Source organism: Streptomyces sp. BF23-19 (assembly GCF_041106355.1).
Lineage (GTDB): Bacteria > Actinomycetota > Actinomycetes > Streptomycetales > Streptomycetaceae > Streptomyces > Streptomyces virginiae_A.
In genome coordinates this window covers 1-41,625 of sequence record NZ_JBGBPT010000080.1, presented here as the reverse complement: position 1 = coordinate 41,625, position 41,625 = coordinate 1, and the positions used below count along the sequence as shown (strand labels likewise).

At 72.0% G+C, this 41,625-nt stretch carries 46 protein-coding genes and 1 pseudogene; 28 read left to right on the top strand and 19 right to left on the bottom strand.

The features are described 5' to 3' along the window. From AB8A24_RS33960 to AB8A24_RS33940, 5 genes are all read left to right on the top strand, one after another. The coding region (locus tag AB8A24_RS33960; protein WP_369478424.1) for a peptidoglycan binding domain-containing protein at positions 1-999 on the top strand (999 nt) is incomplete at its 5' end. 132 nt (positions 1,000-1,131) lie between these two features. After that, entirely contained in the window at positions 1,132-2,076 is a 945-nt protein-coding gene (locus AB8A24_RS33955; protein WP_328961811.1) for an ABC transporter ATP-binding protein, read from the top strand. Then, on the top strand, positions 2,073-2,813 hold the full coding sequence (locus AB8A24_RS33950; RefSeq protein WP_030711853.1) for an ABC transporter permease: 741 nt from the start codon (positions 2,073-2,075) through the stop codon (positions 2,811-2,813). The genes AB8A24_RS33955 and AB8A24_RS33950 overlap by 4 nt, the downstream gene beginning before the upstream one ends. A gap of 80 nt (positions 2,814-2,893) precedes the next feature. Beyond that, positions 2,894-3,985, top strand: a complete 1,092-nt coding sequence (locus tag AB8A24_RS33945; RefSeq protein ID WP_369478425.1) for a sensor histidine kinase — start codon at positions 2,894-2,896, stop codon at positions 3,983-3,985. A gap of 10 nt (positions 3,986-3,995) precedes the next feature. Continuing rightward, a complete protein-coding gene (locus tag AB8A24_RS33940; RefSeq protein WP_030711848.1) occupies positions 3,996-4,613 on the top strand; it encodes a DNA-binding response regulator in 618 nt (205 codons plus the stop codon). A gap of 291 nt (positions 4,614-4,904) precedes the next feature. Here the strand turns inward: AB8A24_RS33940 and AB8A24_RS33935 are convergent, their stop codons facing one another. Both AB8A24_RS33935 and AB8A24_RS33930 read right to left on the bottom strand, forming a co-directional pair. Beyond that, on the bottom strand, positions 4,905-5,699 hold the full coding sequence (locus tag AB8A24_RS33935; RefSeq protein ID WP_328961810.1) for a transglutaminase-like domain-containing protein: 795 nt from the start codon (positions 5,697-5,699) through the stop codon (positions 4,905-4,907). Further along, positions 5,696-6,682, bottom strand: coding sequence for a GNAT family N-acetyltransferase (locus AB8A24_RS33930; protein WP_369478423.1), 987 nt, complete (start codon positions 6,680-6,682; stop codon positions 5,696-5,698). The genes AB8A24_RS33935 and AB8A24_RS33930 overlap by 4 nt, the downstream gene beginning before the upstream one ends. 117 nt (positions 6,683-6,799) lie before the next feature. On the opposite strand from AB8A24_RS33930, the gene fdxA reads away from it, so the two are divergent. Together fdxA and dapC are read left to right on the top strand one after the other, a co-directional pair. Continuing rightward, positions 6,800-7,129, top strand: a complete 330-nt coding sequence (gene fdxA, locus AB8A24_RS33925; RefSeq protein WP_030011906.1) for a ferredoxin — start codon at positions 6,800-6,802, stop codon at positions 7,127-7,129. A gap of 109 nt (positions 7,130-7,238) precedes the next feature. After that, the gene (gene dapC, locus AB8A24_RS33920; RefSeq protein WP_328961808.1) at positions 7,239-8,333 is read left to right on the top strand and encodes a succinyldiaminopimelate transaminase; all 1,095 of its coding nucleotides are present in this window, start codon (positions 7,239-7,241) and stop codon (positions 8,331-8,333) included. Between the two features lie 70 nt (positions 8,334-8,403). Here dapC and AB8A24_RS33915 read toward each other — a convergent pair whose 3' ends face one another. Next, on the bottom strand, positions 8,404-8,784 hold the full coding sequence (locus tag AB8A24_RS33915) for an ATP-binding protein (protein WP_266380365.1): 381 nt from the start codon (positions 8,782-8,784) through the stop codon (positions 8,404-8,406). 254 nt (positions 8,785-9,038) lie between these two features. After that, the gene (locus AB8A24_RS33910) at positions 9,039-10,016 is read right to left on the bottom strand and encodes a hypothetical protein (RefSeq protein WP_369478422.1); all 978 of its coding nucleotides are present in this window, start codon (positions 10,014-10,016) and stop codon (positions 9,039-9,041) included. Between the two features lie 87 nt (positions 10,017-10,103). On the opposite strand from AB8A24_RS33910, the gene dapE reads away from it, so the two are divergent. Continuing rightward, positions 10,104-11,183 carry a succinyl-diaminopimelate desuccinylase gene (gene dapE / locus AB8A24_RS33905; RefSeq protein WP_328961806.1) on the top strand — a complete coding sequence of 360 codons (1,080 nt, stop codon included), beginning with the start codon at positions 10,104-10,106 and terminating at the stop codon, positions 11,181-11,183. A 64-nt stretch (positions 11,184-11,247) separates the two neighbouring features. Next, positions 11,248-12,015 carry a TIGR00730 family Rossman fold protein gene (locus tag AB8A24_RS33900; RefSeq protein WP_328961805.1) on the top strand — a complete coding sequence of 256 codons (768 nt, stop codon included), beginning with the start codon at positions 11,248-11,250 and terminating at the stop codon, positions 12,013-12,015. A gap of 189 nt (positions 12,016-12,204) precedes the next feature. Here the strand turns inward: AB8A24_RS33900 and folP are convergent, their stop codons facing one another. Next, the gene (gene folP, locus AB8A24_RS33895; RefSeq protein WP_033218526.1) at positions 12,205-13,065 is read right to left on the bottom strand and encodes a dihydropteroate synthase; all 861 of its coding nucleotides are present in this window, start codon (positions 13,063-13,065) and stop codon (positions 12,205-12,207) included. A gap of 76 nt (positions 13,066-13,141) precedes the next feature. On the opposite strand from folP, the gene AB8A24_RS33890 reads away from it, so the two are divergent. Further along, on the top strand, positions 13,142-13,495 hold the full coding sequence (locus tag AB8A24_RS33890; RefSeq protein WP_030711826.1) for a DivIVA domain-containing protein: 354 nt from the start codon (positions 13,142-13,144) through the stop codon (positions 13,493-13,495). Further along, entirely contained in the window at positions 13,492-14,070 is a 579-nt protein-coding gene (locus AB8A24_RS33885) for a DNA-3-methyladenine glycosylase I (protein WP_323181093.1), read from the top strand. Before AB8A24_RS33890 ends, AB8A24_RS33885 begins: the two co-directional genes overlap by 4 nt. A 25-nt stretch (positions 14,071-14,095) precedes the next feature. On the opposite strand, the gene AB8A24_RS33880 is transcribed toward AB8A24_RS33885, so the two are convergent. Further along, positions 14,096-14,899, bottom strand: a complete 804-nt coding sequence (locus AB8A24_RS33880; RefSeq protein WP_369478421.1) for an enoyl-CoA hydratase/isomerase family protein — start codon at positions 14,897-14,899, stop codon at positions 14,096-14,098. 333 nt (positions 14,900-15,232) lie between these two features. On the opposite strand from AB8A24_RS33880, the gene AB8A24_RS33875 reads away from it, so the two are divergent. Both AB8A24_RS33875 and AB8A24_RS33870 read left to right on the top strand, forming a co-directional pair. After that, complete coding sequence (locus AB8A24_RS33875; protein ID WP_003966491.1) at positions 15,233-15,400, top strand: DUF3117 domain-containing protein; 168 nt, start codon at positions 15,233-15,235, stop codon at positions 15,398-15,400. A gap of 130 nt (positions 15,401-15,530) precedes the next feature. Further along, positions 15,531-16,148, top strand: a complete 618-nt coding sequence (locus tag AB8A24_RS33870) for a hypothetical protein (protein WP_369478420.1) — start codon at positions 15,531-15,533, stop codon at positions 16,146-16,148. Between the two features lie 46 nt (positions 16,149-16,194). On the opposite strand, the gene AB8A24_RS33865 is transcribed toward AB8A24_RS33870, so the two are convergent. Next, positions 16,195-16,857, bottom strand: a complete 663-nt coding sequence (locus AB8A24_RS33865; protein ID WP_266380342.1) for an O-methyltransferase — start codon at positions 16,855-16,857, stop codon at positions 16,195-16,197. A 178-nt stretch (positions 16,858-17,035) separates the two neighbouring features. Between AB8A24_RS33865 and sigE the strand changes: the two genes are divergently transcribed. The 5 genes and pseudogenes from sigE (at position 17,036) to AB8A24_RS33840 (ending at position 21,362) form a co-directional block, all read left to right on the top strand. After that, positions 17,036-17,815 (top strand): RNA polymerase sigma factor SigE, encoded by a 780-nt coding sequence (sigE, locus tag AB8A24_RS33860; protein WP_266380339.1) that lies wholly within the window; start codon positions 17,036-17,038, stop codon positions 17,813-17,815. Then, positions 17,812-18,294 (top strand): annotated as a pseudogene (locus tag AB8A24_RS33855) (anti-sigma factor); the annotation flags it as partial. The gene sigE and the pseudogene AB8A24_RS33855, both read left to right, overlap by 4 nt. Before the next feature lie 255 nt (positions 18,295-18,549). After that, entirely contained in the window at positions 18,550-19,926 is a 1,377-nt protein-coding gene (locus AB8A24_RS33850; RefSeq protein WP_369478419.1) for a trypsin-like peptidase domain-containing protein, read from the top strand. A gap of 118 nt (positions 19,927-20,044) precedes the next feature. Continuing rightward, positions 20,045-20,491 carry a sec-independent translocase gene (locus tag AB8A24_RS33845; RefSeq protein ID WP_328961801.1) on the top strand — a complete coding sequence of 149 codons (447 nt, stop codon included), beginning with the start codon at positions 20,045-20,047 and terminating at the stop codon, positions 20,489-20,491. 139 nt (positions 20,492-20,630) lie between these two features. Then, complete coding sequence (locus AB8A24_RS33840; protein ID WP_328961800.1) at positions 20,631-21,362, top strand: hypothetical protein; 732 nt, start codon at positions 20,631-20,633, stop codon at positions 21,360-21,362. Positions 21,363-21,453: 91 nt separating this feature from the next. Here AB8A24_RS33840 and AB8A24_RS33835 read toward each other — a convergent pair whose 3' ends face one another. The 3 genes from AB8A24_RS33835 to AB8A24_RS33825 form a co-directional block, all read right to left on the bottom strand. After that, positions 21,454-22,587 carry a P-loop NTPase gene (locus AB8A24_RS33835; protein WP_328965861.1) on the bottom strand — a complete coding sequence of 378 codons (1,134 nt, stop codon included), beginning with the start codon at positions 22,585-22,587 and terminating at the stop codon, positions 21,454-21,456. A gap of 69 nt (positions 22,588-22,656) precedes the next feature. Then, complete coding sequence (locus AB8A24_RS33830; protein WP_266384785.1) at positions 22,657-23,163, bottom strand: DUF1003 domain-containing protein; 507 nt, start codon at positions 23,161-23,163, stop codon at positions 22,657-22,659. A gap of 172 nt (positions 23,164-23,335) precedes the next feature. Continuing rightward, complete coding sequence (locus tag AB8A24_RS33825; RefSeq protein WP_030711804.1) at positions 23,336-24,607, bottom strand: CBS domain-containing protein; 1,272 nt, start codon at positions 24,605-24,607, stop codon at positions 23,336-23,338. Between the two features lie 164 nt (positions 24,608-24,771). Between AB8A24_RS33825 and AB8A24_RS33820 the strand changes: the two genes are divergently transcribed. Continuing rightward, complete coding sequence (locus AB8A24_RS33820) at positions 24,772-25,587, top strand: hypothetical protein (protein WP_328961798.1); 816 nt, start codon at positions 24,772-24,774, stop codon at positions 25,585-25,587. Positions 25,588-25,670: 83 nt separating this feature from the next. Here the strand turns inward: AB8A24_RS33820 and AB8A24_RS33815 are convergent, their stop codons facing one another. Continuing rightward, the gene (locus AB8A24_RS33815) at positions 25,671-26,186 is read right to left on the bottom strand and encodes a hypothetical protein (protein WP_266380322.1); all 516 of its coding nucleotides are present in this window, start codon (positions 26,184-26,186) and stop codon (positions 25,671-25,673) included. A 58-nt stretch (positions 26,187-26,244) separates the two neighbouring features. After that, complete coding sequence (locus AB8A24_RS33810; RefSeq protein WP_266380319.1) at positions 26,245-27,360, bottom strand: magnesium and cobalt transport protein CorA; 1,116 nt, start codon at positions 27,358-27,360, stop codon at positions 26,245-26,247. Between the two features lie 389 nt (positions 27,361-27,749). Between AB8A24_RS33810 and AB8A24_RS33805 the strand changes: the two genes are divergently transcribed. The 4 genes from AB8A24_RS33805 to AB8A24_RS33790 all read left to right on the top strand — a co-directional run bounded on the left by AB8A24_RS33805 (position 27,750) and on the right by AB8A24_RS33790 (position 30,646). Continuing rightward, on the top strand, positions 27,750-28,334 hold the full coding sequence (locus AB8A24_RS33805; protein WP_030711795.1) for a suppressor of fused domain protein: 585 nt from the start codon (positions 27,750-27,752) through the stop codon (positions 28,332-28,334). 60 nt (positions 28,335-28,394) lie between these two features. Continuing rightward, complete coding sequence (locus tag AB8A24_RS33800; protein WP_328961796.1) at positions 28,395-29,039, top strand: DUF6758 family protein; 645 nt, start codon at positions 28,395-28,397, stop codon at positions 29,037-29,039. 62 nt (positions 29,040-29,101) lie between these two features. Beyond that, a complete protein-coding gene (locus tag AB8A24_RS33795) occupies positions 29,102-29,965 on the top strand; it encodes a PHP domain-containing protein (RefSeq protein WP_369478418.1) in 864 nt (287 codons plus the stop codon). Positions 29,966-30,040: 75 nt separating this feature from the next. Further along, a complete protein-coding gene (locus AB8A24_RS33790; protein WP_266380310.1) occupies positions 30,041-30,646 on the top strand; it encodes a MarC family protein in 606 nt (201 codons plus the stop codon). A 93-nt stretch (positions 30,647-30,739) separates the two neighbouring features. On the opposite strand, the gene AB8A24_RS33785 is transcribed toward AB8A24_RS33790, so the two are convergent. From AB8A24_RS33785 to AB8A24_RS33775, 3 genes are all read right to left on the bottom strand, one after another. Next, positions 30,740-30,892 carry a hypothetical protein gene (locus tag AB8A24_RS33785; RefSeq protein WP_167745535.1) on the bottom strand — a complete coding sequence of 51 codons (153 nt, stop codon included), beginning with the start codon at positions 30,890-30,892 and terminating at the stop codon, positions 30,740-30,742. Between the two features lie 96 nt (positions 30,893-30,988). Next, positions 30,989-31,846 (bottom strand): alpha/beta fold hydrolase, encoded by an 858-nt coding sequence (locus AB8A24_RS33780; RefSeq protein ID WP_369478417.1) that lies wholly within the window; start codon positions 31,844-31,846, stop codon positions 30,989-30,991. A 107-nt stretch (positions 31,847-31,953) separates the two neighbouring features. Beyond that, on the bottom strand, positions 31,954-33,816 hold the full coding sequence (locus AB8A24_RS33775; RefSeq protein WP_369478416.1) for a DEAD/DEAH box helicase: 1,863 nt from the start codon (positions 33,814-33,816) through the stop codon (positions 31,954-31,956). Positions 33,817-34,263: 447 nt separating this feature from the next. Here AB8A24_RS33775 and AB8A24_RS33770 point away from each other — a divergent pair, with 447 nt between their 5' ends. Continuing rightward, positions 34,264-35,022 (top strand): ferritin-like fold-containing protein, encoded by a 759-nt coding sequence (locus AB8A24_RS33770; protein ID WP_328961792.1) that lies wholly within the window; start codon positions 34,264-34,266, stop codon positions 35,020-35,022. A gap of 90 nt (positions 35,023-35,112) precedes the next feature. Here AB8A24_RS33770 and AB8A24_RS33765 read toward each other — a convergent pair whose 3' ends face one another. From AB8A24_RS33765 to AB8A24_RS33750, 4 genes are all read right to left on the bottom strand, one after another. Beyond that, positions 35,113-35,412 (bottom strand): hypothetical protein, encoded by a 300-nt coding sequence (locus tag AB8A24_RS33765; RefSeq protein WP_051773491.1) that lies wholly within the window; start codon positions 35,410-35,412, stop codon positions 35,113-35,115. Positions 35,413-35,524: 112 nt separating this feature from the next. Then, on the bottom strand, positions 35,525-35,752 hold the full coding sequence (locus AB8A24_RS33760; RefSeq protein ID WP_030711771.1) for a DUF3107 domain-containing protein: 228 nt from the start codon (positions 35,750-35,752) through the stop codon (positions 35,525-35,527). A 164-nt stretch (positions 35,753-35,916) separates the two neighbouring features. Next, entirely contained in the window at positions 35,917-36,555 is a 639-nt protein-coding gene (locus tag AB8A24_RS33755) for a TetR/AcrR family transcriptional regulator (RefSeq protein ID WP_030011335.1), read from the bottom strand. A 171-nt stretch (positions 36,556-36,726) separates the two neighbouring features. Next, entirely contained in the window at positions 36,727-36,942 is a 216-nt protein-coding gene (locus AB8A24_RS33750; protein WP_266380298.1) for a hypothetical protein, read from the bottom strand. Between the two features lie 133 nt (positions 36,943-37,075). Here AB8A24_RS33750 and AB8A24_RS33745 point away from each other — a divergent pair, with 133 nt between their 5' ends. The 4 genes from AB8A24_RS33745 (at position 37,076) to AB8A24_RS33730 (ending at position 41,569) form a co-directional block, all read left to right on the top strand. Beyond that, the gene (locus tag AB8A24_RS33745; RefSeq protein ID WP_369478415.1) at positions 37,076-38,071 is read left to right on the top strand and encodes an alpha/beta fold hydrolase; all 996 of its coding nucleotides are present in this window, start codon (positions 37,076-37,078) and stop codon (positions 38,069-38,071) included. Between the two features lie 5 nt (positions 38,072-38,076). Further along, a complete protein-coding gene (locus tag AB8A24_RS33740; RefSeq protein ID WP_369478414.1) occupies positions 38,077-39,438 on the top strand; it encodes a DUF3152 domain-containing protein in 1,362 nt (453 codons plus the stop codon). 81 nt (positions 39,439-39,519) lie between these two features. Further along, positions 39,520-39,615, top strand: a complete 96-nt coding sequence (locus tag AB8A24_RS33735) for an Ms4533A family Cys-rich leader peptide (protein WP_314243733.1) — start codon at positions 39,520-39,522, stop codon at positions 39,613-39,615. Positions 39,616-39,817: 202 nt separating this feature from the next. Continuing rightward, positions 39,818-41,569 carry an ABC transporter substrate-binding protein gene (locus AB8A24_RS33730; RefSeq protein WP_328961789.1) on the top strand — a complete coding sequence of 584 codons (1,752 nt, stop codon included), beginning with the start codon at positions 39,818-39,820 and terminating at the stop codon, positions 41,567-41,569. Positions 41,570-41,625 lie beyond the last annotated feature (56 nt).

Genomic DNA, 41,625 nt, shown 5'->3' with positions numbered 1-41,625 from the left:
GCCCCGGCCGCCCCCCGCCCTGTGGCCACCCAGCCGAAGGCCGGCGACAAGCCCGCCAAGAAGGGCCGCTCCAAGCTGGTCCTGCTCGGCGGCGGCGTCATCGCCCTCATCGGCGTGGCCTACGGCGCCGGGCTGCTCCTGAACCACTCCGACGTCCCCAAGGGCACCACCGTCCTCAGTGTCGACATCAGCGGCAGCCGCGACGAGGCCGTCTCCAAGCTCCAGACGGCCTTCGGCACCCGCGCCGCCGCCCCGATCCAGCTCAGCGTCGGCGGCAAGCCGGTCGAGCTGAAGCCCGAGAAGGCCGGCCTCACCCTCGACGCCCAGACCACCGTCCGCAACGCGGCCGGCAGCGACTACAACCCGATCACGGTCATCGGCTCGCTCCTCGGCAACGAGCGCGTCGCGGAACCGGTGATGCCGATCGACGAGGAGAAGCTCCAGGTCGCGCTCCAGGAGCTCGCCGGCACCTCCGGCACGGCCACCGAGGCCACCATCAAGTTCGACACGGGCAAGGCCGTCGCCGTCCCCGGCACCCCCGGCACCACCCTCGACGTGGACGCCTCCGTGCAGCTGGTGGCCAAGACCTTCAAGGACCAGGTCGCCACCGGCAAGGCGGCGGTGGCCGAACTGCCGACCACCACCAAGGCGCCGGCCATCGGCCAGGCCGAACTGGACCGGGCCATGAAGGAGTTCGCCGAGCCCGCGATGTCCGCGAACGCCACCGTCAAGGTCGGCACCAAGTCCATCGCCTTCGGCGCCAAGTCCCTGCCCAAGATCCTGAGCATGCAGCCCGTCGACGGCCGCCTGGTCGAGAAGTTCGACCTGGAGGCGCTCAAGGCGACCTACGGGAACACCTTCGACGGGATCCTGATCACCCGCGGCAACGGCGAGAAGACGCCCGTCACCCCGCAGGACATCGCCGGCCCCCTCGGCAAGGCCCTGCGCGGCAAGACCACGGCCGAACGCACCGCCGTCGTCGACACCAACCCGAGCTAGGCACGGCAGAAACGGTGCCCCCGCCCGCACCAGGGCGGGGGCACCGTCATGTCCGCCGCATGACATCTGTCATCCGGCACACACGACGCCCGACACTGCCGCGCGAGACCCCGTACGGGCGAACCTCTAGGCATGACGACGACGACCGCGACACGCACCGCGAAGCCCACCACCGACAGCGTGGTCAGCTTCGAGAACGTGACCAAGAGCTACGGCCCGGTCCGGGCGGTCGACGGCCTCTCCCTCGCGCTCCACCCGGGCGAGACCGTCGCGCTCCTCGGCCCCAACGGCGCCGGCAAGTCCACCACCCTCGACCTCCTCCTCGGCCTGCGCCCCGCCGACTCCGGCTCCGTCCGGCTCTTCGGCACCACCCCGCGCGAGGCCGTCGCCGCCGGCCGGGTCGGCGCGATGCTGCAGAGCGGCGGCCTGATGGAGGAGGTGACCGTACGGGAGATCGTCGCCCTCGGCTGCGCCCTGCACCCGCGACCGCACCCGGTCGACCAGGTGCTCTCCCGGGCCGGCATCGACAAGATCGCCGACCGCCGGGTCGACCGGCTCTCGGGCGGCCAGGAGCAGCGCGTGCGCTTCGCGCTCGCCACCGCCGGCCACAACGACCTGATCGTGCTCGACGAGCCGACCACCGGCATGGACGTCACCGCCCGCCAGTCCTTCTGGGCCACCATGCGCGAACAGGCCGACCAGGGCCGCACCGTCCTCTTCGCCACCCACTACCTGGAAGAGGCCGACGCGATCGCCGACCGGGTCCTGGTACTCAGCAAGGGCCGACTGCTCGCGGACGGCACCGCCGCCGAGATCAAGGCCAAGGCCGGGGCCCGGAAGATCTCCTTCGACCTCGCCGGCGCCGAGGGCACCGACATCGAGCGACTGCGCGCACTGCCCCACCTGACGGCCTTCGCCCACCACGGCGACACCGTACGCATCCAGTCCCGCGACGCGGACGCCACCATCCACGCCGTGTACGCGCTCGGGCTGTACCCCCGCAATCTGGAGGTCGCGGGCCTCGGCCTGGAACAGGCCTTCATCGCCCTCACCGAGGCCGAGGAGGCCACCCAGTGAACGCCCTCATCAAGCTGGAGATCGTCCGCGCCCTGCGGAACAAGAAGTACATCTTCTTCACGATCATGTATCCGGCCGCACTGTTCCTGATGCTCGGCGGAACCCTCGACGGCACCACCAAGGTCATGGGCACCGACCTGACCATGCCCGCCTTCTACATGGTCGCCATGGCCTCCTTCGGCGCCCTGACCGCCGTCCTGGTGGGCAACAGCGAACGCATCGCCAAGGAACGGGAGAAGGGCTGGGTCCGCCAGCTGCGCCTGACCGCGCTCCCCGGCCGCGGCTACGTCCTCGCCAAGACCGCGGGCGCCGGAGTGCTCTCGCTCCCCGCCATCCTGGTCGTCTTCGCGGTGGCGGCCGCCGTGAAGGGCGTACGGTTCGACGCCTGGCAGTGGCTCGCCCTCACCGGTTCGATCTGGGCCGGCAGCCTGGTCTTCGCGGCCCTCGGCGTCGCCCTCGGCTACCTGGCCACCGGGGACAACGTCCGACCCATCACGATGCTCGTCTACTTCGCGCTGTCGATCCTCGGCGGCCTGTGGATGCCCACCGCGAACTTCCCGCAGTGGCTCCAGAACATCTGCGAGTGGCTCCCCACCCACGCCTACGCGGGTCTGGGTCAGGCCATCGAGCTCGGCGGCGCACCCCGGGCCGGGGACGTCGCCCTGCTCGCGGTGTACTTCGTACTCTTCACCGGTGCGGCCGCCTGGCTGTACCGCAAGGACTCACTGAAGGCGTGAAAGCCGTGGTGCTGACGAAGGAAGGCGAGGACCGGGACTTCCTGGAGATCGCCAAACAGCCGGAGAACCGCCACCAGAAGATGGTGAAGATGCTCTGGATCAGCATCTGGCTGTTCTACCTGAGCGCACCCGTCACCGACCTGGTCAGCGGCGGACACAGCCCCGGGGCCCGGCTGCTCGGCGGCCTGGGTCTGGCGGCCTTCGTCGGCTGGTACCTGGTACTGGTCTTCCGCACCGCGCGCCAGATGCCGCCCCGCAGGGTGCTGTTCTCCCTGGCGGTGCTCTCCGCCGAGGCCATGGTCCTGTCGCTGAGCCTGGGCCGCGAATGGCTCGTCCTCTTCGTCTACGTGGCCATCTCCTCCGGAGCCGCGCTGCCCGCCCGGTACGCCCGCTGGACCGTCCTCGGCACCACGGCCCTGCTGGCCGTCACGGCGAACGCGGTTCCGGGCGGCACCGCCTACCTGGCGGGGCTGCTGATCCCGGCCCTGATGGGCGGCTTCGCGATGGTCGGCGTCGGGGCGATGATCCGCACCACGATAGAGCTGCGCGAGGCCCGGGCCACGGTGGCCCAACTCGCGGCCAACGAGGAACGGCTGCGGATGGCCCGGGACCTGCACGACCTGCTGGGGCATTCGCTGTCGCTGATCACGCTCAAGAGCGAGCTGGCGGGCCGGATGCTGCCCGGGCAGCCGGAGGCGGCCGCCCAGCAGGTCGCCGACATCGAGCAGGTCAGCCGACAGGCGCTGGTCGACGTACGGGAAGCGGTGAGCGGCTACCGGCGCCCCACCCTCCCCGGCGAACTCGCGGGCGCGCGTACCGCGCTGGCGGCGGCCGGCGTACTGGCGGACCTCCCGCGGCCGCCGGCCGACGATCTCCCGGAGGCCGCGGAATCCGCCCTGGCCTGGTCGCTGCGCGAAGCGGTGACGAACGTGGTGCGGCACAGCGGGGCGAAGCGCTGCCGGGTCACGCTGGAGACGCGCCAGACCCTGGACGGGCCGGTGCTGGAACTGACCGTCACGGACGACGGCGCGAGCGACGGCCCGAGCACCCCCGGCAACGGCCTGACCGGCCTGACGGAACGTCTGGAGGCCCTCGGCGGAAGCCTGTCGGCGGTCCGCACCGGCCCGCGCGGCTTCGCCCTGACCGCCCGCGTCCCCCTGGCCCCCGCATAGGATCGAGACCATGACCTCACGCCCCATCCGCATCCTGCTGGCGGAGGACCAGTCGATGGTCCGCGAGGCCCTCGCCGCGCTGCTCGGCCTGGAACCCGACATCGAGGTACGGGTCCAGGTGGCCCGCGGCGACGAGGTACTGGCGGCGGCCCGCGCCCACGACGTGAACGTGGCCCTGCTGGACATCGAGATGCCCGGCATGACGGGCATCGAGGCGGCGGCCGCCCTGCACGCCGAGCTCCCCGCCCTGCGGATCGTCATCCTGACCACCTTCGGCCGCCCCGGCTACCTCCGCGGCGCGATGGAGGCGGGCGCCTCCGCCTTCCTGGTCAAGGACGCCCCGGCCGCGCAGCTGGCGGCGGCCGTACGCAAGGTCCTCCAAGGGGAGCGCGTCATCGACCCCACGCTGGCCGCGGCCGCCCTCGCGGAGGGCGCGAATCCGCTGACGGACCGCGAACGGGAGGTACTGAGGGAGGCGGAGAACGGCGCGACCAACGCGGAACTCGCGGCGCGGCTGCACCTGTCCCAGGGCACGGTCCGCAACTACCTCTCGACGGCGATCCAGAAACTGGCGGCACGCAACCGGGCCGAAGCGGTACGCACGGCCCGCGAAAAGGGCTGGCTCTAGCCTCCCGGCCCGGCCCCTTCGCCTGGCGCCGGCTACCTCCGCCTCGCCGGCCGAACCCGGCTGCGCCGGAGCCGAACTCAGCCTCGCCGGCGTTTGAGCAGGGGGTACCTCCCAGCGGTAGCTGGGGGAGGGTCCGGGCGGAGCCCGGTGCCCGGCGGAGCCGGGTTTCCTGGGGCTCCGCCCCAAACCCCGCGCCTCAAACGCCGGCGAGGCCGGTTTGGCCGGTGAGGCCGGAAATGGCACGCAGGGCTGGGTTCAGCCGGCGAGGCAATGGGTCGGGGCGGGCCCCGGTCAGTTCAGGAGGGCGCGGGCCGAGAGGGCTTCCGCCCGGATACGGGCCGCCGCGTCGGCGTCCACCGCGGACACCACCCCGGCGTAAGCGTCCAGCTCGGCCGCCCCCTCCTGGAAGGAGCCCCGCTCCACCAGCAGCCGCGCCCGCTCGTACCTCAGCGCCGCCGGATGCGACGGCAGCAGCAGCGACAGCTCCACCGCCCACAGGGCCACCCCCGACTGCTCCGGACGGGCCGAGGCCCAGGCCCGGATGTTGGCGAGGATCCGCTGCACGATGTCCAGCGTCCGGGCCGGCTCGCGCGGCCCCGACGCCGGCTCCGCCGGCCCGGTGCCCAAGGACGCGCCGCCCGCGAACGGGTCCACCACCACGCCCTCCTCCGGGTCCCCGAAGCCCACCACGAAGTGCCCCGGCAGCCCCAGCCCGTACACCGGCGCCCCGGCCCGCCGGGCGACCTCCAGCCACACCACCGACAGCAGGATCGGCAGCCCGCGCCGCCGCCTCAGTACCTCGTGCAGCAGCGAGGACGACAGCCGGTCGTAGTCCGCCGGGGTGCCGTGGAACCCGAGGCGCCCGCCCAGCAGTTCCGTCATCGCGTTCGCCCACGCCCGCCCGCCGCGCAGCCCGTACGGCAGCATCCCGGCCAGCCGGTCCAGCTCGATCTGGGCCACGTCCATGGCGCGTTCGTCCAGCGCCGGATCCCCCTCGGTGGCCAGCAGCAGGCACAGCAGCGCCAGGTCGGGCCGCTCCGCCCGGGCCTCGGCCGCGAACTGCTCCCGCCAGGCCGCCGCACTCACGAGGCCGCCCGGTAGTGGTGGTACGTGTGGTGCCGCGCGAAGCCCAGCCCGTCGTACAGGGCCAGCGCCCCCGGATTGTCCGTCTCGACCTGCAGCCACGCCGCCGACGCGCCCTCCTCCAGCGCCCGCCGGGCCAGCGCGGCCATCACCGCCGTCGCCAGGCCCTCCCGCCGGTGGGCGGGATCCACCGTCACCGCCGCGAAGCCGGCCCACCGCCCGTCCACCACGCAGCGCCCGATCGCCCGGCCCCCGGGCAGCGCCGCGAACCACACCGACGGCCCTTCCACCAGCATCCGCCGGGCCACGTCCGGGTCGCTCACCTTCCCGTAGCGCCCGAGCCACTCCTCGTCCGGGACCCGGGTCAGACGCACGGCCTCGGCCGCCGGTGCGTCCACGTCGCCCACCGGGGCCAGCGCCCCGATCCGTACCTCGGCCGACACCTCCGACGCCCAGCCGCGCCGCTCCAGCTCCGCGCCGAGCATCTCCTGGGTGCCGGCGGCCCCCGTCGCGACCTGTACGTAGGCCGGCAGCGACCGCCGCGCGTACCAGGAGGTCACTCGCGCGAGTGCATCGTCCAGCGGTATCCCGGGGTCGCCGAGCGGCAGCACGGAATTGGCCCGCCGGGTGAATCCGGCGGCCGCCCGCAGCGTCCAGTCGCCCAGCCGCTCGCTCTCCAGCGGCTGCCAGGCCCGCGCGGCGACCCGCGAGAGCTCCTCGAAGGAGGCCGCGGGACCCCGCCGCCGGGCCGGCGCCGGAGGCACGATCTTGCCCGCGACCAGCGAGGATTCCGAGATGCGGACGGATTGCCCGTCCTTCTTTGTGATCAGCAGCACACCCTGGTCCCAGGATGTGAGAACCCCGACCGTGTCCGTGAACTCGGGTGATCCGCTCACCACGGCCTCCACCCGTCGTACAGAGACTCGTTTACCCACGTCAGCCGGGGTGATACGGACCTCCAGCAGTCCACCGGCAGTGATTTCCACAGCTCTGTCCGCCCCTCCTGTTCGGATCGTGCCCGGGAACGGAGATACTAGGTGTGGGCATCGACGACGCCGCGCTCCCGCGCGATATGGAAAGCCCTACCGAGGAGGAACGAGAGCGTGACCTACGTCATCGCGGAGCCTTGTGTCGACGTCAAGGACAAGGCATGCATCGAAGAGTGCCCCGTCGACTGCATCTACGAGGGCCAGCGGTCCTTGTACATCCACCCGGACGAGTGTGTCGACTGTGGCGCGTGTGAGCCGGTCTGCCCGGTCGAGGCCATCTTCTACGAGGACGACACCCCGGAGGAGTGGAAGGACTACTACAAGGCGAACGTCGAGTTCTTCGACGAGCTCGGTTCGCCCGGTGGTGCTTCCAAGCTGGGCCTGATCGAGCGCGACCACCCCTTCGTCGCGGCGCTGCCCGCCGGTATCAACGGCGAGCACTGACCTTTCCAGGCAGACGCGCCCCCCGGTCCCGTACGGCCTCGTCGCCGCACGGGACCGAGGCGTTTACGGACCCGCTACCAGCCAGTACTCAGAGAGAGCAGAGACCATCGTGGCCGCAGTATCCGACCGTCTTCCCGCCTTCCCCTGGGACAAGCTGGAGCCGTACAAGAAGACGGCGGCGGCCCACGCGGACGGCATCGTCGACCTGTCCGTCGGCACGCCCGTGGACCCGGTCCCGGAGCTGATCCGGCGCGCGCTGATCGAGGCCGCCGACTCCCCGGGCTACCCGACCGTGTGGGGCACCGTCGCCCTGCGCGACGCGATCACCGGCTGGGTGCGCGGCCGCCTCGGCGCGAGCACCGCCGAACACCGCAACGTCCTGCCGGTCGTCGGCTCCAAGGAGCTGGTGGCCTGGCTGCCGACCCAGCTGGGTCTGGGCGCCGGGGACAAGGTCGCCTACCCCCGGCTCGCCTACCCCACGTACGAGGTCGGCGCGCGGCTGTGCGGCGCCGAAGCCGTCGTGTACGACGACCCGACCGAGCTCGACCCGGCCGGCGTGAAGCTGCTGTGGCTCAACTCCCCGTCCAACCCCACCGGCAAGGTCCTCGCCAAGGAGGAGCTCGTCCGGATCGTGGCCTGGGCGCGCGAGCACGGGATCCTGCTCTTCAGCGACGAGTGCTACCTGGAGCTGGGCTGGGAGGCCGAGCCCGTCTCCGTCCTCCACGACGACGTCTGCGGCGGCTCGTACGAGGGCATCGTCGCCGTCCACTCGCTCTCCAAGCGCTCCAACCTGGCGGGCTACCGGGCGGCCTTCGTCGCCGGTGACGCGGACGTGCTCGGCGAGCTGCTGGAGATCCGCAAGCACGGCGGCATGATGACCCCCGCCCCGGTGCAGGCGGCCACGGTCGCGGCCCTCGGCGACGATGCCCACGTCGAGGAGCAGCGCGAGCGCTACGCGGCCCGCCGCGCGGCGCTGCGCACCGCCCTGGAGGCGCACGGCTTCCGGGTCGAGCACAGCGAGGCGAGCCTGTACCTGTGGGTGACCCGTGACGAGCCCTGCTGGGACACCGTCGCCCACCTCGCGGGCCTGGGCATCCTGGTCGCGCCGGGCGACTTCTACGGCGAGGCGGGCGCGCGGTTCGTGCGCGTCGCCTTCACCGCCACCGACGAGCGGGTCGAGGCGGCGGTCAAGCGCCTCGGCTGACGGGTGCGCCGGACATGCCCGAGGGGGCCGGGAGTACGAACTCCCGGCCCCCTCGGTGGTTCCTACGGCGTCAGCCGCCCAGCGGCAGGCCACCGGGCAGTCCACCCGGCAGCCCGCCCGGCAGGACGCCGGAGGTCGGCAGCGAGGACGTCGGCAGCGAGGACACCGGCAGTTCCTGCGTGGTGGGGAGCCCGCCGAGCAGGCCCTGCGCGGTACCGGCCACGTCGGCGGCGGGCGCCGGCAGGTCCTTGGTGGCGCTGCCGGCGGTGCCGACGACGTCCGTGGCCGCGTCCGCCGTCGTCGCGGCGTCGGGGGCGGTGAGCTGGCCCAGCTGCGGCACGGACTCCAGACCGGCGGCGCTGGCCGCACCGGCCGCACCGACCACGGGCGCTGCCCCGGCTGCGAGGAGCAGCGCGGCACGGGCGATCCGACGGGTCAGGGGGAGAGACATGTTGCTCCTAAGCGGTAGCGGCTGAGTACGCCATGACTAACCGCTCCTGGGGCGGGTGGAGTTGCGGTGCCGGTGGGTAAAGGATCGGTAACGCATCGTTTAATCGGCTTCCGCGACAAGCGCATCGGACCGTCGCCGACCAGGGCTTCCGTGCGGATCCGGGATCCGTGGCCCGCTACACGGATCCCCCCGCAGGAGTGATCACTCGTACGTCAGCCCGGGCGCCCCCGGCGCGTGCCCCGGCCCGCCGAGGATCAGCGGGCCATGAAGATCCGTACCTCGCCCGGCCCCGCGTAGTGCGTGTCCTTGGCGGCGTCCTTCGTCCCCGCGCCGCCCTTGTCCTGCCACCGGCCCCGGTCCTTGCCCGCGATCCAGCCGTGCCGGCCGTAGGACACCCGGGAGATGCCCATCGCCTTCGAGTTGGCCACCGCCCAGTGGGCCATCGCCCGGCTGCGGCGCGTCGCCTCCTCGCCACCGTTCTTCTTCTCCACCAGCGTGACCTCGGGCTCCGGGGCGACCTGCCCGCCGCCGGTGCTCCGGCCGGCCTGGCCGCCCTGCGCGGACATGGTGTGCATCCCGTCCTTGCCGAAGATCCGGACCAGATCGGCCCGGACCCGCTCCGGGTCGCCCGGCCCGGCGGGCGCGGGACCGCCGCAGTTGAGCGTGCCGCCGCCGGCGAACGCCGCCGTCAGCACGGTCGCGTCGGGCTCGTGCTTCGCGTACGCCTGCGGGAACCCGCTGCGCTGCACCTTCTGCGCGGCCACCGTCAGCGGCAGCCGCGAGTACCCCGGTACGTCGACGAGGTGGTCGTAGAAGATCCCGGCCGAGTACACCGGGTCCGTGATCTGCGCCGGCGTGCCCCAGCCCATCGACGGCCGCTGCTGGAAGAGGCCCAGGGAGTCACGGTCACCGTGGTCGAGATTGCGCAGCGCGGACTCCTGCATGGCGGTCGCGAGCGCGATGGTCACCGCCCGGTCCGGCAGGCCCTTGGCCACGCCGACGGCGGCTATCGTCGCCGCGTTCGCCGCCTGCTCCGGGGACATCTCGTACGTCGCGGAGGTTTCGTCCTCCCCGATCGGATCCGCGCCGGCCACGCAGAACGGGGCACCGCCGCCACCGTTCGAATCGCGCTGCACGGCGAAGTACCCGATCACCGCGAGGAGAACGAGCAGGCCGACGACCGCCCGGAGCAGCCGGCGGCGACGAGGACGGGGATCACGGGTCTCGGACACGCGGCCCACCGTACTTGAGGCATATGACGCGTCCACCGGCCGGACGTAGGAGGCTTCGGCGCAGCCCGGGGCATTAGGGTCAGCTCCATGTCCGAATCCGAGCTGGACCTCACCCTGGACGCCGCCGAGCTGACCGCCCGGCTCGTCGACATTCCGTCCGTGAGCGGCGACGAGAAGGTACTCGCCGACCTCGTGGAACACGCGTTGCGCGGCCTTGCGCACCTCACCGTGGACCGCTTCGGCAACAACGTCGTCGCCCGCACCCACCTGGGCCGCGCCGAGCGCGTCGTACTCGCCGGCCACCTCGACACCGTGCCGATCGCCGACAACGTCCCCTCCCGTCTCGACGAGAACGACGTGCTGTGGGGCTGCGGCACCACCGACATGAAGTCCGGTGTCGCCGTGCAGCTGCGCATCGCCGCGACCGTGCCCGCGCCGAACCGGGACCTCACCTTCGTCTTCTACGACCAGGAGGAGGTCGCCGCCGACCTCAACGGCCTCGGCAAGGTGGCCGAGGCCCACCCCGACTGGCTGACGGGCGACTTCGCGGTCCTGCTGGAACCCTCGAACGCCGAGGTCGAGGGCGGCTGCCAGGGCACCCTGCGCGTCCTGCTCCGCACCACCGGCGAGCGCGCCCACTCCGCGCGCAGCTGGATGGGCTCCAACGCCATCCACGCGGCGGGCCCGATCCTCGCCCGCCTCGCGACCTACGAACCCCGCAGGCCGATCATCGACGGCCTGGAGTACCACGAGGGCCTCAACGCGGTCCGCGTCGAGGGCGGCGTCGCCAACAACGTCATCCCCGACGCGTGCACGGTGACCGTCAACTTCCGCTACGCCCCGGACCGCACCGAGGCCGAAGCGCTGGCGCACGTACGGGAGGTGTTCGCGGACTGCGACATCGCCGAGTTGGTGGTCGACGACTCCTCGCCCGGTGCCCTCCCCGGCCTCTCCCACCCGGCCGCCCAGGCCTTCATGGAGGCGGTCGGCGGCCGCGCCATGCCCAAGTTCGGCTGGACGGACGTCTCCCGCTTCAGCGCCCTCGGGGTCCCGGCGGTCAACTACGGACCGGGCGACGCCCTGCTGGCGCACAAGGTCGACGAACGCGTCGAGACGAAGGCGATCCTGCACTGCGAGGAACGACTCCGCGCCTGGCTGACCTCCTGAATTCCGCTTCTCGTCACCTTTGTGCGCCTACCCTGATCCAACGATCAGCAGGAGGGAGCACAGCATGGGCAACCACGGCAGTCCCGAGGGTTCCGCTCGTCGTCGGCCCGAGGAGCAGCAGCTCGGGCCGGTGCTGAGGAGGCGGAGCCAGGTGCAGGCGGGCAGTACGACGGACCAGCGGCTGCTGGACTCGGCGGGGCCCTCCGAGTGGGTGCACACCGATCCCTGGCGGGTCCTGCGCATCCAGTCGGAGTTCATCGAGGGCTTCGGCACGCTGGCCGAGCTGCCGCCCGCGATCAGCGTGTTCGGGTCGGCCCGTACGCCGGAGGGCTCGCCCGAGTACGACGCGGGCGTGCGGATCGGCAGCGCGCTGGTCGACGCCGGCTTCGCGGTGATCACCGGCGGCGGTCCGGGGGCCATGGAGGCGGCCAACAAGGGCGCCCGCGAGGCGAACGGCGTCTCGGTCGGCCTCGGCATCGAGCTCCCCTTCGAGCAGGGGCTCAACCAGCACGTCGATCTCGGCCTGAACTTCCGGTACTTCTTCGTCCGCAAGACGATGTTCGTGAAGTACAGCCAGGGCTTCGTCGTCCTGCCGGGCGGCCTGGGCACGCTGGACGAGCTGTTCGAGGCACTGACCCTGGTCCAGACCCAGAAGATCACCCGCTTCCCGATCGTGCTCTTCGGCACGGAGTACTGGAGCGGCCTGATCGACTGGCTGCGGAACACCGTGATCGCCCAGGGCAAGGCCTCGGAGAGGGACCTCTACCTGTTCCACGTCACCGACGAGGTGGATGAGGCGATCGCACTGGTGACGAAGGAAGTCGGCAAGTGACTGCCCGGGCCCGGGGCACTTCGCCCCGGGCCCGGCAAGGGGTTCACGCCAGGCCGCGGCGGGCCACCGCCGGTGCGGTGGCCCTGGACGGAACGGACCGTGCTCCTGTTCGACGCCGCTCTCGCGCGGCTCGGCGCCGGGGCGCCTCACCGGCTTCGGGCGGCTGCGCCGGCCTCCGGCCGTCGGGCCTCAGGCCAGGCCGCGGCGGGCGACCGCCGGGGGGCGGTGGCCCTGGATGGAACGGACCATGTCCAGGATCTGCCGGGTCTCCGCGACCTCGTGGACGCGGTAGACCTGCGCGCCCAGCCAGGCCGAGACGGCCGTCGTGGCCAGGGTGCCCAACAGACGTTCCTTGACCGGCTTGTCGAGGGTCTCGCCGACGAAGTCCTTGTTGGACAGGGAGACCAGCACCGGCCAGCCCGTCGCCGTCATCTCGCCCAGCCGGCGCGTGGCCTCCAGCGAGTGCCGGGTGTTCTTCCCGAAGTCGTGGCCCGGGTCGATCATGATCGCGTCCCGGCGGACGCCGAGCGCGGCGGCGCGTTCGGCGAGGCCGAGCGTGACGCGCAGGACGTCCTCCATGATGTCGTCGTACGCGATCCGGTGCGGCCGGGTACGCGGTTCCACGCCGCCCGCGTGGGTGCAGACCAGGCCCGCGCCGTAACGCGCGGCGACCTCCGCCAGCTTGGGGTCCACCCCGCCCCAGGCGTCGTTGAGGACGTCGGCCCCGGCCTCGCACACCGCCTCGCCGACCTCGTGCCGCCAGGTGTCCACGCTGATCACCACGTCCGGGTGGCGGCGCCGGACCTCGGCCACGAAATCGACCGTGCGCCGTGCCTCCTCGGCCGCGTCCACGTGCTCGCCCGGGCCCGCCTTGACCCCGCCGATGTCGATGATCGCGGCGCCCTCGGCGATCGCGTGCTCGACCCGGTCCAGCGCCGGCTCGTCGCGGAACGTCGCGCCCTGGTCGTAGAAGGAGTCCGGCGTCCGGTTCACGATGGCCATGATCACCGGCTCGTGGGTGTCGAACTCGCGCCTGCCCAGTCGCAGCATCCTGCTCTTTCCTCCTTCGGCGGCCCTTGCGCCTCGCCAGCGACCTTAACCTGGTGGCCGGAGTCTCTCAGGGGAGTTGATCGTGTTCTTCTTCTTGATGATCGCGCTGGTCGTGGTCGTGGCAGCGGTCACCCTGGCGGTGATCGGCGGCGGCTCGGAGGCCGTCCTGCCGGAAGCGGAGCCGGACCGGGTCGCGGACGGGCTGCCGGAGACCCGGCCCGTCGTACGGGCCGACATCGACGCGCTGCGGCTGCCGGTCGCCCCGCGCGGGTACCGGATGGCCGAGGTGGACGACGTGCTGGAGCGGCTCGCGGCCGAACTGGCCGAGCGGGACGCGCGGATCGCGCAGCTGACGGCCGCGGCGGCGCCCGCCGCCACCCCGTCGGACGCGCCCGGGCACGTCGACCTCAGCAAGGGCGGTGAGCGGTGAGCGGCTCGGTGGCGGGCGCGGACGGGCTGCTGCGCTGCCCGTGGGGGCTGTCCACCCCGGACTACGTCGCCTACCACGACACCGAGTGGGGCCGTCCGGTGCACGGGGACGACGCCCTCTACGAGCGGCTGTGCCTGGAGGCGTTCCAGTCGGGGCTGTCCTGGATCACGATCCTGCGCCGCCGCGAGGGGTTCCGTAAGGCCTTCTCCGACTTCTCGATCGCGGCGGTCGCGGAGTTCGACGACCGGGACGCGGAACGGCTGCTGGCCGACGAGGGGATCATCCGCAACCGGGCCAAGATCGAGGCGACCCTGGCCAACGCGAAGGTCCTCGCCGGGTGGGAGCCGGGCGAGCTGGACACCCTGATCTGGTCCCACGCCCCCGAGGAGCCGGGACCGGCCCCGCTGACGGTCACCGAGGTCCCGGCGGTCACGCCGCAGTCCACGGCCCTCGCCAAGGCCCTGAAGAAGGCCGGCATCCGCTTCGTCGGCCCCACGACGGCCTACGCCCTGATGCAGGCCTGCGGGCTGGTCAACGACCACCTGGTCGACTGCGTCTCCCGCGACCCGGCCTGAGCCGGGCCGGATCGCGGGAACCCGGTCAGCGGCCCAGGTACTTCGGCGGCTGCTTCGCGAGGAAGGCCTGGACGGCGATGGAGTGGTCCTCGGAGGCCCCCGCGCGCGTCTGGAGGGTGTCCTCGTGGGTCAGGGCCTCGGAGAGCGTGTGGGAGGCCCCGTAGGCCAGGGACTCCTTCAGGGCGGCGTACGCGACCGTCGGGCCGGCGGCCAGCGTGCGGGCCACGGCCTCCGCCTCGGCGTGCAGGGAGTTCGCGGGCACGAGGCGGTTGACGATGCCGAGCTCGTACGCCTCCTGGGCCTTGATCGAACGCGGGAACAGCAGCAGGTCCGAGGCGCGGGAGGCACCGATCAGACGGGGGAGGGTCCACGACACCCCGGAGTCGGCGGTCAGCGCCACCCCGGCGAACGAGGTGTTGAAGGAGGCGGTGTCGGCGACGACCCGGAAGTCCGCCGCCAGCGCGAAGCCGAAGCCCGCTCCGGCCGCGACGCCGTTCACCCCGGCCACCACGGGCTTGGGCATCTCGGTGAGCGCCCGCACGATGGGGTTGTAGTGGTCGGCCACCGTCGTCATGGTCAGCGAGGAGCCGGTCTCACGGTCCGAGGCGAGGTTCCCGATGTGCTCCTTGAGGTCCTGGCCCACGCAGAAGGCCCGGTTCCCGGCCGCGGTGAGCAGCACGGCCCGTACGGCGCTGTCGGCGGCCGCCGCCTGGACCGCGTCACGCAGGGCGACCTTGGCCTCGGTGTTCATCGCGTTCATCGCGTCCGGGCGGTTGATCGTGATGGTGGCGAGTCCGTCGGTCACTTCGTAGAGCACGCTGTCGGCCATGGCAGGGGGTCCCCCTTCGTCGCGGGCTTGGCTACCGGTCGGTACTGTCCGGTACAAAGGTCAGCATGGCGGACCGGACGGGGCAGGCACATGTGATGTGCGTCAAAGAAAGCCGGTGCCGCTTCCCTGGTGCGGCGGCGAAGTATCGCAGGCGGATCCCCGAAATGAGTGGTTTTGGCCGAGCGCGTTGCCCAAGCGTTCCCGGGTGATGTTGGTCATCGGGTCCTGACATGCGGGATAATGGCTGGGAAGCAATGTGTTCGATGCCGGGTATTAGGCGCCTGAATGGGGCCGTCGGCTGACGATGAGCTGGTTTCAGGAAGGGGAACGAGCATGGCGGCCATGAAGCCGCGGACGGGCGACGGCCCGCTCGAGGTCACCAAGGAGGGGCGGGGCATCGTCATGCGCGTACCGCTCGAGGGCGGCGGTCGGCTTGTCGTCGAGCTGACCCCTGATGAGGCGGACGCCCTGGGTGACGCCCTGAAGAAGGTCGTCGGCTGACCCCACGGGGGACACTGACAGCACTTCCACCTTCTGCGTTTCTGCATTCTCTGCACTGCCCCGACCGCGATCCGCGGCCGGGGCAGTGTTGTGTCGTCCTCCCCGGCCCCGAGCATTCCGGAGCTGTGCCGTGACCTTCGGCCCGCCCGCGCCGCCCGCCTTCGCGGACTGCACGCCCCAGCAGTGGGCGGCCCGGGTCCTCTCCGACGTACTGGCGCCCGCCAACCTCGTGGTCGCGCTGCTCCTGCTCGTCGGGTGGCACAGCACCACCTCGTGGGCCGGCCTCGGCCGGGGCCTGCTCGCCGCCCTGTTCTGCGGCGTGGTCCCGATCGGGATCATCGCCCTGGGGGTCCGCCGGGGCGCGCTGACCGACCAGCACGTACGGGTGCGGCGCCAGCGGGTCCTCCCGATGGCCCTGAGCCTGGTCTCCGTCCTGGCCGGGCTCGCCCTCCTGCACGTCCTGGGCGCCCCCCGTCAGGTGTTCGCGCTCGTCGTCGCGATGCTGGTGGGCCTCGTGTCCTCGCTGCTGGTCACGGTCGCCCGGCAGATATCGATCCACATGTCGGTGGCCGGTGGCACCGTGATGATCCTGCTGCTCGTCCTCGGGACCCCGGCGCTCCCCGCGGCGCTGATCGCCGCGGCCGTCGGCTGGTCCCGGCTGGTGCTCCAGGCACACACCCCGGCCCAACTCCTCGCCGGCACCGCGCTGGGCGGCACGGCGGCCCTCACCTTCGCGCTCCTGAGCTGATCCGCGCTCCCCACGCGGGTCGGGCAAGATCGGGAAGAGACGGCCCTCAGCGGCGCACGGCGCAGAGCAGACCGTCACCCACCGGGAGCAGCGCGGCCTCCAGCGCGGGGCTCTCGCGGACGCTGCGCAGCAGCTCGCGGACGCGCAGCACCTCCACCGGCTGGGCCGCGGAGTCGACCGTGCGGCCGTCGGAGAAGACCCCCTCGAAGCACACCAGCCCGCCGGGGCGCAGCAGCCGCAACGATTCGGCGAGGTAGTCGAGGGACTCGGAGGGGTCCCCGTCGCAGAAGACGAGGTCGTATCCGCCGTCGGCGAGTCGCGGGAGTACGTCGAGGGCGCGGCCGGGGATGAAGCGGGCGCGGTTGCCCGCGAAGCCGGCGGCGCGGAAGGCCTGGCGGGCGAATGCCTGCCGGTCCGCTTCGGGATCCACCGTGGTCAGGACCCCGTCGGGGCGCATTCCGTGCAGCAGATGGATACCGGAGACGCCGGTTCCGGTGCCGATCTCGGCGACCGCCTTGGCGTCCGCGGTGGCGGCCAGCAGGCGCAGCGCGGCCCCGGTGCCGGGGGAGACGGCCCTCAGGCCCGCTTCCCTGGACCGGTCGCGGGCCCATCGCAGAGCGTCGTCCTCGGCGACAAACGCGTCGGCGAACGCCCAGCTCGTCTGCCGGTTGCCGGTAATGACCCTCTCCTGTCCCCATAGTTGGCGCAACGGTGACTGTATCCGTTGACGTCGGGAACCCGCAGATGGGACCGGGCGTTGTGAAGGGTGGAGGCGGGATAAGAGGGGACGGTGCCGGGCAGATCGGCGGCCAGGACCCTTCCAGGGCTTAAGTCTCGCGTAAAGATACTGCAAAAACGCTTATCCGGAGCTGACAGAGGGGGTGGCTATGGTAGGGACTCCACTGGACACCACCAGAGCCGACAGGGGAGGTGCGGCTGCGCCTGTGGATCGTGGGGGCGTACTGAGACGCCTCTTCTGGTCGGCGGGTGAGCCGAAATCCGTGACCTACATTGCTGACCGCTTCCACACCGCCGACGCCGCGACCACCGCGACCTTTGCCGCCGATGCGGGCTCCCAGGCGTGGACCCCTCCTTCATGGGAGGAGATCGTCAGCACGCACAGCGCGCGGGTCTACCGCCTTGCCTACCGTCTGACGGGCAACCAGCACGACGCCGAGGACCTGACGCAGGAAGTCTTCGTCCGCGTCTTCCGCTCGCTGTCCACGTACACGCCCGGGACCTTCGAGGGCTGGCTGCACCGCATCACCACGAACCTGTTCCTGGACATGGTCCGCCGTAAGCAGCGGATCCGCTTCGACGCGCTCGGCGACGACGCCGCCGACCGGCTGCCGAGCCGTGAGCCGTCCCCCCAGCAGGTCCTGCACGACACCCACTTCGACGCGGACGTGCAGCAGGCGCTGGACACCCTCGCCCCCGAGTTCCGCGCGGCCGTGGTGCTGTGCGACATCGAGGGCCTGTCGTACGAGGAGATCGCCGCCACGCTCGGCGTGAAGCTCGGCACCGTGCGCAGTCGTATCCACCGAGGCCGTTCGCACCTGCGCAAGGCGCTCAAGCACCGGTCCCCGCAGGCCCGTGCCGAGCAGCGCGCGCTGGCGGGAGTGGGGATGGGCGCCCCCGGCGCCGGGGGAGAGGGCGGAGCCGAGTGAGCGAGGTCAGTCCGTCACCTGCCGAACAACACCTGGGCGACCGGCTTGCCGCCCTTGTGGACGGGGAGCTGGAACACGACGTGCGCGATCGGGTCCTGGCCCACCTGGCGACCTGTGCCAGATGCAAGGCCGAGGCCGATGCGCAGCGCCGTCTGAAGACCATGTTCGTGGAGAGCGCGCCGCCACCGCTGTCCGCGGGGCTGCTGGCGCGGTTGCAGGGGCTGCCGGGCGGCGGCCTCGACGATCCGTCGGGGCCCGCGGTTCCCGGTGGACCCGGCCGTCCCGCCGACCCCACGGGCGCCACGGGGGCTGATCCCTTCGACGCGTTCACCTACGGGTTGCCGATCGCCGCCCGGCCGCGGCCGCAGGACGGCTTCCGCATCCACGAGGTGGGCCGTCCGCGCCGCCGGTTCGCCTTCGTCGCCGCCGGGGCCGTCTCGCTGGCCGCGCTCGCGCTCGGTGGTGCCCTGCCGCTGGAGGTGGACCCGAACCTGCGGGGTGATTCCCCGGCCCCGGCCTCCAGGCCCGGTCCTGCCCTGCCCGCGGCCGATCAAGGGGCCCGTGACCGCCTGCCCACCCCGGAGGCCGTCCCGACCCTCCTGTCGGCCGTGGCGACCCCGCTGCCGCCGCTCCAGCCCTCCCCGCAGCTGCCGGCGCGTCCGGTCTCCCTGCTGCGCTGACGCGGGACCTGGTTGAATCTTCGGCACATGCGCATAGGTACGCGGGGAGCGCCCATGGCCGACAGGCAGCAGACCGACCCGGCTCCACAGTGGTGGAGCCGGCCCGAGGGCACGGCCGAGGGCCGCCGCGAAGGGGTCCCGGCACCGCGGCCCGAGACCGGGGGCGAGGAGCACGTACAGGACGCGGCCCCGATCGCGGACAAGGCCCCGACCCCGGCCGCGACGACCCCGGACCTCTCGGACCCGGCCCCCGAGGGGCCGGCCGTGGTCCCAGCGGTGCGGTACGACCCCTGGGGCGCCGAGCCGTTGCAGGTCGTGGACCGGGGCCGGACGCCGCGCGGGATCCGGCTGTGGCAGGTGGTGGCCCTCAGCCTCGGTACGGCCCTGCTCGCCGGCGGCATCGGCGGCTACCTCGGCGTCCTCGCCGAGCGGCAGAGCAACACCCGGCTGGAGCTGCCCCAGGCAGCCGCCGCCGACCGGGGCCGGGCCCCGGACAGCGTGGCCGGGATCGCGGCCACCGCACTGCCCGGCGTGGTGACCCTGCACGTGCAGGGCGCGAAGGGCAGCGGTACGGGGACCGGCTTCGTGCTCGACCAGCAGGGGCACATCCTGACCAACAGCCATGTGGTCGCCGACTCCCAGGAGATAACGGTCACCTTCAGCACCGGCGAGAGCGTCACCGCCACGCTGGTCGGCCGCGACTCCGGCTACGACCTGGCCGTGGTCAAGGTCGAGGGGGTGCGCGGGCTCCAGCCGCTGAGCCTGGGGAATTCCGAGAACGTGAAGGTCGGCGACCCGGTGGTGGCCATCGGCGCGCCCTTCGACCTGTCGAACACCGTCACCGCCGGGATCATCAGCGCCACCGGCCGGCCCGTCACCGCGGGCGGCGACAAGGGCGACGGCAGCGACATCAGCTACGTCGACGCCCTGCAGACCGACGCCCCCATCAACCCGGGGAACTCCGGCGGCCCGCTCCTCGACGCGAAGGCCCACGTGGTCGGCATCAACAGCGCGATCCGCGGGGCCGACAAGGACGACTCCACCCGGCAGGGCGGCTCCATCGGGCTCGGCTTCGCCATCCCCGTCAACCAGGGCAAGCGCGTCGCCGAGGAGCTCATCCGCACCGGCCGTGCCACGCACCCGGTCATCGGGGTCACCCTGGACATGGACTACGCGGGTGACGGGGCCCGGGTCGGCGACAAGGGCGAGGACGGCAAGCCGTCCGTGGTCGCCGGCGGACCGGGCGCGCTCGCCGGGATCCGGGCCGGGGACGTGATCACCAAGGTGGACGGCCAACGGGTCCGCGGCGGCGACGAGCTGATCATCAAGATCCGGGCCCACCGCCCGGGCGACCCGCTGACCCTCACCGTGCTCCGCCAGGGCCGCGAAAGCACACTGAAACTGGTCCTCGGATCGGCGAACGGGTCATGAGCGGCGGATGACGGCAGGGTGAAACCGCCGCGGAGCCGGTACGGAGGTATGGGCCCGTGGACAACGCCGGGTACCGTGTGTCAGGGCCCGAAGTGATAGAGAGCCGAGGAGCGGCAAGGTGTTCAACGACATAGGCGCACTCGAACTTGTCACGATCGTGGTGCTCGGCATCCTCGTCTTCGGACCGGACAAGCTGCCCAAGGTCATTCAGGACGTCACGGGCTTCATCCGCAAGGTCCGGGCGTTCTCGGACAGCGCGAAGCACGACATCCGCTCCGAACTCGGCCCGGAGTTCAAGGATTTCGAGTTCGAGGACCTGAACCCGAAGACCTTCATCCGCAAGCAGCTCACCGAGAACGAGGACCTCAAGGAGATCCGCACCAGCTTCGATCTCCGCAAGGAGCTCAACGACGTCTCCGACGCCGTGAAGAGCTCGGAGGCCGGCGCCGCCCCCACCTCCTCGGCCGCCGCCGCCACGCCCGCCGTGACCGGCCCGGACCTGCTGAAGAAGCCCGCCGCTCCCGCCCCGGAGGAGCGCTCGCGCTTCGACGCCGACGCCACCTGAGGCGCGGCCTGCCCGGCGATCCACGGTCGGATGGCTATCCTCCATCTGTCCGGATCGCAGGACGCCCGAGGGAGGGGGTCCCCCCAGCACAGCGAGGGGGAGGGCCGTTCCGGACCCCACGGAACGAGAGGCCGCCCAGATGGAGACGACGAGCAGCAGCCGGGTAGGGGCGCAGACCGCGGAGGCCCCCGCCCCCGCCGCAGCACCCGCCCAGGAGCCGGATACCGGCCCCGACAGCCATACGCAGCCACAGGAGGCCGCCGCGCCCGTGCCGGCGGCCCGCAGGACGGCCGAGGGGTTCCTGGCCGCCGACTTCCCCTGGTACGGGCTGGACGGGGCCTTCACGGGCCCCCGCCGGCTCATGCAGGTGGCGGTCGCCGCCGACGGCACCGTGGAGCACGGCTCCACCGGGCACGGCGACGAGCCCTCCGCCCGGGGTGAGATCGCCACCGGCGAGAAGGAACGGTTCGCGGTGGTCATCACCGTGGCGAGCAACCCGCTGCGCCGCAGCGGCGACGGCACCGGCGTCCTGGAGGCCACCTCGGTCGCCTCGGCGGCCTGGCTGGCCGGGTCCGGACTGTTGGCGTACAGCTGGCCCGGCCAGATGGACCACTCGCTGCGCGACGACTGGCTGGACCAGCAGACCGAGGCCGCGTGGGAGCTGGCGGACGACCTGGCCGGTGAGGACTGGTCCACGCTGTCGCTGCCGGTGGACGGCGAGCCGACCCCGTTCCACTACCGCGAGTCGGAGTTCGGGTGGGTCCTGGCCGGCTCCACCGGGAGCGGTGTCCACCTGGGCGTGTACGGCCGCGGGATGAGCGCGTACGGGCTCGGTTTCTCCGCGATCGCGGACCTCGGCACGTACCAGTAGCGGGTGACGGACGACGGCCCACGGGTGTCGGGGGCCGGAACGGGGAAGGGCGCCGCTCGGCGAGCGGCGCCCTTCCCCGTGGTACGGACGGTCAGAACTTGTTGCGCGGGGTGATGCCCAGGGACATGCCCGACAGGCCGCGCGCACGGCCGCCCAGCTTGCCCGCGATCGCGCGCAGGGCCGCACCGGCCGGGGAGTCCGGGTCGGACAGCACGACGGGCTTGCCCTCGTCGCCGCCCTCGCGCAGCCGCACGTCGATCGGGATCGAGCCCAGCACCGGCACGGTCGCGCCGATCGTCTTGGTCAGGCCGTCGGCGACCTTCTGGCCACCGCCCGAGCCGAAGACGTCCACCATCTCGTCGCAGTGCGGGCACGGCAGGCCCGACATGTTCTCGACCACGCCGACGATCTTCTGGTGGGTCTGCACGGCGATGGAGCCGGCCCGCTCCGCGACCTCGGCCGCGGCCTGCTGCGGGGTGGTGACGACGAGGATCTCCGCGTTCGGCACCAGCTGGGCCACGGAGATCGCGATGTCACCCGTACCCGGCGGCAGGTCCAGCAGCAGCACGTCCAGGTCGCCCCAGAACACGTCCGCCAGGAACTGCTGGAGGGCGCGGTGCAGCATCGGACCGCGCCACACCACCGGGGCGTTGCCCGGGGTGAACATGCCGATGGAGATGACCTTCACGCCGTGCGCCGACGGCGGCATGATCATGTTCTCGACCTGGGTGGGACGCCCGTCCACACCCAGCATGCGCGGCACGCTGTGGCCGTAGATGTCCGCGTCGACCACGCCGACCTTCAGGCCGTCCGCCGCCATCGCCGCGGCCAGGTTCACCGTGACGGAGGACTTGCCGACGCCACCCTTGCCGGACGCGACCGCGTACACCCGGGTCAGCGAGCCCGGCTTGGCGAAGGGCACCTCGCGCTCGGCGGTGCCGCCGCGCAGCGTGGCCGCCAGGTCCTTGCGCTGCTCGTCGCTCATCACGTCGAGGGTGACGGCGACGGAGGTGACGCCCGCGACCTTCTCGACGGCCTCGGTGACGTTCTTGGTGATGGTCTCGCGCATGGGACAGCCCGACACCGTGAGGTAGACCGTGACGGCGACCTCGCCGCCCGCGCCGATCTCCACCGATTTGACCATGCCGAGCTCGGTGATCGGCCGGTGGATCTCGGGGTCGTTCACCGTCGCCAGCGCGTCCAGGATCGCGTCCTGCTCGGGCACGGCGGCGGAGCTTGTGTCGGTAGCCATGCCCCGATGGTACGGCTCGGTAGCAGGCCGCAGGAAAGCCCGTCAGCGGTCGCCTTCGTCACGTTCGGCGGGGAATAGACGGCGCTCGTCCATCTCCTTGATCAGGTCCTGGAACTCCGACCTGATCCAGTCGCGGGTGGCGACCTCGCCCAGACCCATCCGCAGGGCGGCGATTTCCCGGGTCAGGTACTCGGTGTCGGCGATGGATCGCTCGTTCTGCTTGCGGTCCTGCTCGTGGGTGACCCGGTCGCGGTCGTCCTGCCGGTTCTGCGCGAGCAGGATCAGCGGAGCCGCGTAGGAGGCCTGGAGCGACAGCATCAGCGTCAGGAAGATGAACGGGTACGGGTCGAACCGCAGGTCGTCGGGCGCGAAGATGTTCCACAGCACCCAGACGATGATGACCAGGGTCATCCAGACGATGAACCGGCCGGTGCCCAGGAAGCGCGCCACCCGCTCGGAGAGCCGCCCGAAGGCCTCCGGGTCGTACTCGGGCAGCAGCGACCGCCGCGGCGCGCGCGGCAGGTCCAGGCGCACCCGCCCGCGCGTCAGCGCGCTCGACCCGCTCGACGACTTCGCCGGGCGCTCGCCGGAACGTTCCGCCGCCTCCGCCGCCAGCCCGTGCTCGCGCGCCTGCGTCCGCGCCTGCTCACGCCGCTCCCGGATCTGCTCGCGGCGCCGCTCGCGCGCCTGCTCGCCCCGCCCCCGGTCGAAGCGTCCTCGCTCAGCGGCCACCGACGGCCTCCTCGGAATGGAAGTCCGTCTCCCGCCAGTCGTCCGGCAGCAGGTGATCCAGTACGTCGTCCACGGTCACCGCGCCCAGCAGCGAGCCGCTCTCGTCCACCACCGGCACCGCCACCATGTTGTAGGCGGCGAGGTGCGTGGTGACCGCGGGCAGCGAGGCGTTCGGCCGCAGCGGCGGCAGGTCCGTGTCCACGATCGAGCTGACCAGCGTGAACGGGGGGTCGCGCAGCAGCCGCTGGAAGTGCACCGTGCCCAGGTACTTGCCCGTCGGCGTCTCGTCCGGCGGCCGACACACGTACACCTGCGCCGCCAGCGCCGGCGACAGGTCCGCCTGCCGTACGCGGGCCAGCGCGTCGGCGACCGTCGCGTCGGGCCGCAGCACGATCGGCTCGGTGGTCATCAGACCGCCGGCGGTGTTCTCCTCGTAGGACAGCAGACGGCGCACGTCGGCCGCGTCGTCCGGCTGCATCAGCGTCAGCAGCCGCTCCTTGTCGTCCTCCGGCAGCTCGGAGAGCAGGTCGGCCGCGTCGTCCGGGTCCATCGCCTCCAGGACGTCGGCGGCGCGCTCCTCCTTCAGCTTGCCGAGGATCTCCACCTGCTCGTCCTCGGGCAGCTCCTCCAGCACGTCCGCGAGCCGGTCGTCGTCGAGGGCGTTGGCCACCTCGGCGCGCCGCTTCGGCGTCAGGTGGTGCAGGACGTTCGCCACGTCCGCCGGGCGCATCTGCTCGAAGGTGGCGACCAGGTTCTCGGCGCCCTGCCCGTGCTCCTCCAGCGAGAAGCCCGTCACCGCCGACCACTCCACCGTCAGGGCCTCGCCGCGCCGGCGCAGCGCCCCCGACTTGCCCTTCCGTACGAAGATCCGGTCGATCTCCCAGTCCCGGCGGGCCGGCAGCTGCTGGATGGCCACGTCCAGAACGGTGACCTCCTCGCCGCTCGCGACCAGCGTCACCCGTCGGTCCAGCAGCTCACCCAGGACCAGGCGTTCGGTCGGGCGCTGCTCGAACCGCCGCATGTTGATCACGCCGGTGGTGATGACCTGCCCGGACTCCACCCCGGTGACCCGGGTCATCGGCAGGAAGATCCGCCGCCGGCTGACGACCTCGACCACCAGACCCAGCAGTCGCGGCGGGCGGCCGCCGACCCGGAGCATCGCGACGAGGTCGCGGACCCGGCCGACCTGGTCGCCGTTGGGGTCGAAGACGGGCACACCCGACAGATGCGAGACGAAGATCCGCGGGGCGCCTGCAACCATCCGAGCGCCTCCTAGTGCGTCGATCAAGAGTCGTGCCGCCCCTCAGGCTAGCCCGTGCCGGGGGAAAGCGTCCTGGTGGGGCCGTCCGCCCGGGGGCCCGTGAACACCGGGGGCGCGGTCGCGGCCCGCGAAGTACGGGCGGGTACGCTGCCTGCTGCTCGCAGATGTCCGACGAGAGGCACCCGCCCGTGACCGCCTACTTCCCTGCCGCGCGGCTGCGCCGGGCCGCGTTCATCGGTGTGCTGTGCGCGGGCCTCGCCGTCACCGGTACGGGCTGCGGCGAGGACCCCGACGAGGGCACCAACGGCGTCGGCAAGCTCTCCGCCGACAAGATCGAGGCGAAGGCGAAGGCGGCCGCGACCGAGGCCGACTCGGTGCACCTGTCCGGCACGCTGGTGAGCGGCGGCAAGTCCTTCACCCTCGACATGCGGCTCAAGGCGGACGGCGGCACCGGCGAGGTGAAGTCCAACGACGACACCTTCCAGCTGCTGCGCGTGGGGGAGCAGCTGTACCTGAAGGCGAGCGCGGCGTTCTGGGGCCAGTCCGACTCGGCCGGCAAGCTCGGCGACAAGTTCGTGAAGGTGCCCGAGGGCGACCCCTCGTACAAGCAGTTCCGCGGTTTCACCGACATGGACGTGCTGCTGGACGGGCTGCTCGGACTGGAGGGCAAGCTCGCCAAGGGCTCCTACACCAAGGTCGGGCACACCCGCGCGGTCCAGGTCACGGCGGACGCGGGCAAGGGCGGCAAGCTCTCGGTGTCGCTTGAGGGCACCCCGTACCCGCTGCTGATGGAGCGGGCGGGCGGCGCCGGCCGGGTGGAACTCGCCGAGTGGGGCAAGACGTTCCCGCTGGAGGCGCCCGCGCAGGACCAGACGGTCGACTACGGCTCCCAGCTGCCGACGACCAAGGACCAGAGCGGCTCCCCCGCCCCGGCCCCCTCCAAGGGCACCGGCCAGGGCGCGAACCCCACCAAACCGTGAGCCGCCCGCGGGACCCCGGCGCTGCCGAGTCCCGAGATCCCGGTCACAGCACTAGGTCCCTCCGGTCCACCGGAAGAGACGACCTAACCCCGGGCGGCCTTCTTGCGCTTCAGCAGCAGCTTCGGCAGGCCCGCCGGGACGGCCCGGCGGGTCGTCGCCGGGGACGGCAGCGGGACGGCGGCCAGTGAGCCGTCCGGGAGCTGCGCCCGGACCGACTCCGGCTCCAGCCGCAGCAGCCGGCACTCCCGCGCCCACCGCTCGGTCATCGCCTCCGAGTCGGGCGCGTTCAGCCGCTTGCCCTTGAGTTCGGCGACCGCCCCCGCCCACTCCTCGCCGCGCGGCGGGAGTTCCCGTACCGTCGCCGTCCAGGCCACCAGCCGGCCGCCCTTGTCCTTGCTCCGTACGGTCACCTCGGCGGTCGCGCCGTCCGCCAGCCCCGGGAACGGCTGCTCGCCGGGCCCGTCGCCCAGCACATGGGCCGCGCCGTCCACCCAGGCGTGCCACAGGGCGCGGTCGGCCCCGTCGCCGCGCACCCAGATCAGGCCGGACTTCTTCGTGGCCTCCTCGACGAGGGCCAGGTCGAGCGTGCTGAGAGTCATGTCGACAGGGTAGGGGGTCACTCCCCGCGGACGGGCAGGTGTCCAGGGCGGGTCGTCGTCACAGCCATCCGTGCCGGCGCAGCGCGCGGTGGATGGTGAAGCAGGAGGCGGCGATCGCGACCATCACCATCGGATAGCCGTAGCGCCAGTGGAGCTCCGGCATGTGGTCGAAGTTCATCCCGTACACGCCGCAGATCATCGTCGGCACGGCGATGATGGCCGCCCAGGAGGTGATCTTGCGCATGTCCTCGTTCTGGGCGACCGTCGCCTGCGCGAGGTTGGCCTGGAGGATCGAGTTCAGCAGCTCGTCGAAGCCCACCACCTGCTCGTGCACCCGCGCCAGGTGGTCGGCGACATCGCGGAAGTACTTCTGGATGTCCGGGTCCACCAGCCGCATCGGCCGCTCGCTCAGCAGCTCCATCGGACGCAGCAGCGGCGAGACGGCCCGCTTGAACTCCAGCACCTCGCGCTTGAGCTGGTAGATGCGGCCCGCGTCGCCGCCGCGCGCACTGCCCTTGGTCGGGGCGGCGAAGACCTCGCTCTCCACCTCGTCGATGTCGTCCTGCACCGCCGCCGCGACCGCGATGTAGCCGTCGACGACGTGGTCGGCGATGGAGTGCAGGACCGCCGAGGGGCCCTTGGCGAGCAGCTCCGGATCGTCCTGGAGGCGGTGGCGCAGCCCCTTGAGGGAGCCCTGTCCGCCGTGCCGGACGGTGATGACGAAGTCGGGGCCGGTGAAACACATCACCTCGCCGGTCTCCACCACCTCGCTGGTGGCGGTCAGTTCGGCGTGGTCGACGTAGTGGATCGTCTTGAAGACGGTGAAGAGGGTGTCGTCGTAGCGCTCCAGCTTCGGCCGCTGGTGCGCGTGCACCGCGTCCTCCACGGCCAGCGGGTGCAGTCCGAAGGTCGCGGCGATCCCCGCGAACTCGGCCTCCGTCGGCTCGTGCAGACCGATCCAGGCGAACCCGCCGTCCTCGCGGACCCGGCGGATCGCCTCACGGGGCGTCAGGCACGTCGGACCCAGCACCCGCCGCCCGCCGCGGTACACGGCGCAGTCGACCACCGCGCTGCTCGCCGACGGGTCGCGGGTGGTGTCGTAGCCGGGCTGGACGGGGGTGGCCCTGCGCAGGGACGGACGTACGGCCGCACGCAGGTAGGGCAGCATCGACATGACAGGCTCCTTCTCGCGCACGGCTGCGGACCGTACGGGTGGGAGACCCTCCACCGCGGGCGGGCAGGCCCAGGCAGGGGGAGGGAACAGGACGGGAGGACAACGTTCTGCCGTCGCTCTTCTACTGACCGGCGGATCAGGGGATCGAGCAGATCAAAGGGGGCGGGAAACGCCCGTCACAGAAGTGGAAGAGCGATTGGTACTGCACGATCGACTTCGGTCCACCGCAGCCCCACCTCCTCCGGCCGGTCCCCCGTGAGGGACGTCCTGTTGCCGGGGCGCTGAAACACCGCTTCTGCGTGCGGCCCCGAACAGCTGTCAACACTATCAGCCGACGGATGGTCAAGACCCGCCCTTTACCCGCCTGATACGAGTTCTATGCTCGCCTCATGGCAGAAATTCTGGCCCTCGTGGAGGCCCGACTGCGCACGGCGTTCGGTGAACCCGACGCACGCGCCGCCGTCACCTTCCTGGGCACCGACCGCATCGAGGTACTCCGTTTCGCCGAGGGCGACCTCGTGCGGTACGCGACCCTCGGGATGTCCGCGCACCCGATGACCGATCCGACCGCCGTGGTCGCCGACCCCGTACGGGGCCCGCGCGCCGAGCTCGTGCTGACCGTACGGGCAGGACTGGCGGCCACGGACAAACTCCTGCGCCCGCTCGCGGTGCTGGCAGCGTCCCCCCAGGTCGAGGGATTGATCGTGGCCCCCGGGGCCTCGCTGGACGTGGGCGAACCGCTCTGGGACGGGGCCCCCTTCAGCTCCGTCCTCGTGGCGGAACCGGGTGGTCTGGTCGAGGACCTGGAGCTCGACGAGCCCATGGATCCGGTCCACTTCCTCCCCTTGCTGCCGATGACGGCGAACGAGGCCGCCTGGAAGCGCGTGCACGGAGCGGCCGCGCTCCAGGAACGCTGGCTCGCGCGCGGAACGGACCTGCGGGATCCTTTGCGGAGCGCCGTCGCACTGGACTGAGGGCCCGGACGGGTGAGCGTGCCTTGACTGGGGGCCGGGCGGGGAGGAGCGTGGCTTCTTATGAGGGGTGAACCAAGTTGCCCGAAGTGCGGTGGCCGGGTCAGGGCGCCCGGACTCTTCTCCGACTCCTGGCAGTGCGCGGTGCACGGCGCTGTCCACCCCCTGCAACCCGTCATCCCGCCGAGCGTCGAAGGCCTGAGCGTGGTGGTGCACCGGACGCGGGTACCGGTGTGGATGCCGTGGCCGCTGCCGGTGGGGTGGCTGTTCACGGGGGTCGCGTCCGCGGGTGACGACCGCAGCGGTGGCCGGGCGACGGCGGTGGCCTGTTCGGGCCCCGGCCCGCTGGGCGGAATCGGCGAGCTGCTGCTGATCGCGGAGGAGCTGGGCGTGGGCCTCGGCGCACGGTACGCGGGTATCGACGGAGTCGACCCCGGCTCGTCCATCGACGTATCGGCGCCGCCCCATGCCAAGGTGGTCGCCGCCGGCCGGCCGACACCGCTGTGGCACGTCAACGGCGGCCCCGACGACCGGGCCGTCTTCGCCGGCGAGGCGCGCGGCCTGTGGCTCTGGGCGATCGTCTGGCCGGAGCAGTCCGGCCTGCTGATGTACGACGAGCTCGTCCTCACCGACCTGCGTGACGCGGGGGCCGAGGTCGAGCTCGTTCCGTGCGGGGCCCTGAGCCCGCGCATCCTGGGCCCTGCCTGAGGGGGTCCGCGGCCCGGTTATCCTGGAGTGTCCCCCGTACGTTCGAACCATGGAGCCAGGCTGTGCGCATCGACCTGCACGCCCACTCCACGGCCTCCGACGGTACGGACACCCCCGCCGAGCTGGTGCGCAATGCCGCCGCCGCCGGGCTGGACGTGGTCGCGCTGACCGACCACGACACCGTGCGCGGATACGGCGAGGCCCTCGCGGCCCTGCCCGCCGGACTGACGCTGGTGACCGGGGCCGAACTCTCCTGCCGGCTCGACGGGGTCGGCGTGCACATGCTCGCGTACCTCTTCGACCCCGAGGAGCCCGAGTTGGCCCGGGAGCGGGAACTCGTCCGCGACGACCGCACCCCGCGCGCCCAGGCCATGATCGGCAAGCTCCAGGACCTCGGCGTCGACGTCACCTGGGAGCAGGTGGCCCGGATCGCCGGTGACGGCTCGGTCGGGCGGCCGCACATCGCCACCGCCCTCGTCGAACTGGGCGTCGTACCCACCGTCTCGGACGCCTTCACGCCCGACTGGCTCGCCGACGGCGGCCGCGCGTACGCCGAGAAGCACGAGCTCGACCCGTTCGAGGCCGTGCGCCTGGTGAAGGCGGCCGGCGGGGTCACCGTCCTCGCGCACCCCGCCGCCGTCAAGCGCGGCCGGTGCGTCTCCGAGTCCGCGATGGCCGAGATGGCTTCCGCGGGCCTGGACGGCATCGAGGTGGACCACATGGACCACGACGCCGACACCCGCGCGCGGATGCGCGGCCTGGCGTCGGACCTCGGCCTGCTGACCACGGGGTCCAGCGACTACCACGGCAGCCGCAAGACCTGTCGCCTCGGGGAGTTCACGACCGACCCCGAGATCTACGGCGAGATCACGCGCCGTGCGACGGGGGCCTTCCCGGTGCCGGGCGCCGGCGGACGCGAGCGCTGATCGGCCGGATCCGGCCCGCACCACCCGTCCCACACTTCTTCTTCGCGACACCCCTCTCTTCTGCAAGGCATCACTGTGTTTGATTTCGCCGTCTTCGGATCACTTTTTCTCACCCTTTTTGTGATCATGGACCCGCCGGGGATCACGCCGATCTTCCTGGCGCTGACCTCCGGCCGCCCCGTCAAGGTGCAGCGCCGCATGGCCTGGCAGGCCGTCTGCGTGGCCTTCGGTGTCATCGCGGTCTTCGGTATCTGCGGCCAGCAGATCCTGGACTACCTGCACGTCTCCGTCCCGGCGCTGATGATCGCCGGTGGTCTGCTGCTCCTGCTGATCGCGCTGGACCTGCTCACCGGCAAGAACGACGAGCCGAAGCAGACCAAGGACGTGAACGTGGCGCTGGTCCCGCTCGGCATGCCGCTGCTGGCCGGCCCCGGCGCGATCGTGTCCGTGATCCTGGCCGTCCAGAAGGCCGACGGCCCCGCCGGACAGGTCTCGGTCTGGGCCGCGATCGTGGCCATGCACGTGGTGCTGTGGATCACCATGCGCTACTCGCTGGTGATTATCCGGGTCATCAAGGACGGCGGCGTCGTCCTCGTCACCCGGCTCGCGGGCATGATGCTCTCGGCGATCGCCGTCCAGCAGATCATCAACGGCGTGCTCCAGGTGGTCAGCGGCGCCTGAGGCGCCGCCGCGCCCCTGCCGTACACGGCCGCACATGCGAACGCCCCCGAACCGGGATCGGTGCGGGGGCGCGAACGTTCTTCGTGCGGTGCGTCAGCAGGACGCACTCTCGGCCGGTCGGATCAGGATGCGCTGGCCGACGGCTGCGGCCTGCTGCACGATCCGGTTGACGGAGGCCGCGTCGACGACGGTGCTGTCCACGGCGGACCCGTCGACGTCGTCCAGGCGCAGAATCTCGAAGCGCATGGGGCTTCTCCCTTCGTCAGTGTTTCTCTTGCACTGGTTCAACGAAGTGTAGGCCGCAATCATTCCCTACGCTAACGAAATTTTTTCACTGGCTAACTATGAGCCGGTGCAGGAGTCCCAGAACGCCGCCAGCTCGCGCGCCGTCGTGGCCGGGTCCTCGGCGTTCGGGGAGTGATCCGTCCCCGGCACGATCACCCGCCGTGCCCCCAGGCGCCGGGCCGTCTCGTCCAGCAGCGGCACCGGCCAGGCCTGGTCCACGGCCCCGGACAGGACCAGCTTCGGCAGGTCGACGCGGCTCAGCTCCGCCACCCGGTCCGGCTCGCAGATCAGCGTCCGACCGGTGACGATCAGCTGCTCGGGGACGGTGGCCAGCCACCGCTCGCGCAGGAAGTGCGCGAGCTCCGGGGAGTCCGCGGCCGCGTCCGCGGGGTCGTGGGCCCGCATCGCCGCCCAGATCCCGGGCATGTCGTCGCCCATCGCCTCCAGCGCGGCGACCAGCAGCTTCGTCCGGGCCTGCTGGTCCTCGGAGATCGCGGCCGGCCCGCTGCTCATCAGGGTGAGCGAGGCGAACGGCGTGGGGTCGCGCAGCACGGCGGCGCGGGAGATCAGCCCGCCGAGCGAGTGGCCGACCAGGTGCACACGGTCCTCGCCCAGCGCGCGTACCTGCGCCAGGACGTCCCGCGCCAGCTCCTCCGAGGCGTACGGGGCCTCCTCGCGCGGGCCCGGGGTCTCGTGCTGGCCGCGGCCGTCCACGGCGACGACCCGGTACCCGGCGGCCGCCAGCGGCTCCAGGAGACCGATGAAGTCCTCCTTGCTGCCCGTGAAGCCGGGGACCAGCAGGGCGGTGCCGCGTACGGGCTCACCGGCCTCGTGCACGGCGAAACCGCCGCGCTCGGTGGTGAGGAGGTACGCACGGGCGGCGGCGGGCAGGGTGAGGCGCGGCGGCTTGCTCATGGCCCGAGGTTACCGGCCCGTACGGGCGGTGGCACGGCCCGGGCGCACCGATGGCCCCGACCCCCTCGGAAGGGGATCGGGCCCATCGGCGGGGTGCTGCGTGAGGCTCAGGCCTCCGGCGCGGCCGCGACCTTGCGGGTGCGGGTGCGCTTCGGCTTGACCGGGGTCTCCTCGGCCACGGCGACGGCCTCGGTGGCGACCGGAGCGGCCTCCGCGACCTTGCGGGTACGGGTCCGCTTCGGCTTGACCGGAGCCTCCTCGGCGGGAACCTCGGCGACCGGGGTCACCACGGCTGCCGGGGCGGCCTTGCGGGTGGTGCGCCGGGCCCGGACGGGCTCGACCAGCGGCGCCATCTGGAAGTCCGGCTCCGGCTCGGTCGGGGCGACCTTGCGGGTGCGGACGCGCTTCGGACGGGCCGGGGCCTCCTCGGCGACCGGGGTCACCGGGGCCGGAGCCTCGACGACCGGGGCCGGAGCCTCGGCGACCGGCGCGGCCACGGCGGCCTGGGTCGGCACCGCGGCCACCCGGGTGCGGCGGCGACGCGGACGGCGCGGCTCGTCGGCGGCCGGGGCCGCGGGGGCCTCGGGAGCCTGGACCGGGGTCACCGCTGCGGTGGCCTCGGCGCCCTCGGCGAGCTCCGTCCCGCCGCGGGTGCGGCGGGGCTGGCGCGGCGTACGGGTACGGGCCGGACGCTCCTCGGTCACCACGGCGGCGGCCGCGGGACCGGAGCGGCCGCCACGGCCACCGCGGCCGCCGGTCTCGCCCAGGTCCTCGAGGTTCTCGGCCTTCAGGCCGGCCCGCGTGCGCTCGGCGCGCGGCAGGATGCCCTTGGTGCCGGCCGGGATGTTCATCTGCTCGAACAGGTGCGGCGACGTGGAGTACGTCTCGACCGGGTCGTGGAAGTCCAGCTCCAGCGCCTTGTTGATCAGCTGCCAGCGCGGGATGTCGTCCCAGTCGACCAGGGTGACGGCGATGCCCTTGTTGCCCGCGCGGCCGGTGCGGCCCACACGGTGCAGGAAGGTCTTCTCGTCCTCCGGCGTCTGGTAGTTGATGACGTGGGTCACACCCTCGACATCGATACCGCGCGCGGCGACGTCGGTGCACACCAGCACGTCGACCTTGCCGTTGCGGAACGCGCGCAGCGCCTGCTCACGCGCGCCCTGGCCCAGGTCGCCGTGGACGGCGCCGGACGCGAAACCGCGCTTCTCCAGCTGCTCGGCGATGTCGGCCGCCGTGCGCTTGGTACGGCAGAAGATCATGGCCAGGCCACGGCCCTCGGCCTGCAGGATGCGGGAGACCAGCTCCGGCTTGTCCATGTTGTGCGCACGGAAGACGTGCTGCGTGATGTTGGCGACGGTCGCGCCCTCGCCGTCCTCGGAGACGGCGCGGATGTGCGTCGGCTGCGTCATGTAGCGGCGGGCCAGGCCGATGACCGCACCCGGCATGGTCGCCGAGAACAGCATCGTCTGACGCTTCGCGGGCAGGTACGCCATGATCTTCTCGACGTCGGGCAGGAAGCCCAGGTCGAGCATCTCGTCGGCCTCGTCCAGGACGAGGGCCTTGACGCGCGAGAGGTCGAGCTTCTTCTGCCCGGCCAGGTCGAGCAGGCGGCCCGGGGTGCCGACGATCACGTCGACGCCCTTCTTGAGCGCCTCGACCTGGGGCTCGTACGCGCGACCGCCGTATATGGCGAGGACGCGGACGTTGCGGACCTTGCCCGCGGTCAGGAGGTCGTTGGTGACCTGGGTGCACAGCTCGCGGGTCGGAACCACCACGAGGGCCTGCGGGGCGTCGGTCAGCTGCGCGGGGGTGGCGCGGCCGGCCTCGACGTCGGCAGGGACGACGACCCGCTCCAGCAGGGGAAGGCCGAAACCGAGCGTCTTGCCGGTACCGGTCTTGGCCTGGCCGATGACGTCCGTGCCGGAAAGGGCGACGGGGAGGGTCATCTCCTGGATCGGGAAGGGGGACACGATGCCGACGGCCTCAAGGGCCTCGGCCGTCTCGGGAAAGATCCCGAGGTCTCGGAACGTAGTCAGGGTGCTGCCTCTTCTGTGAGACGCGGCGCGAGGCGGCGAGGGGGGTCGTACCGTGCCGTGCTTGCAGTACTGCTACGTACGAAGCTGCGCGGGACCACTAGCCTTCGCTCAAGCGCATCTGCCGCTGAGGGGGCCCCTCGTGGTAGGCGGTACGCATGAACGTACGCACCGCACCGAGGGCGGTCGGTTGGAGCCGATCGGGCCACCGACCGGGCATCCTCATTCGGATGGCCCGCCGAGTGTTCGGCAGGCGCATTACCACTGTACCCCGGAATCGCGCAGGTGTGTCGGGTGAATTCACCGGGTAGGCGCGTTTAGCTGGACAGGCAAGGATCCGGCGTGGTGACTTGGAGGGCCATTAGGCGGGCTATTGTGCGGAGCATGTCGACCGTAGAAAACGCCTCGCCCGCCGACGACAGCGCCCCCGCCGACGCCGTCGGTATCGCCTCCCAGGACTGGGCCGCCGCCTCTGCCTCGCCGCAGTACCGCGCCGCCGTCGTGGACCTGCTCGGCGCGCTCGCCTACGGAGAGCTCGCGGCCTTCGAGCGCCTCGCGGAGGACGCGAAGCTCGCGCCCACCCTGGACGACAAGGCCGAGCTCGCCGCGATGGCCTCCGCCGAGTTCCACCACTTCGAGCGGCTGCGGGACCGGCTCGCGGCGATCGAGGTCGAGCCCACCGCCGCCATGGAGCCCTTCGCCAAGGGCGTCGACGACTTCCACCGCCAGACCGCGCCCTCGGACTGGCTGGAGGGCCTGGTCAAGGCCTACGTCGGCGACTCCATCGCCAGTGACTTCTACCGCGAGGTCGCCACCCACCTGGACACCGACACCCGCGCCCTCGTGCTCGGCGTGCTCGACGACACCGGCCACGGCAACTTCGCCGTCGAGAAGGTCCGCGCGGCGATCGAGGCGGACCCGCGCTGCGGCGGTCGGCTCGCGCTCTGGGCCCGCCGGCTCATGGGCGAGGCCCTCTCGCAGGCCCAGCGCGTGGTCGCCGAGCGCGACGCGCTCTCGACCATGCTGGTCGGCGGCGTCGACGGAATGGCGGCCGGCTTCGACCTGGCGGCCGTCGGCGAGATGTTCACCCGCATCACCAAGGCCCACACCAAGCGCATGGCGGCCCTCGGCCTCGCCGCCTGAGCCCACGGGCGCCCGCGAGGCTCCGTACCGCTCCACACGTCGGCCCCGGCGCGCACACGTATGTGGTTCAGGGGTCAGGGGGCGGGGTGGTCAGCCCCTCGACGGGAGTGAAAACGGAGTCCTGTGGGACCGCCTGCGGGGCCCTGCGGCCGGTCGGAGCAACAGGGACAGGACCACGGCCGACACCAACACCGCACCGATCAGCGTCGCGGTCAGGGTGTTGTGCCCGGGCCCCAACGCGAAGTGGGTCAGATACGCCCCGAACAGCGCCCCGAGCACCCCGCTGACCAGCACCACTTTGGTGGAAGGCAACCGGCGCGTGAGCACCCTGGCGGCTGTCGCGGACAAGGCGAGGCCCAGGAATGCGGAGCCGAGCACTTCCAGCAGCAGCATGAGGTCTCTCCCATACGTCAGGGCAAACCGGGTCACTGCGGTCCTACCCGAAGCGGAAGAAACAGAAACGGCCCGGTGGGATCAACCACCGGGCCGTTTCCAACAGTTCTCAGAGCGCGCCGAAACCGACCTTGCGCGTGCTCGGCTCGCCCAGGTCGACATACGACAGGCGGTCCGACGGCACGAGGACCTTGCGGCCCTTGTTGTCGGTGAGGCTCAGCAGCGGCGACTGACCGGAGAGCGCGGCGGCGACGACGGCCTCCAGCTCCTCGGCGCTCAGGTCGCTCTCCAGCACGATCTCCCGGGGTGCGTGCTGCACGCCGATCTTGACCTCCACGGCTTTGTCCCTCCGACGATCCGGTTCGCGCGATCAGCCGCGCCGTACGCGGTCCACATTAGCCCGGAGAGGGGACGCGGACCGCGCAGAGCGGACACGCTCGCAGCGAACAGCGGTCGACGAGGCCCGCCGATGTCGCGGGCGCCGTCGGTGAGGCCGGTCCCTCAGGACTCCGTGCCGTGCAGCGGGAAGCCGGCGATACCGCGCCAGGCGAGCGAGGTCAGCAGGCCGACCGCCGTCTCCCGGGCGACCGGGCTCTCGCTGGAGAGCCAGTAGCGGGCCACGACCTGCGAGACCCCACCCAGGCCCACGGCGAGCAGCATCGACTCGTCCTTGGACAGGCCGGTGTCCTCGGCGATGACGTCGGAGATGGCCTCGGCGCACTGGAGCGAGACCCGGTCGACGCGCTCGCGCACCGCCGGCTCGTTCGTCAGGTCGGACTCGAAGACCAGCCGGAAGGCGCCGCCCTCCTCCTCGACGTACGCGAAGTAGGCGTCCATCGTGGCCGCCACGCGCAGCTTGTTGTCCGTCGTCGACGCGAGGGCCGTGCGCACGGCCAGCAGCAGGGCCTCGCAGTGCTGGTCCAGCAGGGCCAGGTACAGGTCGAGCTTGCCGGGGAAGTGCTGGTACAGCACCGGCTTGCTCACGCCGGCCCGCTCGGCGATGTCGTCCATGGCCGCCGCGTGATACCCCTGCGCGACGAAAACCTCCTGAGCCGCGCCCAGCAGCTGGTTGCGCCGGGCTCGGCGCGGCAGTCGCGTGCCCCGCGGACGCGCTGCCTCGGTCTGCTCGATGGCTGTCACGCCGCCTCCCACTTTCTCTAAGAACACAGTGCGCTCTGCGCCGCGCCGCCATCGTACTTTTCGGTAACCGAATCTGGTGGGTTCAATCCGAGTTTTCTCGCGGTACGGACGGCCCGGAGGCGCTGGTCAGCGGTTTGATCAGCGGTTTGATCGATGCCCGATCGACCGGGGTCAGCGGTAGTCGTCCTCGTCCAGCGGCACCACCCGCGCCTGCTCGACGGCATCGCCGTCCGTGACACCGTCCACCGGGCGCGCGGTGATCGGGTCGTCCTCGTCCGGCCGGAGATCGGCCAGCTGCTCCGCCACATCCGCCTCGGGCGCCTCAGGATCGAGGGATTCCGGAAACTGCTCCCGGAAGGTGTCCGGCTCCGCAGGGTCGACAGTCATGCCGCTCCCCTCGCTTCCTTGTGCTCACTTACGAGCCTAGGAGGATCGCGCAGGCACCGCTAGACGGATCCGATGTGTGTCTGTGACGGCGAACACAAGAGGAGGAGCGTGATCGTCTCGTAACATTGCCCGCATGTCTTCGACCGAGCTGCCGGGCGTACGGTCCACCGCCGAGCTGTCCTCCCAGGTGGGAGCTGTTCGAGTGGCCGAAGGGGAGCAGCTGCGCACCGTCGCGCTGCCCGGCCTGGAACTGGCCGTCCGGGTCCGGCCGCCCCTGCGCACCGGGCTGCCACGCGCTCTGTTCGTGCACGGACTCGGCGGTTCCTCCCAGAACTGGTCGGATCTGATGGCGCGACTGGCCGACACCGTCGACGGCGAGGCCCTCGACCTGCCGGGCTTCGGCTGGTCCCCACCACCCGCCGACCGGGACTACTCCGTCACCGCCTTCGCCCGCGCCGTGATCCGGCACCTCGACGCCGCCGGGCGCGGCCCGGTCCACCTGTTCGGGAACTCCCTCGGCGGCGCCGTCTCCACCCGCGTGGCGGCCGTCCGGCCCGACCTGGTGAGCACCCTGACGCTCGTCTCGCCCGCCCTGCCCGAACTGCGCGTGCAGAAGTCGGCCGTGCCGACCGCGCTGCTCGCCGTGCCCGGGGTGGCCGGGCTCTTCAACCGACTGACACAGGGACTCAGCGCCGAGCAGCGCACCCGTGGGGTGACGGAGCTCTGTTACGGGGACTCCTCCCGGGTGACGCCGGAGGGGTTCCGCAACGCCGTCGAGGAGATGGAGCGACGGATGGCGCTCCCGTACTTCTGGGAGGCGATGACCCGCTCCTCGCGCGGCATCGTCGACGCCTACACCCTCGGTGGCCAGCACGGACTGTGGCGGCAGGCCCAACGGGTTCTCGCGCCCTCGCTGCTGGTCTACGGTGGCCGGGACCAACTGGTCTCGTACCGTATGGCGCACAAGGCGGCCGCGGCCTACCGCGGTTCGCGCTTGCTGTGTCTGCCCGAGGCCGGACACGTGGCGATGATGGAGTACCCCGAGGTGGTGGCCGCCGCCTTCCGGGAGCTGCTGAGCGACACCGGGACGGGCGAGAGTGACCGATATACCGAAGACGGCAGAGGCTGAGGACCGTGGGACGACATAGTCGCAAGGGCCCTGCCCCAGCTCCGGCTCCGGCCCCCGCCCCGGCACCCGCCCGGCCGCAGCCGGAGCCCGCGCCCCTGCCCTACGAGCAACCGCCCGCCGGGTACTGGCCCGAACCGACCGTCACCCACCAGGGGTACGTGCCCCAGGACCGGTACCACGCCGACGCGCGGACCGGCGGCCACCCCCAGCAGTACGAGTCCGACGACGTCTGGGGGGCCCACCCCGACTCCGTGTACGGCGACTGGCGGGGAGTACGGCGCCCGCACGAGGCCACCGCCACCGCGCCCACGCCCGCGCCCACGGCCTTCCGTGACAGCGACACCCCGGCCTTCGGGACCCCCGCGGTGGGCTTCCCGCAGGTCACCCTGACGCCGCCGGCCGGATTCGACCTCGACCCCGTCACCTCCACCGGCGCGCAGCCCCGGGTGCCCGGACCGCGCAAGCCGGTCGACCCGGTGGCTCCGGCCGTGCCCGAGGACGCCGACGACGGTGCCGATGAGACCTCCGGCTCCGGCCGCGGCCGGAAGGCCCGTACGTACACCGGCCTGGCCGCCGTGGCCGTCACCACCGTCCTCGCCGTCGTCGTCGCCGGCCAGGTGACCTCGGACGGGGACGGCGAGAAGTCCGGCGCGCAGGCCGCCGGCAACAGCCGCGCCGACACCGGCGCCTCCCGCTCCGACGACCGCTCGACCCCGCCGCAGGCGGTGGCGCCGGCGGCGCCGTCCGCCGCGCCCGAGGTGGAGCTGACGTACGAGCAGAAGATGGCCAAACAGCTGCCGATCGACGCGAAACTCGCCGGACCCGGCACCTTCGACACCGTGCCCGGGGTGGCCAAGGCCCCCGGCAAGGGCAAGCTCGTGCGCTACCGGGTCGACGTCGAGCAGGGTCTCGGCCTGGACCCGCAGCTGTTCGCCGAGGCCGTCCACCGCACCCTCAACGACCCGCGCAGCTGGGCCCACAACGGCGAGAAGACCTTCGAGCGGGTGCCGGGCGGCGAGGCGGACTTCGTGATCACCCTGGCCAGTCCCGGGACCACCGGGGTCTGGTGCGCCAAGTCCGACCTGGACACCACCGTCGACAACGTCTCCTGCGACTCCGCGTCCACGGACCGGGTGATGATCAACGCGTTCCGATGGGCGCAGGGCTCCGCGACCTACGGGCCGGACCAGATGTTCACCTACCGGCAGATGCTCATCAACCACGAGGTCGGACACCGGCTCGGACACGGACACGTGAACTGCCGCACCCCCGGCGCGCTCGCGCCGATCATGCAGCAGCAGACCAAGTCCCTCGACATCAACGGCATCCAGTGCAAGCCCAACCCCTGGGTGTTCCCGGACAGTTGACCGATGCGCCGTGACCCCGCCCGCCGGCCGGGCGGGGACCCGCGTTGACAATCCGTCCGATCATCGGCAATCGTTCTCCGCATGTCGCACCACCACACCATGACCGCGAGCGCCGCCATAGAGCTGGCGCTGCTCGGTGTGACCGCGCACAGCGTCGCCGACATCTTCTGTCGCTGACTCCCCCTGGGCCTTGCGGCCCGGGAGGTGTCCCCGACCCGCGAGCGCCGCGACCTTCCGCCTTTCCACCGCCGCGCCCGGGTGTACGTACGCCCGCAGGTGCGGCTTCCTCGTGTTTCGGTGCCCGATCCGGCACCGCGTCGACCGCTGCCCCTCGCGTGGCCCTTCCGCCCTTCCTTCACGCCGAGAGGTCTCCACACCCATGTCTTCCGCCGGACCTGCCCGTCATCTCATAGCGCGCCGCGTGGCCGCCGTCACCGTCAGCCTCGTCCTGGCCGGGGGCGCCGCGGCCTGCGGGCCCAAGGACGGTGCGGACAAGGCCGGTTCGGGCGACAAGCCGGGCGCGGCCGGGGGCGCGCCGCAGAAGGGCGGCACCCTGACCGTCCTCAACTCCGAGCCGCAGAGCGACTTCGACCCGGCCCGGCTCTACACCTCGGGCGGCGGAAACGTTCCCTCGCTGGTCTTCCGTACGCTGACCACCCGCAACCGCGAGGACGGCGCCGCCGGCACCAAGGTCGTCCCCGACCTGGCCACCGACACCGGAAAGCCCAACGCCGACGCCACCGAGTGGACGTACACGCTCAAGGACGGGCTGAAGTACGAGGACGGCACCCCGATCACCACCGCCGACATCAAGTACGGCATCGAGCGGTCCTTCGCCGCCGAGCTGTCGGGCGGCGCCCCCTACCTGCGGGACTGGCTGGTCGGCGGCGAGAGCTACGAGGGCCCGTACAAGGACGGCGGCAAGGGGCTCGACTCGATCCTCGTGCCCGACCCGAAGACGATCGTCTTCAAACTCCGCAAGCCCGAGGGCGAGTTCCCCTTCGTCGCCACGCAGACGCAGTTCGCACCCGTCCCCAGAGGCAAGGACACCGGGGTCAAGTACGAGGAGCACCCCGTCTCCTCCGGCCCGTACAAGGTCGTCAAGAACGACAACGACGGCGAGCACCTCACCCTGGAGCGCAACGAGCACTGGGACGAGAAGACCGACGAGGAGCGCAAGGCCTACCCGGACAAGATCGACGTCCGCTCCGGGCTGGACGCCGCCGTCATCAACCAGCGCCTGACCACCAGCTCCGGCCCCGACGCCGCCGCCGTCACCACCGACACCAACCTGGGACCTGCCGAACTCGCCCAGATCGGCGACAACAAGGAGCTCGCCGGACGCGTCGGCACCGGCCACTTCGGCTACATCAACTACCTGGCCTTCAACCCGAAGGTGGCCCCCTTCGACAACCCGAAGGTGCGCCAGGCCATCTCCCACGCGATCAACCGCACCAGCGTGATCAACGCCGCCGGCGGATCCGCGCTGGCCGAACCGGCCACCACCTTCCTGCCCGAGCGCGAGGCCTTCGGCTTCACCCCGTACGACCACTTCCCGGCGGGGAAGACCGGCGACCCGGCCAAGGCCAAGCAGCTGCTCGCGGAGGCGGGCTTCCCCGACGGCCTCACCGTCACCCTGACCCACTCCACCGCGCAGAACCGCCAGACCAGCCCCGAGGTCGCCACCGCCGTGCAGCAGGCCCTCGCCGCCGCCGGCATCACCGTCAAGCTGGAAGGCCTGGAGAACAACGCCTTCAACGAGAAGCGCTGGGACGCCAAGAACACCCCCGGCTTCTTCCTCTCCCGCTGGGGCGCCGACTGGCCGTCCGGCGGCCCCTTCCTCGCGCCGATCTTCGACGGCCGGCAGATCGTGACCAACGGCTCCAACTACAACCACGCGCAGCTGAACGACCCGGCCGTGAACACCGAGATCGACGAGATCGCCAAGCTGACCGACCTCGCGGCGGCCGGCAAGCGCTGGGGCGCACTCGACAAGAAGATTGGTGAGCAGGCCCTGGACGTGCCGCTCTTCCACCCCGTCTACAAGCGACTCGTCGGCAAGGACATCAAGAACGTCGTGATCAGCGACTGGACCGGCGTCCTCGACATCTCGCAGGTCTCCGTCAAGTGAGCGTCGCCCTGAAGCAGCCGGCGCAGCAGCCGGTGCCCGCGCCCGGGGCTCCCGCC

Bases quoted from the DNA above. Each gene is read 5' to 3' on its own strand.
- AB8A24_RS33955 (WP_328961811.1), top strand. From the start codon at position 1,132: ATGACGACGACGACCGCGACACGCACCGCGAAGCCCACCACCGACAGC.
- AB8A24_RS33945 (WP_369478425.1), top strand. From the start codon at position 2,894: ATGGTGAAGATGCTCTGGATCAGCATCTGGCTGTTCTACCTGAGCGCA.
- AB8A24_RS33940 (WP_030711848.1), top strand. From the start codon at position 3,996: ATGACCTCACGCCCCATCCGCATCCTGCTGGCGGAGGACCAGTCGATG.
- AB8A24_RS33915 (WP_266380365.1), bottom strand. From the start codon at position 8,784: ATGTCTCTCCCCCTGACCCGTCGGATCGCCCGTGCCGCGCTGCTCCTC.
- dapE (WP_328961806.1), top strand. From the start codon at position 10,104: ATGTCCGAATCCGAGCTGGACCTCACCCTGGACGCCGCCGAGCTGACC.
- AB8A24_RS33900 (WP_328961805.1), top strand. From the start codon at position 11,248: ATGGGCAACCACGGCAGTCCCGAGGGTTCCGCTCGTCGTCGGCCCGAG.
- folP (WP_033218526.1), bottom strand. From the start codon at position 13,065: ATGCTGCGACTGGGCAGGCGCGAGTTCGACACCCACGAGCCGGTGATC.
- AB8A24_RS33880 (WP_369478421.1), bottom strand. From the start codon at position 14,899: ATGGCCGACAGCGTGCTCTACGAAGTGACCGACGGACTCGCCACCATC.
- AB8A24_RS33875 (WP_003966491.1), top strand. From the start codon at position 15,233: ATGGCGGCCATGAAGCCGCGGACGGGCGACGGCCCGCTCGAGGTCACC.
- sigE (WP_266380339.1), top strand. From the start codon at position 17,036: ATGGTAGGGACTCCACTGGACACCACCAGAGCCGACAGGGGAGGTGCG.
- AB8A24_RS33850 (WP_369478419.1), top strand. From the start codon at position 18,550: ATGGCCGACAGGCAGCAGACCGACCCGGCTCCACAGTGGTGGAGCCGG.
- AB8A24_RS33840 (WP_328961800.1), top strand. From the start codon at position 20,631: ATGGAGACGACGAGCAGCAGCCGGGTAGGGGCGCAGACCGCGGAGGCC.
- AB8A24_RS33825 (WP_030711804.1), bottom strand. From the start codon at position 24,607: ATGGTTGCAGGCGCCCCGCGGATCTTCGTCTCGCATCTGTCGGGTGTG.
- AB8A24_RS33820 (WP_328961798.1), top strand. From the start codon at position 24,772: ATGTCCGACGAGAGGCACCCGCCCGTGACCGCCTACTTCCCTGCCGCG.
- AB8A24_RS33815 (WP_266380322.1), bottom strand. From the start codon at position 26,186: ATGACTCTCAGCACGCTCGACCTGGCCCTCGTCGAGGAGGCCACGAAG.
- AB8A24_RS33810 (WP_266380319.1), bottom strand. From the start codon at position 27,360: ATGTCGATGCTGCCCTACCTGCGTGCGGCCGTACGTCCGTCCCTGCGC.
- AB8A24_RS33805 (WP_030711795.1), top strand. From the start codon at position 27,750: ATGGCAGAAATTCTGGCCCTCGTGGAGGCCCGACTGCGCACGGCGTTC.
- AB8A24_RS33800 (WP_328961796.1), top strand. From the start codon at position 28,395: ATGAGGGGTGAACCAAGTTGCCCGAAGTGCGGTGGCCGGGTCAGGGCG.
- AB8A24_RS33785 (WP_167745535.1), bottom strand. From the start codon at position 30,892: ATGCGCTTCGAGATTCTGCGCCTGGACGACGTCGACGGGTCCGCCGTG.
- AB8A24_RS33780 (WP_369478417.1), bottom strand. From the start codon at position 31,846: ATGAGCAAGCCGCCGCGCCTCACCCTGCCCGCCGCCGCCCGTGCGTAC.
- AB8A24_RS33770 (WP_328961792.1), top strand. From the start codon at position 34,264: ATGTCGACCGTAGAAAACGCCTCGCCCGCCGACGACAGCGCCCCCGCC.
- AB8A24_RS33750 (WP_266380298.1), bottom strand. From the start codon at position 36,942: ATGACTGTCGACCCTGCGGAGCCGGACACCTTCCGGGAGCAGTTTCCG.
- AB8A24_RS33745 (WP_369478415.1), top strand. From the start codon at position 37,076: ATGTCTTCGACCGAGCTGCCGGGCGTACGGTCCACCGCCGAGCTGTCC.
- AB8A24_RS33735 (WP_314243733.1), top strand. From the start codon at position 39,520: ATGTCGCACCACCACACCATGACCGCGAGCGCCGCCATAGAGCTGGCG.
- AB8A24_RS33730 (WP_328961789.1), top strand. From the start codon at position 39,818: ATGTCTTCCGCCGGACCTGCCCGTCATCTCATAGCGCGCCGCGTGGCC.